Here is a 56,251-nt window from a genome sequence, read left to right on the forward strand (position 1 = left end):
GGGTGTGCAGGAGGGCGTCAATGGCAAACATCTGGTGGGCTATCTCGTTGCCACCGACTCGGCGCTCAAACCCGCCGAACGCCTGGAACGCATCAAGCAGCGCCTGCGGGCCGAATTGCCGGAATACATGGTGCCGCTGCACTGGCTGTGGCTCGAGCGCCTGCCGCTCAACGCCAACGGCAAGCTCGACCGCAAGGCCTTGCCGGCCCTGGAGATCGGCCAGTTGCAAAGCCAGGACTACCAAGCCCCCGGCAATGAACTGGAGCAGATCCTGGCAGACATCTGGGCCCAGGTGCTGAAAGTCGAGCGGGTGGGGGTGCGGGACAACTTCTTCGAACTGGGTGGGCATTCCTTGCTGGCGACGCAAATCGCCTCACGGGTGCAAAAGGCCCTGCAACGCAACGTACCGCTGCGGGCGATGTTCGAATGCAGCACGGTGCAGGAACTGGCCGACTACATCGATGGGCTGGCGGCCAGCGAGATCACCGAGGAGAAGGTAGATCGGTTGAATGATTTGATGGCGGAGTTGGAAGGAATGTAGTTTTGCGGCGTCTATGAAGACCTCATCGCGAGCGAGCTCGCTCCCACAGTGGTTTGTGTACGACGCGAATCTTCTGTGCGAGCTTGCTTGCGATGACTTTATTTTTTGCAACACTCTTCCGGTTTACTGAAAAAGGTCACGCCGGAGGCAAATGCGCCAATCTTCTGGAGGCTGTCATTGACCGCATCCAGCAAACCGAACTGTTCCGGGGTCTGGGAGTTGTCATACGCGGCCAGAATCGCCTCGAAGAATTGCAGTTTCCCCTTGGCTCGCTGGCCGGACGGTTTGTCCGTGTTGGCAGCCTTGGGCTTCAGGAGATCAACTTGCTCTTGGGCGAACGCTTGAAGCTCAGCTTTAGTCATGAGGATTCTCCATCCGCTGTCGTTCCGAGTGTCCAAGCTATCGCCGGCGCTGCGGCAAATCTACTGTCAGACTTTACAGGTCCGTTCAGGTAGGGATAGCTGTGGCGATTGACGATTGGCCGTTTATCGGGTCAGGCTGCCGGGGCTTTGCACATTCAGACAAGGAGTTTCTCGATGCCAATTGCAATGATCGACGGACAACCCCTTTACTACCTGGACCAGGGTCAGGGCCCGGTGGTGCTGCTGGGCGGCAGCTATCTGTGGGACCACGCCATGTGGGCGCCGCAGATCGAGGTGTTGTCCAGGCATTACCGGGTGATCGCTCCGGACCTTTGGGGCCATGGCCAGTCGGGGCAAATGCCGGAGGGCATGAGTTCGCTGAACGATCTGGCCCGCCAGATGATGGAGCTGCTGGATGACTTGAGCATCGACTGCTTCCACCTGGTGGGGCTTTCAGTGGGCGGGATGTGGGGGGCGCGGCTGGCGCTGGCGGCGCCCACGCGGATCCAGTCGCTGGTGCTGATGGACACTTACGTGGGCGTCGAGCCAGAACAGACCCGTCAGTACTACTTTTCACTGTTCGACAAGATCGAAGCCAGCGGCAGCATTCCCGAGCCGTTGCTGGACATTGTCGTGCCGATCTTCTTCCGACCGGGTATCGACCCGCAATCGGCGCTCTACCAGCAGTTTCGCGCCACATTGGCCGCGCTGCCAAGCGATCGCCTGCGCGCCAGCATCGTACCGCTGGGGCGGATCATTTTCGGTCGGGACGATATCTTGCCACGCCTGCATGCGCTGGATGCCAAGGGCACAGTGGTGATGTGCGGCGACCAGGACAAACCGCGTCCGCCGTCCGAGTCGCTGGAAATGGCCGAGCTGATCGGTTGCCCCCATGTGTCGATTCCGGAGGCGGGGCATATTTCCAATCTGGAGAATCCGGAATTCGTGACCGGGGCGTTGCTGGAGTTCCTGACGCGCAAGCACTGAAATTGTGGCGAGGGGATTTATCCCCGTTGGGCTGCGAAGCAGCCCTGAAACCTGACACCTCGGTGAACCTGACAAACCAAGTCGACAGCATTGGGGCCGCTTCGCGCCCCAGCGGGGATAAATCCCCTCGCCACAGGTGTTTGTCCAGGGCTTTACTTCGGCCCGAGAATTTTCACCAGCTTGTCCGGCGACGGCGCGCCTTGCTGCTGTTGCAGCTCGCCTTTGTCATCCAGATAGAAAATCGCCGGGGTGGCGGACAGTTCCAGTTCGTCCATCAACTGCTGGTTGGCGTCCAGTTTTGCCTGGATGGCCGGCGGTATGTCCTTGAGCGGTTTGAGCGGGCTGCCCTTGCCGGCCTTTTCATGCTCGGCCAGGGCTTTTTCCGGGTCCTTGGCCGCCAGCAAGGCGGCGGATTTACCTGGGCTGTCTTCGCGGATGATGCCCACCATGATGTGGCGCAACTGCACCTTGCCGGCCTTGACCCAGGGCCGAGCCTGTTCCCAGAACATGTTGCAGTACGGGCAGTTCGGGTCGCTGAACAGGTACACCGTGCGCGGTGCGTCCTTGTTGCCGTCGGCGATCCAGTTGCTGCCCTCCATCTTCGCCCAGATGGCCTTGGCCATCGGTGCATAAACCAGTTTTTGCAGTGGCTCGGCGCTCAGGTCCTTGCCGTCGGCGTCGTACAGGTTGCCCAGCAGGACGTGCTGCCCATCCGGGGTCAGGTACAGCGCCATGCCACGGTTCTGGTATTGCGCCGCGTAACCGCGCAAGCCGTCCGGCGCGTCGAAGGTGCCGATGATTTTCGCGCCCTTGGCTTCGATCTTCTTGATCGCTGCAGGCAATTCTTCGGCCTGGAGCAGCGGGGCCTGCGACAGTGCGGTGGCGACGGCCAGGGTCAGCAGGTGGCGGAGGCGGGGCATGGCGTTTTCCTTGTGGCGGAGTGAGGCGTTGTGGACGAGTCCGGCGTTTCGAAGTTTTCCAGGGCGCGAGCCAGGCTCGCTTCCGACAATTCCCCCAGGTGGCTGCCCAGCAGGCGGCCATCGGCGCTGTAGAACAGGGTGGTCGGCAGGGCCATGGAGCCGACAGCCTGGCCGAGGCGGCCGCTGCCATCGAACAACACGTTGTCCAGGCTCAGGCCTTGGGTGGCGAGGTAGGTGCTGACGCTTTGCATGCTTTCGGCCTGATTGACGAACAGGAAGGTCAGGTCCGGACGCTGTTGCTGGGCTTCTTCGAGCACCGGCATTTCACGCCGGCAGGGCGGGCACCAGGTGGCCCATAGATTGATCACCAGGGGGCCGCCCTGGTAATCGGTGAGTTTCACGGTCTCGCCGTCGGCGGTGCGCAGGGTGATGTCTGGCAGCCGGGTGCCTTGTTCATAAATCGTCAACGACAGGGTCGCCACCAGCCAGAACAGCAAGCCGGTGCCGACGCCGAAGCCCAATGGTCGGCGCAGGGGCGGGCGGCGTCGTGCCCACAACAAGGCGGCAATCAGCAGCGCCACGATGCCCGGCCAGGCCAGGAAGCCACCGTCGCGCAGGTCGACGATCTGCCACGGGTCGTCCCGGTAATGTTGCCAATAGGCGACGACGAAGCCGATCCGTGCGGCCAGCAGGCCCAGTAGAAACAGCACGAACAGTACCGACTCGGGGTTTTCGCCCCCGCGCTTGGCCACCCGCCAGCCCACGAAGGTCGCCAGCGCCAGGGCGCTGATGAGCAACAGGTGGTTGAGGGCGATGGCAAAGGTGCCCAAGGTGAACGTCAGCATCAGAGCGCGTCCCGGGTGAGGTTCCAGCGCTCCAGGAACGCCTTGGCGTCGACTTCCCCGGTGATCCGCTGGCTGCGGCGTTCTTCACCGTCGGCGCCGATCCACAGCAGGCTCGGCGGCCCCGGCACTTGGTAACGGCCCAGCAGTTCCCGGCTGGCGGGGCTGTCGGCGGTGACGTCCAGGCGCAGCAGGCGCACACCGTTCAGGGCGTCGAGCACTTCGCTGCGACCGAAGACCTGTTTTTCCATGATCTTGCAGGACACGCACCAGTCGGCGTAGTAGTCCAGCAGCACCCACTGGCCCTGGGCCTTGGCGGCGTCCAGTTCCCGCTGCAGGGCGGTGGGCTCGCTGACCGTGACGAACGCATCGTGGGCACTGACGGTCGCGCGGCCCTCGGTGCCGGCGTAGACCTTCAGGGGCTGGAAGAAATCATCGCCGCCGCCCGCGGCGCCAATTACCAGCAGGCTGCCCCACAGGCCGAACAGCAACGAAGCGCTGCCGCAGACATAGGCGATGCGGCCGAACCCTTCGGTCTGGCGCCAGGCGCTGTAGGCGGCGATCAACAACAGCACGCCCCACAGGCCGACCCACAACGAACCGTCGATGATCGGGCGAATCATCAGCAGCGCGGTGCCCAGGAACAGAAAGCCGAACACGCCCTTGAGCAGGTTCATCCAGGCGCCGGGCTTGGGCAGGAAGCGGTTGCCCACGGTCACCAACAGCAACAGTGGCAGGCCCATGCCGATGCCCATGGTGAACAGGATCAGCCCGCCGTGCAGCGCATTGCCGCTCTGGGCGATGTACAGCAGCGCGCCGGCCAGCGGCGCGGTCATGCACGGGCCCACCAACAGGCCGGACAGCGCCCCGAGGATCCCGGCACCCACCAGGCTGCCGCCGCGGCGCTGGCGCCCAGCGTTTTCCAGGCGGTCACGCAGGGCGGCCGGCAATTGCAATTCGAAGAAGCCGAACATGGGCAGCGCCAGCAACACGAATACCGCCGCGAAGCTGCCCAGCAGCCACGGTTGTTGCAGCAGCGCCTGGAGGTTGGCGCCCAGCAGCGCGGCGAGCACGCCCATGGCGGCGTACACCAGGGCCATGCTGATCACGTAGCTGCCGGCCAAGGCCAGGCCGCGTCTCGGCCCGGCGCCGCTGCCCACCACCAGCCCGGCCAGGATCGGCAGCATCGGCAGCGAACAGGGGGTGAACGCCAGCAGCAGGCCCAAGCCGAAGAACACCAGCAGGCTCCAGCCCAAGGCCCGTTGTTGCAGGCCGCTGGCCAGGGCCTGGTCCGGCGCCTCGCCGCTGGCCGCCACCGGTGCGCTGCCACCCAGGTCGACCACTTGGGTCTGGGGTGGATAGCACAGGCCGGCGTCGGCGCAGCCCTGGAAGCCGACCTTGATCTTGCCCGTGGCACCGGCCGGAATCTTCAGCTCCAGCGCCTGGCGATAGACCTGCTGGTCGCCGAAAAACTCGTCGCTGTGGGCTTCACCCTCCGGCAGCTTGGGTTTTTGCGCCTCGGCCAGGCCATCGAACTTGAGCCGCTGCTGATACAAGTAGTACCCATCGGCGATCTGCCAGAACAGCTGGGTTTCACCGGAGTCCAGGCGTTCGGAGGTAAACACGAACGCCTTTTCCACCGGCAGGAAATCGGGTTTGGTTTCGAAGGGATTGGCGGCCTGGGCCAGGCCCGAGATCAGGAACAGCCACAGCAAAAACAATCGACGCATGGATAAAGCCTTAGAACGAAGCAAGTGGAAAACACAATGGCGGCTGGCGATTAACCGTCGATTAACCCGGCGACGACCGGCAGGCAGCAATGATCGCCCATGTTGGCCGTACTCGTCGCATAATGTCGGCTTAATCGGCCGGCGGCCTAATGTACCTTTTTCCACGGGGCTTACCATGCGCGTACTGGTCTGCGAAGACGATGAGTTGATTGCCAGCGGGATCGTTGCCGGCCTTACGGCGCAGGGCCTGACTGTCGAGCACGTCGCCACCGCATCGGCGGCGCGGGCGATGGTCGGGGTGGCGGAATTCGACGTCATGGTGCTGGATCTGGGATTGCCCGACGAGGACGGTCTCAAGCTGCTCAGGCAACTGCGTCAGCAGGGGATGCAGACGCCGGTGCTGATCCTCACTGCCCGAGACTCGGTAACCGACCGGGTCGACGGCTTGCAGGCCGGCGCCGATGACTACCTGCTCAAACCCTTCGACCTGCGCGAGCTTGCGGCGCGCCTGCACACGTTGCTGCGGCGCGTGGCGGGGCGCAGCGTCAACCTGATCGAGCACGGTCGCCTGACCTACGACCCCAGCAGTCGGGAAACCACCCTGGACGGCCAGCCGGTGGATCTGTCCCGGCGCGAGCAATCGCTGTTGCAGGCGCTGCTGCACAGTCGCGGCCGGGTGCTGTCCACCGAACAACTCAAGGACAGCGTCTACGGCTTCAACGACGAATTGGAAAGCAACGCCCTCAATGTCCATATCCATCACCTGCGGCGCAAGTTGGGCAACGGGATTGTCGAGACTGTGCGGGGCCTGGGCTATCGCCTGGGGCCGGCCGAAGGTGGAGAGCCCTCCAAGTGATGAGCCTGCGACTGCGCCTGAGCCTGACCCTCGGCGCGGCTTTTGCCCTGATCTGGGCCCTGGCCGCGGCGTGGATGCTCAGTGACCTGCGCAACCAGATGATGTTCTCCCTCGACCAGCGCCTGGTGGCCTCGGCGCGGATGGTTGCCGGGTTGCTTGAACAGATGCCGCCGCTGCCCAGCAAGGGCGACGGCACGCATTTGAGTTCCGAGCAATTGAGCATTCCTGGCGGCATGGCCTGTCAGGTCAGCTCCTTGCGCGGCGAGATTCTGGCCCGCAGCCACGGCACCCCAGAGCAAACCCTGGAAGCCGAGAAAATGGGTTTCCACGACCAGATGATCGATGGCGCGCCCTGGCGCAGCTTCACCCTGGCCCGGGGTGACTTGCGCATCACCACCGCCGACCGCCAGATCGAACGCGAAGCCCTGAACATGTCGATACTGCTGGCCGCCTCGGTGCCGGTGGGCGTGGCATTGCTTGGTTGCCTGTGCCTGTTGTGGCTGGGCATCGGCCAGGGCCTGGCGCCGCTCAATCGCATGCGCGATGCGCTGATGCGGCGTAGCGCCGATTCCCTGGAGCCCTTGCAGATCCATCCACTGCCCAGCGAATTACGACCGCTGCTGGAGACCCAGAACCAGCTGTTCCAGCGCATCGGCAAGACCATCGAGCGCGAGCGACGGCTGACCGGCGACGCCGCCCACGAGCTGCGCAGCCCGCTGACCGCGATCAAGACGCACCTGCAAGTGGCGCGCATGACCGAGGGCGCCGCCCGCGACCAATCCCTGGCCCGGGCCGAGGAGGGCACCGACCGCATGCATCGCACGCTCGAACAGTTGCTGCTGCTGGCGCGGGTAGAAGGTAGCCTGTCGTTCGACGATGGCGTGCAATGCAACGCCGAGCAGGTCGCCCGGCTGGCGATCCAGGATGCCGCCAGCAGTGATTCCCGGCGGATCAGGTTGCACGTATCCCCAGGGTTGTCCGATGCACCGGTGCAGATGCCGGCGGTGCTCTCCATCGCCGCCTTGCGCAACCTGCTGGATAATGCCCTGCGCCATACTCCGGACGATACCGAGGTGGAGCTGAGCCTGGAGATGGTCGGCCAGCGCGTGCGCTTCCAGGTCCGCGACCACGGCCCCGGCATCGCCGCCGACGACATCCAACACCTGACCCAGCGCTTCTGGCGCAACGGCCAGAGCACCGGCTGCGGGCTGGGGCTGGCGATCGTCCAGGCCATCGTCCAGCGTTGCGGTTGCGGCCTGCATTTCGACACGCGCCCGGATGGGCTGCGGGTCGAGTTGACGGTGCCGGTGCAGCAGCCCCTGCTCAAGTGAGTGGTTCCGTGGCGAGGGAGCTTGCTCCCGCTGGGCTGCGCAGCAGCCCCAGAACCAGGGGGCGCGGTGAGTCTGACGGTTCCGGGCGACGGATTTGGGCCCGCTTCGCGGTCCAGCGGGAGCAAGCTCCCTCGCCACAAGGGATTGGGCTGGACACACAATCGCGGTTTCCCCTATCCCTGTTCGCGAAAGCGATGGGTCAGCCAGGTGATGCCGACCGTGCTCGCTCCCTCGCCACAATGATCCAGGCCAACCCCCAAGAACATGGACAATCCCCAGGCAATGCGCGGTATCGAGACACGATTGCACGGCCCGGGAGTAAATCCTTGCCGCGCTGATGCGTTTCCTCAACAGGAAACCTGCATGTGCGCCCGACCGGATACGCACCTGTGCGGTGTGCCATTTGGGTCGCTACTTACAGTGGATTGCGGGGGTCGAGAGATGTCAGTCGCCAACAGCCTTATCGAAGCACAGCCGGCACGGGTCAGCCCTGCGCCGGTCGAGACGCTCTACCAGTTCAATGAGTCGCCGCTGCTGGCCCGCCAGAGTCGGCAGGAGTCCAATGCCCGCAGCTACCCACGGCGGATTCCCTTGGCCCTCAAGCGTGCCAAGGGGCTGTATGTCGAGGACGTCGAGGGTCGCACCTTCATCGACTGCCTGGCCGGCGCCGGCACCTTGGCGCTGGGGCATAACCATCCGGTGGTGATCGAGGCGATCCAGCAGGTGCTGGCCGATGAGCTGCCGTTGCATACCCTGGACTTGACCACGCCGGTCAAGGACCGTTTCGTCCAGGACCTGTTCGGCTTGTTGCCGGCGGCGCTTGCCGCCGAGGCGAAGATCCAGTTCTGCGGCCCCACCGGTACCGACGCGGTGGAAGCCGCCCTCAAGCTGGTGCGCACCGCCACCGGCCGCAGCACCGTGCTTTCGTTCCAGGGTGGTTATCACGGCATGAGCCAAGGGGCGTTGAGCCTGATGGGCAGCCTGGGGCCGAAGAAACCCTTGGGCGCCTTGCTCAGCAATGGCGTGCAATTCATGCCGTACCCCTACGATTACCGCTGCCCGTTCGGGCTGGGCGGTGTGGCGGGCGTCAAGGCCAATCTGCATTACCTGGAAAACCTGCTGAATGACCCCGAGGCTGGCGTGCAATTGCCGGCAGCCGTCATCGTCGAAGTGGTGCAGGGCGAGGGCGGGGTGATTCCCGCTGATCTGGACTGGCTACGCGGTTTGCGGCGGATCACCGAGCAGGCGGGGGTGGCGTTGATCGTCGACGAAATCCAGAGCGGCTTTGGCCGTACCGGCAAGATGTTTGCGTTCGAGCACGCCGGGATCATCCCGGACGTGGTCGTGCTGTCCAAGGCCATCGGTGGCAGCCTGCCGCTGGCGGTGGTGGTTTATCGCGACTGGCTCGACACCTGGCTGCCGGGTGCTCACGCCGGCACCTTCCGTGGCAATCAGATGGCCATGGCCGCCGGTTCCGCGGTGATGCGCTATCTGCAGGAACACGCCTTGCCGGCCCACGCCGCCGCCATGGGCGAACGCCTGAGCGAGCACCTGCACATCCTGCAGCGGGACTTCCCACAATTGGGCGATATCCGCGGTCGCGGGTTGATGCTCGGTGTTGAACTGGTGGACCCGACGGGGAAGCCGGACGCCCTGGGCCATCCGCCGGTGCACGCATGGCTGGCGCCACGGCTGCAACGTGAATGCCTCAAGCGCGGGCTGATCCTGGAGCTGGGTGGCCGGCAGGGCGGCGTGGTGCGGTTCCTGCCACCGTTGATCATCACCCGGGCCGAAATCGACCGGGTCGCCGAGATTTTCGGGCGAGCCCTGCATGCGGCGGTCACCGACAGCTAATTTTCACCCGGCCCCGTACGTTCCTTTCATATCCTGGCTGCGCATGTGACGCAGCGAACCTCGAGCAAAGATGGAGAGACACCCATGACTTCAGTATTCGACCGCGAGGACATCGTCTTTCAGGTCGTGGTCAACCACGAAGAACAGTATTCGATCTGGCCAGACTACAAGGCCGTCCCCGAAGGCTGGCGTACCGTCGGCAAAAGCGGGTTCAAGAAGGAATGCCTGGCCTACATCGAAGAAGTCTGGACCGACATGCGCCCGCTGAGCCTGCGCAAGAAGATGGAAGAGCAGGCGGCTGCGGCCCACTAAATGTAGAGCCTGTGGCAGCAAGAAAGCTTTCCACAGGAAGGCTGCGGGAGAACACAAATCTTGCAGCCACATCAGAACCCCGTGTGCGAGCTTGCTCGCGATAGCGGTGGATCGGCAACATCAATGCCGGCTGACACTCCGCAATCGCGAGCAAGCTCGCTCCCACAAAGGCCGGCGTTACCCGCTATTGCTCGATCAAAAAATCAATCAACGCCCTCGCCGCCGCCGGCAATTGCCGATGGGGCGGGTAGATGATTGAAAAGGGTCGGCTGCGCCCGCCAAAGTCCTCCAGCAAAGCCATCAATTCCCCGCGCTCGATTCGCTCCCGGACAATGAACTCATAGGTCTGGCAGATCCCCATCCCGGCCTGTGCCAGGGACACGATACCCAATACATCATCGGACACTTGCACATTGCCCGCCGGCAGCCATTCCCGGTCTTCATGATTGTCGCGAAACAGCCAGGGTGCGATGCGTCCGCTGCTGGGCATTACGAAAGGCAGGCAGGCGTGGGCAGCCAGTTCATCGACGTGCCGGGGCGTTCCGGCGCGTTCCAGGTAATGCGGCGCGGCCACCAGGCACAGGCGAGCGTCTTCGAGCTTGCGCCCGACCAGGCCGCTGTCCGGCAGCGGCCCAAGGCGGATCGCCAGGTCATACCCCTCGGCCACCAGATCGACGTTGCGGTTGGTGATACTCAACTCGACCCGAACTTGCGGGTAAGCCTCGGCGAAACGCGACAGCAGCGAGGGCAGGCGGTAATGACCGTAGGTGGTCGGCACGCTCAAGCGCACGCGACCGGTCAAGACACCGTCCTGGCCCTGGATTCGCCGCTCGGCGTCGTCAATCAGGGCAAAGGCCGAGCGTGACTGTTCCAGGTACAACGTGCCGGCGTCGGTGAGGTTCAGCCGCCGTGTAGTGCGTCGCAGCAGCTGTACGCCGAGCCGGGCTTCGAGGCGGGAGATGGCCCGGCTCAATACCGAAGGCGTGGTCCCCAGTGCCACGGCACCGGCGCTGAGGGTGCCTTTTTCCACGACCGTGACGAAGGCTTCCACGTCGGCCAGATAATCGAATCGGCGTGCCATTGTTGCCTCCAGGGGCCAAGTGATGTTCCGGCGAGCCAGTTTATCGCCGGTCGGGGCATCAATACAGTAAGCGCATCTTTTATCGAAACATCCTGGAGTCATCATGAAAAAGCTCACGACCTTGGCAACGTCTGTCGTTCTGGCGGGTATTGGCGTCGCGGCCCATGCCGATAACGTGCTGGTGGTCCTGTCGGATTCCGATCATCTGGATCTGAACAATGGCAAGGTCTTCTCCACCGGGTTTTACCTCAACGAATTGCTGCAGCCGGTGAAGCTGTTGCTCGATGCCGGTCACCAAGTGACGTTCGCCACCCCGGAGGGCAAGGCGCCGACGCTGGACCGGTCCTCGGTGGACAAGATGTACTTCAATAATGACCCGGCGGAGCTGGAGCGTTACCAGGCGTTACTGGCTCAACTGAATATCACTTCGGCCAAGGACTCACCGGTGATCAGCCTGGCCCGTGTCGAGCAGATCGGTCTGGAACAGTTCGATGCCCTGTACATTCCCGGCGGGCATGCGCCCATGCAGGATTTGCTCACGAGCGCACCGCTGGGGCGGGTGTTGACGCATTTCCATGACAAGGGCAAGACCACCGCGCTGGTCTGCCACGGCCCGATCGCGTTGCTGTCGACCTTGCCTGATGCCAAGGGCTTCGTCGGTCGGTTGGCCAGCAAAGGCCAGGCCTCGCCCCCGTCCGACTGGATCTACAAGGGGTACAACATGACGGTGATCAGCAACCAGGAGGAAGAACTCGCCAAGGGGTTGCTGGGCGGCGGGACCATGAAATTCTATCCACAGACCGCGCTGGAGCAGGCGGGCGGGCGCTACAGCAGCAATACCGCGCCATGGACATCCCATGTGGTGAAGGATCGGGAACTGATTACCGGCCAGAACCCGGCGTCGGCGCTGGAGGTGGGGCAGGCGTTGCTCAAGCGGTTGAAACCATAGGCCGGAAGGCTTCCTATCCCTTGTGGGAGCGAGCTTGCTCGCGATTGCGGTGGGTCAGCAAGATCAATGTTGGCTGACACTCCGTCATCGCGAGCAAGCTCGCTCCCACAGGCTTTCCGGCACGCCGTCTGGTTATTTGAACCGCCGCTCCACCCCTTTCTCCACCAGGATCTTCGCCGAAATCTCTTCCACGGAAAAATGCGTGGAATTGATGTGCGGAATATTCTCCCGCCGGAACAGGTTTTCCACCTCGCGCACTTCGAACTCGCACTGGGCATAGCTCGAATAGCGGCTGTTGGGCTTGCGCTCGTTGCGGATCGCGGTGAGGCGGTCCGGGTCGATGGTCAGGCCGAACAGCTTGTGCTGGTGGGCGCGCAGGGCGCTGGGCAGTTGCAGGCGCTCCATGTCGTCTTCGGTCAGCGGATAGTTGGCGGCACGGATGCCGAACTGCATCGCCATGTACAGGCACGTCGGCGTCTTACCACAGCGCGACACCCCCACTAGGATCAGGTCGGCCTTGTCGTAATAATGCGTGCGGGCCCCGTCATCGTTGTCCAGCGCGAAGTTGACCGCCTCGATCCGCTCCATGTAGTTGGAGTTGTGGCCAATGGAGTGGGACTTGCCGACCGAGTAGGAGGAATGCTCGCTCAGTTCCTGTTCCAGGGGCGCCAGGAACGTGGAAAAAATGTCGATCATGAAACCATTGGACGTTGCGAGAATCTCACGGATGTCCTGATTGACGATGGTATCGAAGATAATCGGGCGGAAACCGTCGGTTTCGGCGGCTTTATTGATTTGCTGTACCATGGCCCGCGCCTTGTCGACGTTGTCGATGTACGGCCGTATGAACTTGGCGAAGGTAATGTTTTCGAACTGTGCCAACAGGCTTTGGCCTAGCGTTTCGGCCGTAATGCCGGTGCCGTCGGAGATAAAGAAAGCAGATCGTTTCATTTGCGCCTTGGGCCTTAAGCTAGTGAGCTAGTGACGATTCTTGGATATGATAGGCGCGATTTGCTGGCCGCCAGTGGTCCGCATTCTCACTTATTTTCCAGGTCCAGGCCATATCGCCGGTCATCGCTCCCCTGGGGCCACCGGTGCCTTGAGCTTTTCCAACACAGTTAGTGGAGAGATCACCTTGGTAGAGTACGTAGTTTCCCTCGATAAGCTCGGCGTCCATGATGTGGAGCATGTGGGGGGCAAGAACGCATCCCTGGGCGAGATGATCAGCAACCTCGCCGGTGCCGGTGTATCGGTACCAGGTGGCTTCGCCACGACCGCCCAGGCTTATCGTGATTTCCTGGAACTGAGCGGCCTGAACAAGCAGATCCACGATGCGCTCGATGCCCTGGACGTCGATGACGTCAATGCCCTGGCCAAGACTGGCGCCCAGATCCGCCAATGGATCATGGAAGCCGAGTTCCCCGAAAAACTGAACGCCGAGATCCGCACCGCTTTCGCCAAGCTGTCCGAAGGCAATCCCGACATCGCTGTCGCCGTGCGTTCCTCGGCCACCGCCGAAGACCTGCCGGATGCCTCCTTCGCCGGCCAGCAGGAAACCTTCCTGAACATCCGTGGCGTGGAAAACGTCATCCGTGCCGCCAAGGAAGTCTTCGCCTCCCTTTTCAACGACCGTGCCATTTCCTACCGCGTGCACCAGGGCTTCGACCACAAGCTGGTTGCCCTGTCCGCCGGTGTGCAGCGCATGGTCCGCTCCGAAACCGGCACCGCCGGCGTGATGTTCACCCTCGACACCGAGTCGGGCTTCCGTGACGTGGTGTTCATCACCGGCGCCTACGGCCTGGGTGAAACCGTCGTGCAGGGCGCGGTGAACCCCGATGAGTTCTACGTCCACAAAGGCACGCTGCAAGCCGGTCGTCCGGCCATCCTGCGCCGCAACCTGGGCAGCAAGGCCATCAAGATGATCTACGGCGACGAAGCCAAGGCCGGTCGTTCGGTGAAGACCGTCGACGTGGACAAGGCCGAGCGCGCGCGTTTTTGCCTGAGCGACGCCGAAGTCAGCGAGTTGGCCAAGCAGGCGATGATCATCGAGCAGCACTACAAGTGCCCGATGGACATCGAATGGGCCAAGGACGGTGACGACGGCAAGCTGTACATCGTGCAGGCCCGTCCGGAAACCGTGAAGAGCCGCACCCAGGCCAACGTCATGGAGCGCTACCTGCTCAAGGAAACCGGCACCGTGCTGGTGGAAGGCCGTGCCATCGGCCAGCGCATCGGCGCCGGCAAGGTACGGATCATCAACGACGTCTCGGAGATGGACAAGGTCCAGGCCGGCGACGTACTGGTCTCCGACATGACCGACCCGGACTGGGAACCGGTGATGAAGCGCGCCAGCGCCATCGTCACCAACCGTGGCGGGCGCACCTGCCATGCGGCGATCATCGCCCGTGAACTGGGTATCCCGGCTGTGGTGGGTTGCGGCAACGCCACCCAGTTGTTGAAAGACGGCCAGGGCGTGACCGTTTCCTGCGCCGAAGGCGATACCGGTTACATCTTCGAAGGCGAACTGGGCTTCGACATCAAGAAGAACTCCGTCGATGCCATGCCGGACCTGCCGTTCAAGATCATGATGAACGTCGGCAACCCGGATCGCGCCTTTGACTTCGCGCAACTGCCGAACGCTGGCGTGGGCCTGGCCCGCCTGGAGTTCATCATCAACCGCATGATCGGCGTGCATCCCAAGGCACTGCTGAACTACGACGGTCTGCCGCAGGACATCAAGGACAGCGTCGACAAGCGCATTGCCGGTTACAACGATCCGGTCGGTTTCTACGTCGAGAAGCTGGTGGAAGGCATCAGCACCCTGGCGGCGGCGTTCTGGCCGAAAAAGGTCATCGTGCGCCTGTCGGACTTCAAGTCCAACGAATACGCCAACCTGATCGGCGGCAAGCTCTACGAGCCGGAAGAAGAGAACCCGATGCTGGGCTTCCGTGGTGCTTCGCGCTACATCAGCGAATCGTTCCGCGACTGCTTCGAGCTCGAATGCCGCGCCCTCAAGCGTGTGCGCAACGAAATGGGCCTGACCAACGTCGAGATCATGGTGCCGTTCGTCCGGACCCTGGGCGAAGCGAGCCAGGTCGTCGACCTGCTGGCCGAAAACGGCCTGGCCCGTGGCGACAACGGCCTGCGCGTGATCATGATGTGCGAGCTGCCATCCAACGCGATCCTGGCTGAAGAATTCCTCGAATTCTTCGACGGTTTCTCCATCGGTTCCAACGACCTGACCCAGCTGACTCTGGGCCTGGACCGCGACTCCGGGATCATCGCGCACCTGTTCGATGAGCGGAATCCGGCGGTCAAGAAGCTGCTGGCCAACGCCATTGCCGCCTGCAACAAGGCCGGCAAGTACATCGGCATCTGCGGCCAGGGCCCTTCGGACCACCCGGACCTGGCCAAGTGGCTGATGGAGCAGGGCATCGAAAGCGTTTCGTTGAACCCGGACTCCGTGTTGGAAACCTGGTTCTTCCTGGCTGAGGGTCAGGCGGCGGTCTGATCGAGTGAAGGGGCGGTCAACGGTAATACTGTTTACAGGTCGGTGAAGTTCATTGTGGCGAGGGAGCTTGCTCCCGCTGGACTGCGTAGCAGTCCCTTTCTTGTGAGCGCTTCGCACTCAAGCGGGAGCAAGCTCCCTCGCCACGGTTTCACTTATCCTCTTCAATGAGCAGCGTTACAGTTACACGACCCCTTTTTGATTGAAGTAGGGCGGGCTCCTGACAGATGCCGCCCTTTTTTGTGCAAGAGCATTATGCAAAGCAGCAGCAACCTCTTTCCTGTCGCCCTGATCAGCGCCGAGCGGCGTGGTGATCTGAGCGAAGACGTCTATCGCTTGAAACCCGGCAACAGCCCGGACGCCAGCGTCGAACTGGCCGTCACCCGGCTGGGCATGGCCGACGCCTGCGAAACCCGCGGGGTCCCGGTGATCCTGTTGCACGGCAGTTTTTCCAATCGGCGCTTCTGGTATTCCCCCAAGGGCCTGGGCCTGGGCGCGTACCTGACACGCCTGGGGTTCGATGTCTGGATCCCCGAGATGCGCGGCCATGGGTTGTCCCAGCGCAACCAGGGTTATCGCAACAATCGCGTGGCCGACTACGCCCGCTACGACTTGCCGGCCATTGGCGCCTTCGTGCGTGAGCAGAGCGGGCAAGTGCCTCACTGGATCGGTCATTCCCTGGGGGGCATCACCCTGGCGGCCGCCTTGGGCGGCCATTACCTGGGCAAGCCGGCGGTGGCTTCGGCGGCGTTTTTTGGTACCCAGGTCAGCCGTACCTACTGGCCGCTGAAGATTCCGCCAGTGGAGTGGAGCGGTCGCTTCATTCTCAAGCGTTTTGCCCAATTGTCCGGTTCAAGGCTCAAGCGCGGCCCCGAGGACGAGCCCATCGGCCTGGCCCTGGAAAGCATGCGCTGGTACGGCCTGTTCGGACGTTTCGGCGATGCCGAGAAGAACTGGTGGGCCGGGTTGGCCGATGTCCAGTTACCGGTGTTGGCCGTGAGTGCCGCAGGCGATCACCAGGACCCGACCTGGGCGTGCCGCAAACTCTTCGATCAGATCGGTTCCGAGCACAAGCAGTTTGTCTGCCTGGGCCGGGGACAGGGGTTCACCGAAGACTTTGGTCACGTCGAGATGCTGGTGAGCAAGGCCGCGCATCTTGAAGTCTGGCCGCTGGTGGTGCGTTGGCTCAAGGATCAGCAGGCCCCTTTGCTGGCGGAACAGCCCCAGTTGGCCGAGGCGGTTTGAGGCGAAGGCTCTGACAAGGGCATTTCGCTCTGGTCGGCTTGCGGCTAAGATATGACGCTTCAAGCGGTTCCAGTCACAAACGGTTGCTCATTCAGTCCGACGTTCCAGCCTTTCAGGAGTTGTTCGATGAACCATTACCTCACGCCCGACCTATGCGACGCCTACCCGGAACTGGTGCAGGTGTTGGAGCCGATGTTCAGCAATTTCGGCGGCCGCGATTCCTTCGGCGGCGAAATCGTGACCATCAAGTGCTTCGAGGACAACTCGCGGGTCAAGGAGCAGGTTGAACTCAAGGGCAACGGCAAGGTGCTGGTGGTCGATGGCGGCGGTTCCCTGCGTCGGGCGCTGCTGGGCGACATGCTGGCGGAAAAAGCCGCGAAAAACGGCTGGGAAGGGCTGGTGGTCTACGGTTGCATCCGCGACGTCGACATCATTGCCCAGACGGACCTCGGGGTCCAGGCCCTGGCCAGTCACCCGATGAAGACCGACCGGCGCGGCGTTGGCGAACTCAATGTGCCTGTGACCTTTGCCGGCGTGACGTTTCGTCCGGGCGAGTATGTCTATGCGGACAATAACGGCGTGATCGTCTCGCCAAGCCCGCTGAAAATGCCTGAATGAAGCAGTACAGCCATAAGGGATGAGGATGTTCGAGGAAGAAAACGCGCAGTGGGGGCTGGTGCATGCCCTGGTGCTGGACGGTAAAGGCGGCGCGCGTTCCATAGCCCGGACCGAACTCGACGATTTGCAGTTGCAGGCCCATGAAAGCCTGTGGCTGCACTGGGATCGCAGTCATCCGCAAACCCACACCTGGTTGCGCAAATCCAGTGGCCTGAGCGAGTTCAACTGCGACCTGCTGCTCGAAGAAAACACCCGGCCGCGGCTGTTGCCGTTGCCCAATGCCGAGCTGCTGCTGTTCCTGCGGGGGATCAATCTCAACCCGGGCGCCGAACCTGAAGATATGGTGTCGGTACGGATCTTTGCGTCCGCCCAGCGGGTGATCTCCCTGCGCCTGCGCCCGTTGCGCGCCACCGATGAGCTACTGGCGCAACTGGCCGAGGGCAAGGGCCCGAAGACGGCGTCCGAACTCATCCTCTACATGGCGCAATACCTGACCAACAAGGTGCAGGACCTGGTCACCTGCCTCTCCGAAATCGTCGATGGCGAGGAAGAAAAACTCGATACCGACGAACGGTATACTCCCGAGCACGACGCCATTTTGCACATCCGTCGACGGGCTGCCGGGCTCAAGCGATTCCTGGCGCCACAGCGGGACATCTTCGGCCAGATGACGCGGCTCAAACTGCCATGGTTTTGCGACGATGACGGCGACTACTGGAACGAATTGAACAACAGCCTGACCCGTTACCTCGAGGAGCTGGAATTGACTCGAGAGCGCGTGGGGCTTGTGCTGGAGGCCGAAGACCGGCGCCTTTCGGTGCGCATGAATCGCACCATGTACCGCTTCGGCATCATCACCGGGATTTTCCTGCCGATGAGTTTTCTCACCGGCCTTCTGGGTATCAACGTCGGCGGCATTCCGTTTTCCGAAAGCCCCTACGGTTTTATGGTCGCGTGCTTGCTGATGATCTGCGTGGCGCTGGGGCAGTGGTGGTTGTTCCGTCGTTTGCGCTGGGTGTGATGGGGTTTCATGTGACCCGACGAAATTTGATCGCGTCTTCCACAGACATCACGAGAGGTGCGTATGCACGATCCGTTTGAACAGTCTTTGCGCGACATGCTCAAGGCTTCGCCGTCCAGCCGGGACGACGATGCATGCCTGGGACGTGTACTGAAAACCGCCAACCGCCAGGTCGGCGCCGGCGATCTGTTCAGCCTGCTGGGCCGCTGGTTGCCCGCGCTGATGATTGCCCTGAATAACGGATCGGCCCATCTCTCGCCGGTTTCCCGCCGTAAACCTGTTACTCGCACCGCTGATAAGGCTGATTGAATATGGAACTTGATCTCTGGACCCAGAGCCTCGTCACGGCGATGACTGCGTTGTGGACCAAAGTAGCTAACTTCATCCCGAATCTCTTCGGCGCCCTGGTGGTGCTGCTGTTGGGCTTTGTCGTGGCCAAGCTGCTGGACACGCTGCTGTCCAAGTTGCTCGCCAAGCTGGGCCTCGATCGCCTGATGGGCGGCACCGGCCTGACCAAGTTGCTGTCCCGTGGCGGCATCCAGGTACCGATCTCGACCCTGGTCGGCAAGATCGTGTACTGGTTTGTATTGCTGATTTTCCTGGTTTCCGCAGCAGAATCCCTTGGCCTTGAGCGAGTTTCGGCGACGCTCGATATGCTCGCATTGTATTTGCCGAAGGTTTTTGGTGCTGCGCTGGTATTGCTGGTCGGCGTTCTGCTGGCGCAACTGGCCAATGGGCTGGTGCGCGGCGCGGCCGAGGGCGTGGGGCTGGACTACGCCGCTGGCGTAGGGCGAATTGCCCAGGGCCTGGTGATCATCATCAGTATTTCGGTGGCGATCAGCCAGTTGGAGGTCAAGACAGACCTGCTCAACCACGTGATCGTGATCGTTTTGATTACCGTTGGTCTGGCGGTTGCGCTGGCAATGGGATTGGGGAGTCGTGAAATCGCCGGTCAGATACTGGCGGGAATCTATGTGCGTGAATTGTATGAGGTTGGGCAACAAGTGCGTGTAGGCGAGGTCGAAGGCCAGATCGAAGAGATTGGCACGGTGAAGACCACATTGCTGACCGAGGAGGGCGAGCTGGTGTCGCTTTCCAATCGGATCCTGCTGGAACAGCATGTGAGTAGCCGCTAACCCGGCAAATCCTGCTAATGTATGCCGCCGCAAAATGCCTGCTATCGCAGGCTGCGGCGCACATTGACCTAGACTGTCGGCCCGACTTGTTTTGAACAAACCCCAATCGCTATCTACGCGCTACGACCCCCGTGATCTCTCCGATGAGGAGTTGGTCGCGCGCGCGCATACCGAGCTGTTTCACGTAACGCGCGCCTATGAAGAATTGATGCGCCGTTACCAGAGAACATTATTTAACGTTTGTGCACGATATCTTGGGAACGATCGCGATGCTGATGATGTCTGTCAGGAGGTGATGTTGAAGGTGCTGTATGGCCTGAAGAACTTCGAGGGGAAATCGAAGTTCAAGACCTGGCTCTACAGCATCACCTACAACGAATGCATCACGCAGTATCGCAAGGAACGGCGAAAGCGTCGCTTGATGGACGCTTTGAGCCTGGATCCTCTGGAGGAAGCGTCGGAAGATAAGGCGCCCAAGCCCGAGGAGAAGGGGGGACTCGATCGCTGGCTGGTCTATGTGAACCCGATCGATCGGGAAATTCTGGTGCTACGATTTGTCGCAGAGCTGGAATTCCAGGAGATCGCAGACATAATGCATATGGGTTTGAGCGCGACAAAAATGCGTTACAAGCGCGCGCTCGACAAATTGCGTGAGAAATTTGCGGGCATTGCTGAAACTTAAGTTCGGCGCAAATATCTCTTACGTGTAGGCAAGTTCTGATAGACTTGCCGCCGAGTTGTCCCCCGGTTTGCGGGACTGCTTCACAATCACCAGATGGGGATTTAACGGATGAAACTGAAAAACACCTTGGGCTTTGCCATTGGTTCTTTGATTGCTGCCACTTCGTTCGGCGCTCTGGCACAAGGCCAAGGCGCAGTTGAAATCGAAGGCTTCGCCAAGAAAGAACAATTCGACAGCGCTCGTAACTTCAAGAACAACGGCAACCTGTTCGGCGGTTCGGTTGGTTACTTCCTGACCGACGACGTTGAACTGCGTCTGGCCTACGACGAAGTGCACAACGCCCGTACTGACGACGGCACCAACGTCAAAGGCGCCAACACCGCTCTGGACGCTCTGTACCACTTCAACAACCCAGGCGACATGCTGCGTCCTTACGTCTCTGCCGGTTTCTCCGACCAGAGCATCGACCAGAATGGCAGCAACGGTCGTAACCGTTCCACCTTCGCCAACGTTGGCGGCGGCGCCAAGCTGTACTTCACCGAGAACTTCTACGCCCGTGCCGGCGTTGAAGCTCAGTACAACATCGACCAGGGCGACACCGAGTGGGCTCCAAGCGTCGGTATCGGTGTGAACTTCGGTGGCGGCTCCAAGCCTGCTGCTGCTCCAGTTCCAGCTCCGGCTGAAGTCTGCTCCGACAGCGACAACGATGGCGTGTGCGACAACGTCGACAAGTGCCCTGACACCCCAGCCAACGTAACCGTTGACGCTGATGGCTGCCCAGCTGTTGCTGAAGTCGTACGTGTTGAGCTGGACGTGAAGTTCGACTTCGACAAGTCGGTTGTCAAGCCTAACAGCTACGGCGACATCAAGAACCTGGCTGACTTCATGAAGCAGTACCCATCCACCAGCACCACTGTTGAAGGTCACACTGACTCCGTCGGTCCTGACGCTTACAACCAGAAACTGTCTGAGCGTCGTGCAAACGCCGTCAAGAACGTTCTGACCAACCAGTACGGTGTTGAATCGTCCCGCGTTCAGTCTGTTGGCTACGGCGAATCCCGCCCAGTTGCCGACAACGCCACTGAAGCTGGTCGTGCAGTTAACCGTCGCGTAGAAGCGCAGGTTGAAGCCCAAGCTAAGTAATTAGCCCACAGCTTTGGAAGAGCCCGGCCTAGGCCGGGCTTTTCTTTGTCTGCGATTTGTGGGACGCAGCTTGTGCCAGACAAAACAATACCTGTGGGAGCGGGCTTGCTCGCGATGGCGGCGTATCAGTCAACATCAATGATGCGGACCCACCGCTATCGCGAACAGGCTCGCTCCCACAGGTTCGGTGTGGTTTGTTATAGCGCCGACGCCTGGACCCACGCAGGCTGCGATCCGGCGAGTTCAGCGGCCGCTGCCACCGCGCCAATCACCAGGATCGCCGGGCTCTTGAGTTGAAAGGCGTTCGCATCGGCTTCCATCGAGGCCAAGTCGCTGCGGCAGTCACGTTGATGGGGCAGGGACGCATTTTCGATCATGGCGACAGGCGTGTTTGCCGCCAAGCCACCGGCCAGCAACTGTTCGCGGATCTCGCTCAGTTTCGCCACACCCATGTACACCACCAGCGTCGTGCCGCTTTGCGCCAAGGCTTGCCAGTTCAGGCTACTGCCGTCCTGGGTGTGGGCCGTCACCAGCGTCACGCCCCGGGCAACCCCGCGCAGGGTCAGTGGAATATCGCATTGGGTCGCCCCCGCGAGGCCGGCGGTGATGCCATTGATCATCTCCACTTCGACACCCTGCTCGCGCAGCCACTGCGCCTCTTCACCACCGCGGCCGAAGATGCAGGGGTCGCCGCCCTTGAGGCGCACCACGCATTTGCCCTGGCGGGCATAACGCAGCATCAATCGATGAATGAAGGCCTGGGGTGTGGAGCGGCACCCGCCGCGCTTGCCCACGGCAATGATGCGCGCATCGGGGCAATGTTCCAGCACCGCTGCGTTGACCAGATCGTCGATCAACACCACGTCGGCCTCGCGCAGGGCGCGCACGGCTTTGAGGGTCAGTAATTCAGGGTCACCAGGACCTGCACCCACCAGCCAGACTTTTGCGTTCATAGTGTTTTCCTCACGAGATAGCCGCCAGTGGTTGCGCAGTGGCAACCAGCAGACGCTTGATTTCCGGTACGCAGGAGCCGCATTGCGTGCCACAGCCCAGCTCCTGTTTGAGCCCCTGCAAGTCCAGGCCACGTTCAATACCTGCGCAGATCGCACGCTGGCTGACGTTCATGCAGTTGCACAGCGTTTTGCTGCCACCCGTTGCTGCGCCGACATTGCCCGGCGGCGCGCTCAAAGGCGCCAGCAGCCAGCGCCGCAGTTGTTCATCGGCACGACCTTCCAGCCACAGGTTCTGCAACCAGTGTCGGGCCAGGGTTTCGCCGGCCAGGCGAATAGCGGTGATGCGGCCGTTTTCGATGCGCACCCGCTTACCGATGGAGCGACGCGGATCGTCATAGGCCAGCACCGGCCCATCAATCAAACCCAATTGTTCGTCGATGGCCTGGAGCAGTTGCGGTTCAGGGGCAACGGCGCTGGCAGCGCGAATCAGCAATGCGGGACGCTCACGGCCAGTCAGGCTCAGGCTGACGTAGGAAAACGCCTCGCACAGGGGGCGCAGGGCCTCCAGATGCTGTTGAACATCACCTTCGATCAAGGCGAAAAGCTGCCAAGGCAGGTTCACCGCTTCCAGGCGCACACCGCTGTGCTTGAGTTCCGGTTGTTTCGACAAGGGATCGAAGGCGGGTTGCGTCAGGGTATTGACCCCACCCTTGAGGAACCGGTCGCCCCAGTGCATGGGCAGGAACGCCTGGCCGGGACGCACGCTATCGTCGCTGTCCACGGCCACGATCACGCTGCCGCGACGACTCTTGAGGCTGACCAGGTCGCCCGCTTGCAGGCGATGGCGCTGCAGTTCGTCGGGATGCAGGCTCAGTACCGCTTCGTTCACATGACCAAACAACTGGGCGGCGGTGCCGGTGCGGCTCATGCCGTGCCATTGGTCGCGTAGCCGACCGGTGTTGAGGGTCAGCGGGTAGCGGGCGTCACGCAGTTCCTTGGCGGCGCGATACGGGTCGGCCACGAACCGGGCGCGGCCGCTGTCGGTGGGAAAAATCCCGTCCACGTACAGGCGCGCCGTTCCGACGGTCGCGCCTTCCGGGAAGGGCCATTGCTGCGGACCGAGTTGATCGATCAACGCATGGCTGATGCCGGACAAGTCCAGGTCGCGACCCCGGGTCAGTTGCTTGTATTCATCGAACAGTTGGGCTGGGGTTTCAAAGGCGAACAGGCTGGGCTGGCCGGGCCGCAGGCGTTTCTCCAGGCGTTGTGCGAAATCCACCGTGATTGCCCAGTCCGGCCGTGCTTCACCCGGCGCGCCGATTGCCTGGCGGACGTGGGAAATGCGCCGTTCGGAGTTGGTCACCGAACCTTCTTTCTCGCCCCAGCTGGCCGCCGGCAGCAGCAGGTCGGCGAATGCGGCGGTTTCGGTGGTCCGGAACGCCTCCTGCAGGACCACGAACGGGCAGGCTTGCAGGGCTTCACGTACCGCGGTCTGGTCCGGCATCGATTGGGCGGGGTTGGTGCAGGCGATCCACAAGGCCTTGATCTTGCCGCTGCGAACCTGCTCGAACAATTCGATGGCGCTCAAGCCCGTGGTGGCGGGCAATTGCTCGACGCCCCAGTAACGGGCGACGTCGGCGCGATGCGCCGGGTTGGCGGCTTCGCGATGGCCCGGCAGCAGGTTCGACAGGCTGCCGGTTTCCCGTCCGCCCATGGCATTGGGTTGGCCGGTCAGCGAGAACGGTCCCGCACCCGGCCGACCGATTTGCCCGGTGGCCAGGTGCAGGTTGATCAGGGCGCTGTTCTTGGCGCTGCCGGCGGTGGACTGGTTCAAACCCATGCACCATAACGACAGAAAGCTTGGCGACGTGCCGACCCATTCGGCGCACTGATGCAGTTGTTCGACGCTGATGCCGCATAACTGGGCGACCATCGCCGGGGTGTAGTCGCGCACCAGGTTTTTCAGGTCCGCCAGGCCTTCGGTGTGGGCCTTGATGAAGTCGCGGTCAATCCAGTCTTCCCACAGCAGCAAGTGCAGAATCCCATGGAACAAGGCGACATCGGTGCCCGGCAGGATCGCCAGGTGCAGGTCTGCCAGGTCGCAGGTGTCGGTGCGCCGGGGGTCGATGACGATGATTTTCATCTGTGGCCGGCGGGATTTGGCCTCTTCAAGGCGGCGAAACAGGATCGGGTGGGCGTAGGCCATGTTACTGCCGACGATCATCACGCAGTCGCTCAGCTCCAGGTCTTCATAGCTGCAGGGCGGGGCGTCGGCGCCGAGGCTGCGCTTGTAGCCCACCACGGCGGAGGACATGCACAGCCGCGAATTGCTGTCGATGTTATTGGTGCCGACCAATGCCCGGGCGAGCTTGTTGAAGGCGTAGTAGTCCTCGGTCAGCAATTGGCCGGAGATGTAGAACGCCACGCTGTCCGGGCCGTGCTCGGCGATGGTCTCGGCGAAGACGCTGGCGGCGTGATCGAGGGCGCTGTCCCAGTCGCTGCGGGCCCGGGCCAGGCCTTTGCCCAGGCGCAGTTCCGGGTAGAGGGCGCGAGCGGCGAGGTCGCCGGTCAGGTGCAGGGTGGAGCCCTTGCTGCACAGTTTGCCAAAGTTGGCCGGATGGGCGGGATCGCCACTGACGCCGAGGATGCGCTCGCCGTCATGCTCGATCAGGACGCCGCAACCGACCCCGCAATAACAGCAGGTCGAGGCAGTGATCTGGCGGTTCATCAGCTTGCGTCCCGCAATGCCAGCTGCACCCGACCGTTCTCGACCCGTGCCGAATGATGATGGGCGCAGCCCACATCCGGAGCCTGGGCCTGGCCGGTTTCCAAGTCGATCTGCCAATTGTGCAGCGGGCAGGCCACGCGTTTGCCATAGACCAAGCCTTGGGACAGCGGGCCACCCTTGTGCGGGCAACGGTCATCGAGGGCGAAGACTTCATCGTCGCTGGTCCGAAAAATCGCGATATCGCCTTTCGGGCCATTGATGATGCGCGAGCCGAGGATATTGATCTCTTCCAGTGCGCAGATATCCAGCCAGTTCATGCCGGCACCTCCAGGTTTTTCACGGGGATGACCTCGAACTCTTTTTTCAGCTGGGGTTGTTCCAGGCGCTGTTTCCAAGGGTCCTGTTCCAGCGACAGGGAAAACTTCAGGCGTTCATGGAGGGCTTTTCGCCGTTCCGGGTCCTCAAGCACGGCTTTCTTGATGTGCTCCATGCCGACCCGCTGCATGTAGTGCACGGTGCGTTCGAGGTAGAAGGCTTCTTCGCGGTACAGCTGCAGGAAGGCACCGTTGTATTCACGCACTTCCTCGGCGGTCTTGAGCTTGACGAAAAACTCGGCGACCTCGGTCTTGATCCCGCCGTTGCCACCGATGTACATCTCCCAGCCGGAGTCGACACCGATAATGCCGACGTCCTTGATGCCGGCTTCCGAGCAGTTGCGCGGGCAACCGGAGACGGCCAGCTTGACCTTGTGGGGCGACCACATGTTGAACAGGTCGTGCTCCAGTTCGATACCCAGTTGGGTCGAGTTTTGCGTGCCGAAGCGACAGAACTCACTGCCCACGCAGGTTTTCACGGTACGGATGGATTTGCCGTAGGCGTGGCCGGACGGCATGTCCAGGTCTTTCCACACGCCGGGCAGGTCCTGCTTCTTGATGCCCAGCAGGTCGATGCGCTGGCCGCCGGTGACCTTGACCATGGGTACGTTGTATTTGTCGGCCACGTCGGCGATGCGCCGCAGTTCCGAAGGATTGGTCACGCCGCCCCACATCCGCGGCACGACCGAGTAGGTGCCGTCTTTCTGGATGTTGGCGTGGGCGCGTTCGTTGATCAGGCGCGACTGCGGGTCGTCCTGGGCTTCGCCGGGCCAGGTGGAGATCAGGTAGTAGTTCAGTGCCGGGCGGCAGGTGGCGCAGCCGTTCGGGGTCCGCCAGTTCAGGTAGCTCATGGCACCGGCGATGGTCAGCAGGTGCTGGTCGCGGATTGCCTGGCGGATCTGGCCGTGGTTGAGGTCGCTGCAACCACAGATGGCTTTTTCGCTCTTGGGCTTGACGTCTGCCGCGCCACCCACGGTGTTGATCAGGATCTGTTCCACCAGGCCGGCGCAGGAGCCGCAGGAGCTGGCGGCCTTGGTGTGTTTCTTCACGTCATCGACGCTGAACAACCCGTGTTCCTGGATCGCCTTGACGATGGTGCCCTTGCACACGCCATTGCAACCGCAGACTTCGGCGCTGTCGGCCATGCTCATGGCTTTGTCCTGGCCTTGGTGACCGACGTCGCCCAAGGCGTTCTCGCCAAACATCAGGTGATCGCGGATCTCGCTGATGCCGTGGTTTTCCCGGATCTGGCGGAAGTACCAGCCGCCATCTGCGGTATCGCCGTACAGGCAGGCGCCGACCAGCACGTCATCCTTGATCACCAGCTTTTTGTAGACGCCGCCGATCGGGTCGGAAAGGGTGATGGTTTCGGTGCCTTCGCCGCCCATGAAGTCCCCGGCGGAGAACAGGTCGATACCGGTGACCTTGAGTTTGGTCGAGGTCACTGAGCCCTTGTAGGTGGCGAAGCCCAGTTGTGCGAGGTGGTTGGCGCAGACCTTGGCCTGTTCGAACAACGGCGCCACCAGGCCGTAAGCGGTGCCACGGTGGCTGGCGCATTCACCGATGGCGTAGATGCGCGGGTCGTAGGTTTGCATCGTGTCGTTGACCAGGATCCCGCGGTTGCAGGGGATGCCGGATTTTTCCGCCAATTCGGTATTGGGCCGGATGCCGGCGGCCATCACCACCAGGTCGGCGGGGATGATGTCGCCGTTCTTGAACTGCACCGAGCCGACCCGGCCATTGCCGGCGTCGTGCAGGGCCTGGGTCTGCTCGCTGAGGCGGAATTTCAAGCCCCGGTTTTCCAGGGCGGTCTGCAGCAGTTGGCCGCTGGTCTTGTCCAGTTGCCGTTCCAGCAGCCATTCGCCCAGGTGCACCACGGTCACGTCCATGCCCCGCAGCTTCAAGCCGTTGGCGGCTTCCAGGCCGAGCAGGCCGCCGCCGATGACCACGGCGTGCTTGTGAGTCTTGGCGGTGTCGATCATCGCCTGGGTGTCGGCGATGTCGCGGTAGCCGATCACGCCTTCCAGGGTGTTGCCGGGAATCGGCAGGATGAAGGGCGTGGAGCCGGTGGCGATCAGCAGGCGGTCGTATTCGGCTTCGCTGCCGTCTTCGGCGATAACCCGGCGCTTGACCCGATCGATCTCCACCACCTTGCGGTTGAGCAGCAGCTTGATGTTGTTGTCCAGGTACCAGCTCAGGTCGTTGAGCACGATCTCCTCGAACGTCTGCTCACCGGCCAGCACCGGCGAGAGCAGGATGCGGTTGTAGTTGGTGTGGGGCTCGGCGCCGAACACTGTGATGTCGTACAGCTCGTTGCTCAGCTTGAGCAGTTCCTCGAGGGTTCGAACCCCGGCCATGCCGTTGCCGATCATTACCAGTTTGAGTTTTTTCATCAGGGTTCTCCGCAAGCTCAGGTCCGCTTTATCACGGTGATCGGACTGGCTCGGCAATTTTTACGAAAACAAAAAAAGGCGTCCCGCTAGCAAGCTAGCGAGGACGCCTTTGTCCTGGTCCCGTTCTCTCGGGAAGCACCGCCTTCATCGTTGGAGGCGTTGCTTTATGTATGGTGAGAGAGGTTATGCAGTGGTTGTGCCAAGTGGCTTTAAGGTGCGGATTTATTGAGCTGCGGGTTGGTTGAGCGGATTGGGGAGGGATTTATTGCACCGAATCAAAGCGTGTTGCCCGGTAATGGAGCGTAGTGAACTAGGCCCTGTGGCGAGGGGATTTATCCCCGTTGGGCTGCGCAAGTGGCCCCAAGCCAGGCAACGCGGTGTGCCAGGAAGATTGAGATCATTGCTTTAGGGCTGCTTGCGCAGCCCAGCGGGGATAAATCCCCTCGCCACAATAATCATGAGCCGTGAAACACCAAAAACAGCAGGACAATGTTCACCACCAGGGACACCAGCGCCAAGGTCCGCCAGACCTTCAGCGGCTCGCGCTCCAACAGTGGCCGGGGCCTTACGTTCAAGCTGCGGCGTTCACCCTGCTCCAGCAGCAACAACCACTCTTCGGCGGTTTCAAAGCGTTGCTCCGGGTCTGCGGCGACAGCGCGTTCCAGGCTTTGCCCGAGCCATTCGGCCAGGTCCGGCCGATAGCGACTGGCACTGACCGGTACGCCAAAGCGCGGGCGTTGGAACGCTTCGATTTCGCCGTAGGGATAATGCCCGGTCAGCAGGAAGTACAAGGTCACGCCGACCGAGTACAAGTCCTGTTGCGCCGTCGGTGCGGCGCCGCCGAAGGCTTCCGGGGCGATGTAGCTGGGGGTGCCGGGCAAGACGTTGGCCTGGTCCTCGGACAGGCCCGGGCAGTACGCCAGGCCGAAATCCAGCAAACGCAATTCCCCGTCATCCCCCAGGTGCAGGTTTTCCGGCTTGATGTCGCGGTGGTAGATCTGCCTTCGATGTAACAGGCCTACTGCCCGTACCAGCCGCTGCGCCAGGTCCAGCCACTGGGCCAGAGGCAGTGGCCCGCCCTGGTTGAACAGCTCGGCCAGGGTCGCGCCCGGATATTCACGCATCACGTAGTACAAATGCTGACGCTGGGGAACGCCATGGACCTCGGGAAACTGCCGCCCGGCGACGCGCTTGAGAAACCACTCCTCCGAGAGCAACGCCTGCCCCGCGCGGCTATCGTCCCGTAGTTGCGCGGGCAGGGTTTTCAGCAGCCAAGGTTGGCCCTGACCATCGTGTACCCGGTAGAGCAACGATTGCTGGCTGTGGCCGAGCAGGCTTTCGATCTGCCAGCCCTCGAACACCTGGCCCGGTTTCAGCGCAGGCGGCAGGGGCCATTGCTGCAACTGGATCAGCGCATCGCCGATGCTCGCTTCGCCCACCGCGTCGACCCGCACCAGCAAGGCACTGGCGTTGTCCTGGCTGCCGGCCAGGTGCGCGGCGTTGACCAGGGTCTGGGCGGCGACGTCCAGGTCCGGTTGATCCCGAAGAATGCCGGCAATGGCCGTGTCGCCCAGCACCGCCCAGACGCCATCACTGAGCAATACGAAGGTTTCGTCGATGCGCAGTTCGCCGTCAAGAAAGTCGAGGATCAGGTGTTGGTCCAGGCCCAGGGCACGCTTGAGCACATGCTGCATGCCCTGTTGTTCCCAGACGTGGTCTTCGCTGACCCGTTGCAGATGATCGGCGTGCCAGCGGTAGACCCGGCAATCGCCGACGTGGGCCAAGGTGAAGCGCCGACCCCGCAGGACCAGGGCGCTGACGGTGGTGAGCAGCGGCTGTCCGCCACCGTTGGCTTGCAGCCAGCGATTCTGCGCCAACAGCAACCGGTCCAATGCCTGGGCCACGCCCCAGGTCTGTGGCGTGGAGTAGTAATCCAGGGCCAGGGCCTGCAAGGTCGAACGGGCGGCCAGCCCGCCATCGGCGCATTGGCTCACGCCGTCGGCGATGGCGAACAGGTATCCCTTGCTGGCGGCCAGGGCCGGGGCGGGGGTGACCAGGCGCAGGGCGTCCTGGTTTTCCTCCCGCGGGCCGATGGCACTGGCTTCGGCGAAACTCAGTTGCAGGCTCATGGAGGCTATTTATACCCGAGCCGCAGTGACGGCGGCCGAACCCCAAGTGGTCCTCCAACGGCGCTTGACGCCGTGCAGGCCGAACCAGGCCAGGACACCGAGGCTGGCAAACAACCACAGTGCCAGTTGATAGCTGCCGGTGCTCTGCTTGATCGCGCCCATGCCCGCCGCGAGGGCGAAGCCGCCGATGCCGCCGGCCATGCCGATCAGCCCGGTCATCACGCCGATCTCGCGACGGAAGCGTTGTGGCACCAGTTGGAACACCGCGCCGTTGCCCGCACCCAAACCGAGCATGGTGCAGACGAACAGAGCCAGGGCGGCGTAGGAGCTCGGCAGGTTGAAACCCACTGCGGCGATGCAGACGGCCGCGACGGTGTACATGCCCAGCAAGGTGCGGATGCCGCCGAAACGGTCCGCCAGGGCGCCGCCCAATGGACGCATCAGGCTGCCACCGAAGACGCAGGCGGCGGTGTAGTAGCCAGCGGTGACCGGGCTCAGGCCATATTGGTCGTTGAAGTAGCCGGGCAGGGCGCTGGCCAGGCCGATGAAGCCGCCGAAGGTCACGCTGTAGAAGAACATGAACCACCAGCTGTCGCGGTCGCCCAGGGCCTTGAGGTAGTCGGCCATGGATTTGGCTTTCGGCCGCTCGGGAGCGTTCTTGGCCAGCCAGGCAAAGAGCACCAGGGTCAGCACCAGCGGGATCAGCGCGAAGCCGAACACGTTGCTCCAGCCGAATGCCACCGCCATCACCGGGGCGATCAACGCCGCGAGCACGGTGCCCGAGTTACCGGCACCGGCAATACCCATGGCCTTGCCCTGGTGCTGTGGCGGATACCACTGGGACGCCAGCGGCAGGGCCACGGCGAACGAAGCGCCGGCCACGCCCAGAAACAGGCCTAGCAACAACGCTTGCTCGTAGCTGTGGATGCCCAGTTTCCAGGCGCAGAACAGCGCACCGATCACAATCACCTGGCCCACCATGCCAGCAGTCTTCGGCGAAATCCGATCGGCCAGCAGGCCCATGAACAACCGCAGTACGGCGCCAGCCAGGATCGGCGTCGCGACCATCAGGCCGCGTTGCTGGGTGGTCAGGTGCAGGTCGGCAGAGATCTGTACCGCCAGTGGACCGAGCAGGTACCAGACCATGAAGCTCAGGTCGAAGTAGAGGAAGGCCGCGAACAGTGTCGGGGTATGGCCGGATTTCCAGAAGCTTGAATTCATCGCGCACCTCAGCTGTAAAAGTCTCGAGAAATGAGTCAGTGCTTTGAGCAGTGCGCCGCCTGTGGTCGCACCACCGGCCCCGAGGGGCCAAAACAAAAAAACGCCGCAACCCGGATCGCCAGAGAGGCAAGGAGGGTGTGCGACGTCTTTGTCGTAGGTGGGGCAACCGCCGTTGGTTACCTGTGGGTTTGCTTAAGCGAGATCTGTGCCAAGTCTGTCACGATCATTCCTACGCTCTGCGCGGGAATGCCGCGCCAGGGACGCTCCGCGTTCCGCTTCACAAGGTGACGCAGAACGTCACAGGATGCATTCCAACGCAGAGCGTGGGAACGATCATCAGTAGGGCGGTAAGGCAGGCGCTACAAGGCTTTCAGCCCAGCAGCTCATTCATGGCAATGATCTGCTCCGCCACCTGGATCAGCTTCTGCTGGCGGCTCATGGCCTGGCGGCGCATCAGGGTGTAGGCCTGTTCTTCGTTGCATTCTTTCATCTTCATCAGCATGCCCTTGGCCAGTTCGATGCGCTTGCGCTCGGCCAGTTGCTGGTCGCGGGCCAGGAGCTGGGCGCGCAGGGCCTGGTCGCTTTCGAAGCGGGCCATGGCCACGTCGAGGATCGGTTGCAGGCGTGCGGCGTGGATGCCTTCGACGATGTAGGCGCTCACCCCCGACTTGATCGCCTGGCGCATCACGTCGGGGTCGTGCTCGTCGGTAAACATGACGATCGGTCGTGGTTGGTCGCGGCTGACCAGCACCACTTGCTCCATGACATCGCGTCCGGGTGACTCGGTATCGATCAAAATCACGTCCGGACGCACCGTTTCGACGCGCGCCGGCAGGTCGATGGTCAATCCGGATTCATCGATGACTTCGAATCCGGCTTCAATCAGGGCGGCTTTGAGGCGGCCGACTTTTTTCGCGGTGTCGTTGATCAGCAGGATACGCAGCATGGTCGAGGCTCCTGTCAGCGGCTGGCGAAAAGGGGAGCCGCATCGCTCAAGGCGTGCAGTTTGAAGCTGCGGGCATACTTGGCCGGGTCCGAACCGTCCCAGGTGGTGCCATCGATCAACTGGCTGCTGCGCATGTCCTGGCGCGGGGACACGATGCCCAGTGCGCCAGCGGCTTCACGGTACAGCTTGAGCTGCTGGACGTCCTGGGCCACGGCCAGGTAATCCGGGTCTTCGCGCAACAGGCCCCAGCGGCGGAACTGGGTCATGAACCACATGCCGTCGGACAGGTACGGCAGGTTCACCTCGCCATTGCCATGAAAGCGCATGGCATGGGGATCCTGCCAACTGTTGCCCAGGCCATCGGCGTAGATCCCCAGCAAGCGCGGCTCGATGCAGTCCAGTGGTGCGTCGAGGTATTCGGGCGCGCTCAACAGTTGTGCGGTGCTGCGACGGTTTTCGCTGCTTTGTTCGATGAAGCGGCTGGCTTCGAGGATCGCCATCACCAGGGCCCGGGCGGTATTGGGGTACTGCTCGACGAATGCGCGGGTGCAGCCCAGGACTTTTTCCGGGTGATCGGGCCAGATGGTCTGGGTGGTCGCCAGGGTAAAACCCAGGTTCTGCTTCACCGCGCTGGCGCACCAGGGTTCACCGACGCAAAAACCGTCGATACGTCCGGCTTGCAGGTGCGCGATCATTTGCGGCGGCGGCACCACCACGCTGTCGACATCCGACAACGGATGGATGCCCTGGGCCGCAAGCCAGTAATACAGCCACATGGCATGGGTGCCGGTGGGGAAGGTCTGGGCGAAGGTCAGTTTCGGGCGAGTTTGGTGCACGTGCCGTTCCAGTGCCTCAGGACTGGTCACGCCCTGGGCCTGCAAGCCATGGGACAGGTTGATGCTCTGGCCGTTCTGGTTCAGGCCCATCAGCACGGCCATGTCGGTCGGCGCGACGCCGCCGATCCCCAGGTGCACGGCGTAGATCAGGCCGTACAGGCTGTGGGCGGCATCGATTTCACCACTGACCAGCTTGTCCCGCAGGTTGGCCCAGGACGTCTGGCGCTTGAGGTTCAGGGTCAGGCCGTAGGGTTGGGCGAAGCCCTGGGTGGCGGCCACGACCACCGGGGCACAGTCACTCAAGGCCATGAAACCCAGGTTGACTGCGCTCTTTTCCGGGGCATCGCTACCGTTGACCCAGGCCAGGGGATTGGCTGGAACTTCATTCATCGCGCATCACCTTCCACGTAAAAAAAGCGCCGTACCCAGCGCTGCCAGGGCAGGGCCGGATGACGACGCCGTTGTCCTTTAAATCAGTGTGGCACTCATTCCGCCATTGGCATGGGCGCCGATGAACGAAAAGGGTGCAAGGCATATGCCAGTGCGTGCCCCATCACCTTTCCATCAAGATTCAAGACGCCGGGTCTTTCATCCTGTCGGCCCTTCCAAGGCTACGTAGCAAAGGAGACCGGTGTGCAGGACAAATCATCTCGCTCCACGGCATTGCCTGAACAGCGCGAACGGGTGCTGCACCTGCGTGTCGCGCAAAGCCCGGTTCAACTGAGCGCCGCGAGGTTTGGCGTCAGTCATCGCCTGCCGGTCGGTTGGGAAGGGGTGGTGGTGGCGGGTGATTCGCTGCGCTGGAGTGGTGGCCCGTTGCAGGTCCAGCCTGTGACTGCGGCGCCGCTGGTGAAGTTGCAGGCTTTTTTCGACATGAGCAATGCCTTCGTCGAGGTCGGGCAACGGGGGGCAGTTGGACCGTGGGCCCTGTTGCCGGTGACCGAGGAAGTCGTCCGCTCCCAGGAACGATTCGAACGCTGGTTCATCGGCCAGGCGCTGGGCGGCACCGCGGCCTATCACGCGGCTGCCAACCTGTTGCGGCATCACGAGAGCTACGGGCTCGTACGGTTTTTATTGGAACAAGGCACGCACAGCGAAAAACTTAACACGCTGGCCCAGCGCTACGGCGTGTCGGTTTCGCATTTTCGGCGGCTGTGCCAACAGGCATTGGGGAGCGCGGCCAAACCGGTGCTGCGCGGCTGGCGCACGGCCCAGGCGCTGCTGAACATGAGTCTTCAGGACGGCTCGTTGACCGACGTGGCGCTGGAGTTCGGCTTTGCCTCCTCTTCACACTTTTCCAAGGAAGTCCGCGAACTGGTGGGCTTCGCCCCCAGCAGCCTGGCGGATATCACCTACCTGCCAGGCAAGTGAGTCGATGAGCCAGCGACGATTTTCCCTGACCCTTTCATGGCTGTGCCTGAGTACCGCCATGCTGCTCCCAGCATTGGCCGCCCGGGCCGATGTCTACACCTTCGAAGCCCGAGAGCAGAGCGCGCGGACTTTTTTCAGCGAGTTGTCCGGGTCGTTGGGCAAGCCGGTCATTGTCAGCAAGGCCGCGGCGGCCAAACGGATCGGCGGTACGTTCGATCTGCGCACCCCGCAACGGACTTTCGAGCGTGTCAGCGCGCAGATGGGGCTGATCTGGTACAGCGATGGCCAGGCGATTTATCTGTATGACGCCTCGGAAATCAAAAGCGCGATGATGTCGCTGCAGACCCTGACCGTCGCCAAGCTCCAGGCCTTCCTGGGGCGTTCGGGGCTGCACGATGTCCGGTATCCGTTGCGTCACGACGGTCTGCGGACATTCCATGTCTCGGGCCCGCCGATCTATGTCGACCTGGTGGTGCAAGCCGCCGGCTTGATGGACAACCAGCGCTCGGAGCTGCTGCTGGGCAAGCAGCAGATCGGTGTGATCCAAGTGCGAAACACCTTTGTCAGTGACCGCAACTATGAGCTGCGCGACGACAAGGTGACCATTCCAGGGCTGGCCACTGTGATCGAGGCCCTGTTGCGCGGCGAAAAGCACGAGGTCGAGCCGTCGGTGGCGCAAGGCACCGCGTCGGGGGTGCGGGGCGCGATGCCGCTGTTTCCCCTGGAGGGCCTGGCGGACACCCCCTCGAACCAAGACCCGACGGCCCCGCGAATCATTGCGCGGGAGGTGGCCGCCGGCAACATTCGGGTGGTGGCCTACCCGGACACCAACAGCCTGTTGGTCAAGGGGCTGCCGGAGCAGGTGCGCTTCATCGAGAACCTGGTCAATGCCCTGGACACGCCGAAACGCCACGTCGAGTTGTCGTTGTGGATCATCGACCTGCACAAGGATGAGCTCAACCAACTGGGCATCAACTGGCAAGGCGCGGTGAAGTCCGGGGCCACCTTCAGCGCATCGCTCAACGCCGGCTCGGCGACCACCCTCGATGGCGCCTCGTTCGTCACCCAGGTCATGGCCCTGGAGCGGACCCAGCGGGCCAATGTCGTCTCGCGCCCGGTGATCCTGACCCAAGAGAACGTGCCGGCGATCTTCGACAACAACCGCACCTTCTATGCCCCCTTGGTCGGGGAGCGCAGTGTCGATCTGCAGCATGTGACCTATGGCACGTTGGTGAATGTACTGCCGCGTTTCGCCCACGCGGACGAGATCGAGATGTCGCTCAATATCGAGGACGGCAACGAAGTCGAGAGTCCGGGCCAGGGTGAGCGCCAGGGCGCGTTGCCGACGGTCGGTCGCACCCGCATCAGTACCGTAGCGCGAGTACCCCAAGGCAAGAGTCTGTTGGTGGGCGGTTTCACCCGCGATGACCACGGCGAGCAGATCGGGCGCGTCCCGGTGTTGGGGGCGATTCCCTGGATCGGTCGGTTATTCAGCTATCGTCAGGGGCGCTCGGCCAACACGGTGCGTGTGTTCCTGATCCAGCCCAAGGAGATTCGCGAGGCTTTTGAACCGGCCACGAGCGAGCCGGGCGGGCAGTTACTGACCCCGCAGCAGCACGAACGGGTGCGTCGGATGTACTTCCGGATGTCAGAGAAATGATGCTGCCCCCGGTTTCCCTCGGTGGCCGGGCCGCCCAGGCGCGGCTGAATGCCGAGAAAGCCGCCGAACATCCACAGCCGCCAGTCGATGCCGAGGCGCCGGAGGACAGCGCAACGGCTGCGGTGGCGCAGCGCCTCGTACAGATCAGCGACGAACTCTCGGCGGCATTGACCCAGTTCCGTGGCCGCCGGTTGTTCGAGCTCAAATCCGAGGCCATGACCGACACCTTCGAGCGCGTGCTGGAAGACGACACAGTGCCCAAGGCGCGGCAGGTGCTGAGTCTGGCGCGGTTGGCGGACAAACCCGTCGCCTGGTTACTGCAAATGGCGCGAAGCCTGTTTCCCGACGACAGCGACCTGGCCCTGGTGCTACGGGCGTTGTTGCGCCGCAAGAACCTGGAGACGCTGACCCGGCAGCGCCTCGAAACGCTGTTGCAGACGGTGGTTGCCCAAGCCTCCCCCAAGCGCTTGAACGCCGGGATCAACGCGGCGCTCAAGGCCCGGATGTTCGGCAAGAGCCTGGCGGTGCGAGCCGGCCTGTTGCGCGAGACTTACCGGGATTTCCTCGAGTCCGACGAAGGCCCGCTCAGTTGTTACCAGGACTGGATCGCCCTGTATGGCGCGGCGCAACGCAGCGGGGTGCTGGCCTTCATCGAAGCGGCGGTGCTCACCGACATCAGCGCCCAGGACCCCAGTTGTTCGCGCGCCGAGTTCGGCCAATTGCTAGCAAAGGTGACCGACCTCAAGCGCCTGCGTTCGGCCGATGAGCTGTTTATCGGCGCAGTGCTTGGCGATGCCGTCATCTGCCGACACAACCCCGAGGAGTCCAACTGGTTGGTGTTCCTCTTCGGCGTGTTGACCTACCCCGATGATCTCGACCAGTTATTGCTCGGTGCGTTGGGCGAACAAGTGCTGCTCAGTGCCCACCGTGAGCGATCGATACTCTTGCAGACCCTGCGCCGGCTCAGCCTGCGGTTGCCCTTGCCCCTGTTTGCCGATGAGGAGGCGCCACAGCGCCTGGCCACCCAGTTCACCCGCTTGGCGGACGTCGCCTATGCCCATGAATGCATCGATCAGCGCCGCTCGGGCGGTTGCCCATGACCCTGCTCAATGGGTTCTTGCGCAACGTCGGCGCTCGCCCGGAACTGCTGATCCTGACCTTGATGGTGATGATCATCGCCATGCTGATCATCCCCTTGCCCACGGTGCTGGTGGATTTTCTCATCGGCCTGAACATCGTCATCTCCCTGTTGGTGTTCATGGGCTCGTTCTACATCGAGCGCATCCTCAGCTATTCGACGTTCCCGGCGTTGCTGCTGCTGACGACCTTGTTTCGCCTGGCGCTGTCGATCAGCACCAGCCGGCTGATCCTCAGCCAAGCCGATGCCGGCGAGATCATCGCCTCGTTCGGTGACTTTGTGATCGGCGAAAGCCTGGTGGTGGGCTTCGTGATTTTTTCCATCGTCACCATCGTCCAGTTCATCGTGATCACCAAAGGCTCGGAGCGGGTGGCGGAAGTCGCCGCGCGCTTCTCCCTGGACGGGATGCCGGGCAAGCAAATGAGCATCGACGGTGACCTCAAGGCCGGCGCCATCGACGCGGCCCAGGCCCGGGAAAAACGCAGCGTGCTGGAGCGCGAAAGCCAGCTGTACGGGTCTTTTGACGGGGCGATGAAATTCATCAAGGGCGATGCCATCGCCGGGATCATCATTATCTTCGTCAACTTTATCGGCGGCATGGCCATCGGCGTCGGCCAGCTGGGCATGGACCTGTCCACCGCGCTGTCGACCTACACCCTGTTGACCATCGGCGATGGCCTGGTGGCCCAGATCCCGGCGCTGCTGATCGCCATCGGTGCCGGCTTCATCGTCACCCGCGTCAACGGCGACGACAGCAACCTGGGGCGCAACATGCTCACCCAGATGCTCGGCAACCCGTTCGTCCTTGGTGTTACCGCCTTGCTGGCGGTGGGTGTGGGGCTGTTGCCGGGTTTCCCGTTGCTGACGTTCCTGTCGATTGCCGGCGTGCTGGGCCTGGTGGTGTTTGTGCGCCAGCGCAAATCGTCGCGACAGGCTAGTCCGGGCGAAAGCCGCGCCGAAGCCGCCGAGCAAAACACGCTGCCGAGCGAGTCAGGGCTGCTCGATGACGTCGACAACCTCGCGACAGAAACCATTGCCTTGATGCTGCTGGTGCCCAAGACGCAACTCGAAGCGCTGGAAAAGCAGCGTTGGGCGGCGCGCTTTCGCAGCCAGTTTTTCGTCGACTACGGCTTGCGCATCCCCGAGCCACGGCTGCGGGCCAGCGAGGCGCTGCCGGCGCATCAAGTGGCGGTGTTGATCAACGAAGTGCGGGCCGAGCAGTTCGACATTCATTTCGATCACTGGCGCCTGCTGGATTACTCGCCGGAGCTGGACCCCCTGGGCTTTGCCTTGGTGCGCGGCAACGACAGCAATCGCCTGGGCGGTGTCTGGGTCAGCGCCGCCGACCGCGAGCGGGTGCAGCAGTTGGGCTATCACCTACGGCCCGCCGATGAAGAATGCTATCGCTGCCTGGTCACGCTGCTGGCGCGCAACATCCAGGAGTTCTTCGGCGTGCAGGAAACCAAGCAGTTGCTCGACGAAATGGAAACCCGCTGCCCCGACCTGCTCAAGGAAGTCTATCGCCACGTCACCGTGCAGAAAATCGCCGAAGTGCTGCAGCGCCTGATCGGCGAGCGCATCTCTGTGCGCAACATGAAGCTGATCCTCGAATCCCTTGCCCATTGGGCCTCCCGGGAAAAGGACGTGCTGGCGCTGGTCGAACACGTGCGCGGCGCCATGGCCCGCTACATCAGCAACAAGTTTGCCCAGGGCAACGACCTGCGCGTGCTGCTGTTGTCGCCAGAGTTCGAAGAAGTGGTGCGCCGTGGCATCCGGCAAACCTCCGGCGGCAGTTTCCTCAACCTGGAACCGGCCGAATCGGAAGAACTGATGGACCGCCTCAGTGTCGGCCTGGACAGCGTGCACATCGCCCACAAGGACATGGTGTTGCTGTGTTCGGTCGATGTGCGGCGCTACATCAAGAAACTCATCGAGGGACGTTTCCGGGAGCTGGACGTCATGTCGTTCGGCGAAATCTCCGAGAGCGTGTCCGTCAATGTCATCAAAACCCTGTGAGGACACTGCACATGGCGGTTGGAAATAGCCTCCGCCTGGAGCGACAGGCGGCCCACCCCTTGCGCTTGAGCGGACCACTGATAGAAGCGGCGCTGCCCGGGGTGGTGGTCGGCGAAGTCTGCGAAGTGCGTCGGCACTGGCGCTCGCCCGAGGTCGCGGCCAGGGCGCAGGTGATCGGCTTCAAGCCCGGTGCCGTGTTGCTCAGCCTGCTGGGTGATGGCAAAGGCTTGTCCCGGGAGTCGATGATCGTGCCCACCGGCTCGACCTTGCAACTGACCTGCAGTGACGCCTTGCTCGGCAGTGTGGTCGATCCCCAGGGCACGATCGTCGAGCGCCTGGCGCCTTCGACGGCGGTGGCGCAACGGGATTGTCCGGTGGATGCCGACCCGCCGTCCTACCAGCAGCGACGCCCGGTGGCGGAATCGCTGCGCACCGGCATCCGCGTCATCGATGGCTTACTGACCTGTGGTGTCGGTCAGCGCATCGGCATTTTTGCCGCCGCCGGTTCCGGCAAGACCACCTTGATCAACATGCTGATCGAGCACACCGACGCAGAGGTCTTCGTGATCGGCCTGATTGGCGAACGTGGGCGGGAGGTGACTGAGTTCATCGCGCACCTGCGCCAGTCGCCCAAGCATTCTCGTTGCGTGGTGGTATTCGCCACTTCGGATTTTTCCTCGGTGGATCGCTGCAACTCGGCGCTGCAAGCCACCACCATCGCCGAGTATTTTCGCGACCAGGGGCGGCGCGTGGTGTTGTTGCTGGACTCGTTGACCCGCTACGCCCGCGCCCGTCGCGACCTGGCCTTGGCGGCCGGTGAAGCCCCGGCGCGGCGCGGCTATCCGGCCTCGGTGTTCGATGCCTTGCCGCGCTTGCTGGAGCGACCAGGGGTAACCGCGACCGGCAGCATCACCGCCTGGTACACGGTGCTGTTGGAAAGCGACGACGAGCCGGATCCGATCGCCGAGGAGATTCGTTCCATCCTCGATGGCCATGTCTACCTCAGCCGTGCCCTGGCGGCCAAGGGGCACTACCCGGCCATCGATGTCCTGCGCAGCGTCAGCCGGGTGGCGACCCAAGTCACCACGCCGCAGGTGCAGCAACTGGCCGCGTCGACCCGGGAAACCCTGGCCCGTCTTGAACAGTTGCAGGTCTTTCTCGACATGGGCGAGTACAGCCCGGGCGCGGACGCGGCCAATGACCACGCGATGCACCGGCGTGATGCCCTTGACCGATGGCTGCGCCAGCCGACGGGCGAGTGTTGCGAGCCGGACGAAACCTTACGGAGCCTGCATGAAATCCTTGCCTGAGCAGCGACGCTTGTTGGCCTTCAGCGAGTTCCGGCGGCAACGCGGCGAGCAGGCGCTGCTGCACGTCCAGCGCCAATTGCAGCCGCTGCTGACGGAGCGCGACGGCTTCGAGGCGCAGGAAGCCGCGCTGCAAGACCTGTTGGCCAGCCATCGCGCCAATGACTGCGTGCTGGATCACGGGCAGCTGTTGGCGCTGTTGCGTACCCAGGCGGTGATCCGTCGGCGGATCGATCTGCTGCGGGTCGAGCGTGACCGCGTGGATCAGCAGTGCCGACAGGTCGAGCAGCAGTTGCAGGTGCAGCGCGAGCGGTTGCGTGGGCTGCTGCGCAAACACGACAAGTACGAGCGTTCCGTCCAGCAACTGTTACGGGTTCAACGGCTTGAAGCGGTGCGCCGGGAAGAGCGGGAGCTGGAAGAAATGATGGAGGGACGGCGATGAAAGAGCTCTCAGTGGTTCCCGCTCGGCCGGTCCAGGTCCTGGACCCCGTCGACGAGGGCCCGATGGATGAGCTGCAAGACCTGCTTATCCCGGTGCAGGAAGATGAGCTGCCACAGGGCGTGCTGGACCTGATGGTTGCGCTGGTTCGGCCTCATCGCGAGCCGATGGACAATGGCCGTGCGCTGGCCTGGCGTTCGATGAGTATTGTTCAGGGCGGCGCGGAGGTTGAGCGTGATGGGGAGCGCTCGGGTGCCCGCGAAGCGGTGGAGGTTGAAGCCGTTCGCGCGCCACCCCGTGCCCAGGTCGCAATGACTTTTCCACACGCCGGCCCACCGCTCAGCCAGATGGCACGCCCTCCGTTGTCTCAACGCTTGGAGCCAGCGGGGGATCAATCAACGCTGCCGACCTACTCGGCATCGATCGAGCCGCCACGGCATGAGCCGTTCACCGCTGCCAGTGAGCAGTCGCTGGCCCTTGGCGATGAACCGCTGCCCCAGGCGCCGTTGAGCCTCCAAGGCACGCGTCACGCACCGACGGTTGCCACGGCATCCGTCCCTGCATCGACGCCGCCACCCGCGCTCGATGTCGTGATCGAGACGTTGCCGGGTGCGGATCGAGGGTTCCTGCAAGTCCCCTTCAACCGAGCGGGGGCCAGCGGACAAGTGACGATCAGCCGCGGGTCTGAAGAGCCCACTCGACCCCTGACGCTCAGCCCCAGCAATGCCCTGGTGTTCGAGCAACTCAAGGAACCTTTCGCCCTGGCCCGGGAGCCTGCCTGGCGGCTGACCGACAGCGGCGGCGAGCAGCCGCGCCAGGGTTCGCAGCAGGGGCCGGACGAGGATCCGGACGAACAGGCTGAGCCTGCGGCATGAGCGCATTGCAGCTGCGTCGGGTCGAGCCTTTGGTGCATGCCCACGCCCAGGCGATTCAACGCTGGCGGCGCGGCGGTCGGGACGCGGATCTGGCCAAGGTGCCCAAGCGTTCCGACTATTTGAGCTTCTGCGCACAGGGTGATGGCGGGCCCTGGCGCGGGCTGATCAGGGCCCGTGACTGGTTGCACCATTCGCTCCCGACCTTGCAAGCGCTGCTGACGCAGCCGTGCCCGTTGCCCCGTATCGTCGAGTTGTTCCGGGCGGTGCCACGGCCCTTGTCACTGGAGGTGGACGAGTTGCGTTACAGCCATCTGTCGGACATCGAATCCGTGGCCCCGGCGCGCTTGCCGACGGGCGAAGTGCCGTGGCTCGACACCCCCGGAGGGCGCGTGTGGTTGACCCAATTGCCGCCCAGGAATGCCCAGCGCGGCCCCGTAACCGCCGACTCATGGCTGAAGACGTTGCCAATGCGCCTGGAACTGATCCTCGGCGTCAGTCACCTGAGCCTTGCCAGTCGAATACGGCTGGGGGAGGGCGACGTGCTGCGCATCGCCCAGCCCATGCAACGCTGCTTTGTGGCGGGCCAATGCCTTGGCGTTTTCACCTTTACCGAAGAGGGTTTACACATGCAACCGACCATGGCCGAGGCCAGTTCAGAAAGCCCGTCAGAACCTGCCGTGGAAATCGACCTGGGATCGCTCCCGGTGCGCCTGGAATTCCTGCTCGCCACCCATGATCTCGACCTGGCCGCGCTGTCGCAGATCATCGCCGGGCAACTGATCCCGCTGGCTGACGACGCGGCCCGGCACATCGAAGTGCGCGCCAACGGCAAGCCCGTGGCCCTGGGCGAGTTGGTGCAGTTGGACGGACAGTTGGGCGTCGAATTGCTGAAGGTCTATCGGGACGGTGACGATGAATGACGTTTCGCTGATCGCGCTGCTGGCGTTCGCTTCGTTGCTGCCGTTCCTGGTGGCGGCGGGCACTTGCTACCTCAAGTTCTCGATTGTCTTCGTCATCGTGCGCAACGCCTTGGGCTTGCAGCAAGTGCCGTCGAACATGGCGCTCAATGCGATTGCCCTGATGCTCGCGGTGTTCGTCATGACGCCGGTCGTGAAGCAGGGCCATGACTACTACAAGACCGAGGCGGTGGCCTTTACCGATATCGAATCGGTGGTGAATTTCGCCGAGAACGGCCTGGGCAGCTACAAGGATTACCTGCGCAAATACACCGACCCGGAGCTGGCGCTGTTCTTCGAGCGGGCCCAGGCGGTCCAGGATGAAACCGACGCCGATTGGCCTGTCGATGAAGAACTGGCGCCTTCGCTGTTTTCGCTGTTGCCGGCCTACGCCCTGAGTGAAATCAAGAGTGCCTTCAAGATCGGCTTCTACCTGTACCTGCCCTTCGTGATTGTCGACCTGGTGATCTCCAGCATCCTGCTGGCGCTGGGCATGATGATGATGAGCCCGGTGATCATTTCCGTGCCGATCAAGCTGGTGCTGTTTGTCGCCCTGGATGGCTGGGCGCTGCTGTCCACCGGGTTGGTCAAGCAATACCTGGCCTTGCTGGCGTAGGCGCAGCCATGAACGATCTGGTCTACGCCGGCAACAAGACCCTGTACCTGATCCTGCTGATGGTGGCCTGGCCGATCATCGTCGCCACGGTGGTCGGCCTGGTGGTGGGCTTGATCCAGACCGTGACCCAGTTGCAGGAACAGACCCTGCCGTTCGGCTTCAAGCTGCTGGCGGTCGCCGCGTGCCTGTTCCTGCTCTCGGGCTGGTACGGCGAAACCTTGCTGGACTTCAGCCGCGAAGTCATCCGCCTGGCGTTGGGTTAGGCCGATGACGGTGACGCTGTTCTTCGAGCTGTATGCGGGGTTTGCCGCCGCGCTGTTGGGCGTGGCGCGCCTGGCGCCGATTTTCTTCATGTTGCCGTTTCTCAACAGCGGCGTGCTGACCGGTGTCGCGCGCCAGGCGGTGATTGTCCTGGTGGCGCTGGGGTTCTGGGCCTACGTCGGCGTGCCGACGCCCGCCCTCGACAGCCTGGCGTTCCTCGGCTTGATGCTGCGGGAGGTGAGTATCGGCGTGCTGCTGGGTGTGCTGCTGTGCTGGCCGTTCTGGGTGCTGCATGCCATGGGCAACCTGATCGATAACCAGCGCGGCGCCATGCTCAGCAGCACGGTGGATCCGGCGAACGGTGTCGACACGTCGGAGCTGGCGAATTTTCTCCAGTTGTTCGCGGCGGCGGTGTATCTCGAAGGTGGCGGCATGCTGTTGATGCTGGAAACCGTCGCGCAGAGCTATCGCATTTGTGCGCCGGGCAACGACTGCGTGATGCACTTGCCGGCTCTCCACGCGCTATTGGATGTGCTGGTGAGCAAGACGCTGGTGATCAGTGCGCCGGTGGTGGCGACCTTGCTGGTCAGCGAAGCCTTGCTCGGTTTGCTCTCGCGGTATGCGCCGCAAATGAATGCGTTCTCCGTGTCGTTGACGGTCAAGAGCCTGGTGGCGCTGGTGGTGTTGATGCTGTATTTCGGCGTGCACCTGCCAGACGAAGTCCTGCGCATGGGCGGGATGTCCGAGGGGCTGGCACAGTCTCTGGGCGATGGGGAGGGCGATCATGTCATCCAGCGCCTCGAAGACTGAAAAGCCTACCGCCAAGCGCCTGCGGGATGCCGCCCGCAAGGGCCAGACGTTCAAGGCCAAGGACCTGGTCATCACCTGCCTGACCCTGTGCGGCATCAGTTACCTGGTCTTCAACAGCTCGCTGTTCGAGATCATGGAGGTCTACCGGCGCATCATCGCCAGCGATTTTGACGTTGAACTGCAAACCTATTCGGCGATGCTGGTGCTGGTCGGCCTCAAGGCGTTGCTGCCGCTGTTGCTGGTCTGCGTGCTGACCAGTGCGTTGCCGGCGCTGCTGCAAAGCGGTTTTGCCCTGGCCAGCGAAGCGTTGAAGCTGAATCTCGGCGCGTTGAACCCGATCAATGGTTTCAAGAAATTGTTCAGCCTGCGCACGGTCAAGGACACCTTCAAGGCGCTGTTGTACCTGGGCAGTTTTGCCATGGCGCTGTGGATCGTCTGGGTCACGCAGCGGCAATTGCTGTTTGCCCAACTGTTCGCCCAGGCAGCGGACCTGTTCGCGATCTGGGGCCATCTGCTGCTGGTGCTGGTGCTGGCGTTCCTGGCCTGTATCCTGCTGATCGTCGTGCTCGATGCCCTTAGCGAATATTGGTTGTTCATGAAAGACCAGATGATGGACAAGGACGCGGTCAAGCGTGAACACAAGGAGCAGGACGGCAACCCACAGATCAAGGGCCGCCGCCGTGATTTGCACATGGAGCTGTTGTCGGAGCAGGTCAAATCCGACGTGCGCAGCTCGCGCATGATCATCGCCAATCCGACGCACATTGCCATCGGTGTGTATTTCCGCCCGGAAATCACCTTGCTGCCGTTCATCTCCCTGATGGAAACCAACCAACGCGCCCTGGCCGTGCGGGCGTATGCCAAGGCAGTCGGTGTGCCGGTGATCAACGACAAAGCCTTGGCCCGACGGATCTTCAAGACCCACCAGCGCTACAGCTTCCTCCAGGTGCAGGAAGTCGAGGAAGTGCTGCGCCTGCTGATCTGGCTGGAACAGGTCGAACAGGCGTGAGGCCAACTCACCCTCGACAGCGCCGTATACCTGTGGCGAGGGGATTTATCCCCGTTGGGCTGCGAAGCCGCCCCAAAAAAGCGGCGAGCGCTGCGCACTCGAGCGGGGATAAATCCCCTCGCCACAGAAGCAAAACCCGACGACGCGGTGTATCAGGTTGATTGCAGTGACCTCCGGGGGCTGCTGCGCAGCCCAGCGGGAGCAAGCTCCCTCGCCACAAAGGCAAGGATGAGCGCAATTTGGCAGCGTGACTATCGGCGTTTTGGCTCAATGCACCCGTCAGCAACGCTGACGCTTTTTCAGGAGTGTGGCCGATGAGTCGCGACAACAAACAAGACGAGCAGGTGGCCCTGGAGGTCGTGGACGCGGTACTCGGTGGCGCGGCGTTGAAAGACGTGCAAGGCATCAGTGACGAACACATGGACAGCCTCTATGCCTTCGCCTTCCAGTTCTACGAACAAGGACGGCTGGACGACGCCGAGAAGTTCTTCCACTTCCTGTGCATCTACGACTTCTACAACAGCCATTACTGGATGGGACTGGCGGCGGTGCACCAGCTCAAGCAAAACCACCAGAAGGCCATCGACCTGTATGCCATCGCGTTTGCCCAAGGCAAGAACGACTACCGGCCAATGCTCTACACCGGCCAGTGTCATCTGGCCCTGGGCAAGGTCGGCAAGGCCAGGTTGTGTTTCGAATACGTCATCGAGCAAGCCGCGGAAGACGATCTGCGCGAGCAGGCCAAGGTGTATCTCGACACCTTGGCCCACATGGAACTGCACTGTTCGGAGGACTGAACATGACTGACATAGGAAGTACCCGTAGCGCTCCCTTCCTGGGGGGAATGAGCCGCACCGAAGCCTTTGAAAAGTACGGCGCGGCGGCCAGCAAGGCCGCCAGGACCACGGACTATCAGGAGGCCGGTCGCAAAGCCCTGGCGGACCTGATGTCAGTGCAATACGACGGTCACGCTGGCCCGACCGCCAGCACCGGCCGACCCGTACTGCACGCACCACCGCCACGGGCCGATGGCAACAAGCAGGAAACCAACGGTGACCTGTTCACCCTATTGATGGCGATGATTGCCGAGCTGATCGGTGAGGTCGACGTCAACAAACTGAAAAACCGCCTGGCGATGTTGCAGAGCATGGCCGGTGCCCGCCAGCAGGGGCTTGAAAACCTCTCGGCCGAATACGCCGCCGCCGTCCAGGCCATGGCGGATGCCGAGGGGGATGTCGGCAGCAGCCAGGCGCAACTCGACCAATTGCACGAGCGGGTCCTGCATTTCCAAGGTCTGCTGGCAGACAGCGAAGCGCGGTTGGCACAACTGGACCCTGACTCGCCCGAATACGCCGAAGAGCTGGCCCGTCGCGACCAGCTCAAGGGCGAACTGGCGAGCCACACCCAAACGTTCAACGCAGCGACCGCCGCGCACCTGAAGCTGATCGAGATCGCCAATACCTTTGCCAAAACCTTGAGCGGGGTGATCGCGAAAGTGGTGGTGTCCGGCGGCGCAGACCCCGACCACAAGGAAACCGACGAAAAAGCCCTCAGCAGCAGTGCACTGGCCTTGCTCAACCGCTTGAAGATCATCGAACTGCTTGGCGACGCCGCGCAGAACAAGGAGGAACTGAGTCGGGAGTTGTTCCAGGAGTTGCAGGTCAAGCTTCAGGAGCACATGAAGCGTGAGTCGGATAAATACCTGGAGGAAGTGCGCAAGGCCGAGGCGTTGCAGAAAACCATGGGCTGCATCGGCAAGATCGTCGGGGCGATATTGGCCGCCGCCACCATCGTCGCCGGGGTCCTGACCGCCAACGTGGCCCTGATCGTGGTTGGGGTGGTTGGCGCGGCGGTAATGATTGCCGATGCGGTGGTCGAGGAGAAAACCGGCAAATCGTTCATGGCCGAGGCCATGAAGCCGCTGACCGTCGCCATGCAAGAGGCCATCGAGTTCTTCACCGAGCTCTACACCCAGATACTGATAGAGGTGGGCGTTGATGAAGACAAGGCCAAGGAAATCGCGCAGATCGCCGGCATGATCCAGGGCGTCGTTTCGACGCTGGCCGCCATTGCCTTGGTGGCGGTTGTCGGGACGGCGGTGATCGGGCCGATGGTCAGCGCCGTCGCCTCGAAACTGGGGTCGGTGGTCGCCCAGGCCGCGCCCGCCGCAATGCAAGCCATGAAGCAGGTGGCAACCTCGGTGGGCAAATCGGTGACTCAGATGCTCACGCAGCTGCGCAGCTTGGTGACCAACGGCGCCGATGCGGTATCGCTGGCCCGTTACGCCGCCAACCTGGAGATCGCCCAGGCCGTCACCGAGTTCGGCCATGTCGCGGCGCAGGGCGTGATGCAAATCGAGGCCGGTCGGCATCAGGCCCAGGCGGCCGTGCATTTGGCCGATGTGCGAGTGCGCATGGCGATCAGCGAGGAAATCAGCAAATACCTGACCCAGGTAGTCGACGACTACGGCCAGGCGATGCGGGAGCGAACCCATCAGATCGAGCAGGTGTTTGCCGATCTGCAGCGCAGTCACAACGTCAGCCTGAACATGGTTCGGAACGTTTGAAAATCACGGATAGCAGGTACCTACGATGAAGGCTATTGACACTTCGAGCACGCATGTTTTTGTCCGCGATACAGGGCAAAACGTGTCAACCGCTCAAACTGAATCTTCAAACCTTCCCAAAAGGAAGTCCCTCTCCGATTCAGCGGTTTTCGGCGAGATCACCGCAAGACAAGTCCTCCAGAACCCCAGCATCACGGCGCCTTCAGCTGCGGAGCTGGAGAGCGCGATCAACGCCTACCAGCCCACCGAGTCGGACTGGCAGGACTTCATGGCCGCCTCGATGATGCTCAGCGATGAAGTGCGCAACGAGCTGATCTTCGATCCAGGCGCCTGGGAGAAACACGCGAACGTATTGGTGGCCGCGATCATCGCGCTGAACATCGCGCGGGTCGCCAACGCTCAACTGCGTGGACATTTCAGCGTCATGGCCTCCGAGGCGGCCAAGGCCCAAGGTGCGGCCATTGTCGAGTCAGGCCAGGCGGCACTGTACAGCGCTATCACCGGGGCCATCGTCTCCGGCGCGATCTCTGGGTTCGCCTTGCTCAAGACCTTCCAGGGGCAAACGCTGAAGCATGCTGACATCGACCTGCACAAACGCAACGCCATGGACGCTCGCAATATCGAACGCGACCTCAAGCTTGAACGCAGTCGCAGCGAGTGGAATCCGCAGGGCACCTACAAGATCAAGACTCTTGATGAATTCGGTCGCGCGAAGACGGTCGATTTCAAACCCAGCGGTTCACCCCGGCCACCCGAGGACCAAGCCTGGTTCGACAAGGAAATCCTCAAGGCACAGGAGGTCGGTCGCAACGCCAAGTGGCTGAGCGAGACAGACCCCCAGAACCGATTGAACCTGCACAAGCCCAACGCCCTGAACGCCAGGAACATCGAACGCGACCTCAAGCTTGAACGCGACCGCACGGACTGGAATTCGGACACCACTTACAAGATCAGGACGTTCGACGCGTTCGGTCGTCCGACGCTGGTCGATTTCAAACCCAAGGGATCGCCCCTCTCAGCCAAGGACCAGGCCTGGTTCGAAAAGCAAATATCCAACGCGCAAAAGGTCAGCGAGACCTCCGACTGGCTGAGCCAGATGGGCAGCCGGGGTATTGAAAGGAAACTGGAAATCGGCCGCGCCCTCAGCGCCATGGCGACGAACCTGAGCCAGGTGGTCTCAAGCATCGTGCGCCTGGCTGAGTACACCGCGCGGGAGAAAGAGGTGCTGCAGCAAAGTGCGCAGAACAGCCAGAAGAGCCTGGGGGATGAAGTCGCTCAGAAGGACGCCGCCGATGCCGCATTGCTGCAAAAACTGATGGACATGGTCATGCAGCTTTTTCAATCACGCAGTGACGTTATTCGCGCCGTGACGGCTTGAGGAGAGGAATATGGAAATCACCAGATTCATACAGACACCTGTCGTCTTGCTGCCGAACATCGACGCCACGGTCGATACGCCGTTGCCTGTGGACATTCCCGTTGAAGTACAAACGGTCAGCTCTCTGACACAGTTGCTCGACCGCTCCGTGAGCGCACTCAATCGCAGCCTCGCCAATCTGCTCAGGGGCCCATTCAACGCCAAGTCGCTGGAAGGCATGACCACCGAGTCCATGGCGCAACTTATCCCGGAGCTTCTCGAACAGATCCACGCCAAGCGCGATCGCTCACACCTGTGGGCCCAACGCGCCCACCAGTGTTGTGCGGTGATGAGCCACAGCATGAAGTCCACGCTTCTGGACGACAGTCGACTGCGCCAGCTCAATGAGGAACAAGGCGAGATCCTGCGCAGCCTCAAGCAAGCCGTGGACCAGGACAAACCCTTCGAAATCGCGGAGGCCCTGGATGCCGGGATCAATTCCTCCAATGACTTCTTCGACAAACTGCTCGAGCTGATCGACCTGATCAAGAACGGCTACCTGGCCGGTTACGAACACATCATCAAGGCCTATACCGACTTCTTTGCTGATTTCAACGCTCTAATTACCGCGAAGATGAAGGACTGGATCGAGGGGACGAACGACGGTAAAGAGGTCAAGGTGAGTGTCAGCGGATTGCGCGCCGCGTTGACCAGTCTGATCAATAAATACAGCCACCCCAACTCCGCGTCCGTACTCTTTCCGAAACCTGGCGACGGCGCAGCGAGCAAGGAAGAAGCAGAGAAATGGCTCAAGGCCCTGGGCTTGCCCGCCAGTTGTCTGAAACAGAATCCTCCGCCGGATAGCGGCTGGTGTGTCGTCATCGACCTCAGCCCATTGACGACCATGCTAGGTAGCGTGCCGAGCGGAGGCACAGTGACGTGGGATACCGCCAAGTACAACCAATGGCAAACCGGCTTCAACGCCCAGGAAGAACGCCTGAAAAACATGCTGCAGTCCCTTACCCAGAAGTATTCGAATGCCAATTCGTACCATGACAATTTCAATAAGACGCTGTCGGCACATTTGAATCAGTTTGCGGACATGTTGAGGGCGATGTTGAATTTTTAACTTCACGACTGTGCGGTGATCGATGGGTGCGTCAGTGACTGAAATGTGTATCGAGTCGGAAGTGATAAAGCTGCTGTCTGGCTATTTTTCGACGATCCAACGGAAGATAAGCAGGCATTCGCGGTTAGTGGAGGATCTGAATCTCGATTCCGTGGATGTGGTGGAAATCATCATGATTGTTGACGAAGCATTTAATGTTGAACTGCCTTCACATGAGGTGGAGGCTTGGAGGTCGGTGGCCGATATCATCCATTCGGTTGAGGCTGCGAGAGGCGCTTGATGGAGCGATAGCCGCCGTGAGCAATTTGCGGCGGTGACGCCTTAATTGCAGAAGCCTCTCTTCTTGGCATCCCCCGAGGGCCCTACGTTGTATGTCGTGGTTTCCTACATCAATAAGATTGGAAGCCCTACGGAATCCCCCCACACATCTTCCTATAGTCACGCAGCTCGTCACCCCGAGCCTACCCACAGGCTCAATCGCGCTCAGTAACTTTCTATAGAGAAGTCCCAGAGTATGGACAGTGCAACTGAACAAACGCCAGTCACGTCATTCGTCTTTGACCACTGGCTATTGCAAAGCGATGGAACGCTGATGCGAGATGGACAAGGAGTTCATGTTCCACCCAAAGAGCTGCACGTACTGCGCCTGTTGTTGCAGTCAGCGGGTACGATCGTCAGTAAGGATTATTTGCTGAGCCATGTATGGTCCCAGATGGATGCAGCGGAGGAGTCGCTGACACGCTGTATCTACGCTTTGCGCAAGTTGCTCAAGGAAAACAAGGACTACATTGCGACGGTCTACGGCCAGGGTTATCGATTCACTGGCTCAGTGGTTGAGCTCGACGTGCCGAGTCAGACGGGGGCGGTGGCGCCTTCGTTGGCGGTCCTACCTTTTCGTAACCTGGACGAGACGGCGGCGCTGGATCTGCAGGATGTGCTGATCCGTCAGTTGACCACCGCGTTCGGCGAGGCTTTGCGTGTGATGCCCTCGGGGGTGATCGCGACCTATGGGGCACCGGAGGATGTGCGCTCGCTGGCCGGGCGGTTGTCGGCGGATTACTGCTTGAGCGGGCGGTTCATCGGTTCGGGCAGACAGCGACATTGGTCGGTGGAATTGATTCGTGGCAGCGACCAGGCGCTGGTCCATGGGCAGACGCTGGACGCCCATGATCCTGGCGAGGCCCTGGGCGCATTGACCTGCCTGGTGGCCCAGCGTGTCGCCGGGTTGCGTCCGGTCGGTGATCGTTGTGGGTCGTACCCGGTGGCGGTGGCGTATCTCAATGGGCTGTGCAGCGTGCAGCAGCACACGGCGCAAAGCCTCGGCGATGCCGCTGTGCTGTTTCGCCAGTGTTTGAAACTCGATGCCGGCTACGCGCCGCCCTGGTGCGGTTTGGCGGATGTGTGGCTGGGGCAGGCGCTGATGGGCCTGGGTGACCCGGAGCGTGCCATCGAAGAGGCGCATTCAGCGGTTTCCAATGCCTTGGCGCTGGACCCCGGCAGTCTCCCGGCCTTGACGCGCCTGGCGTTGCTCACCAGTTTGCGTGGCTGCGAGGAGGCGGCCCAAGTGTTGTTCCGACGCTGCCTGTTGTCGGCGGATCAGGCTGACGTGCTGTATTTTCATGCCTGGCATCATTGGTTCTGGCGGCGCAACGAGCAGGCGGCGCAGTTGATCGACCAGTGTCTGCGGCATGATCCCGGTTGTGTCCGGGCGCAGATCTTGCGGGGGCGTATTCACGAACAGCTGACGTGGATCAGCGAGCGGCGCCTGGCATGAGGCGGCGCAGGAGCAAGTGGTTATGCGTGCCGATGTGTCTGGGCTTGGGGCTTGGCATGGCCCAGGCGCACGCCTGGTGCTGGAGCAGGGCGGGGCAGTTGCATGCCATCGAACCCGAGCTGCTGCAAGCGATTGCCGATGTTGAATCCGGGCAGCGGCCAGACGCAATCAACCACAACCGCAACGGCACCCGCGATATCGGGCTGATGCAGATCAACAGCATCCACCTGCCCCGATTGAATGCCCAGGGCATTACCGAGCAGCGTCTGCTGGATGAGCCGTGCCTGTCGGTGGAAGTCGGTGCCCAGGTGCTGGCCGAATTCATCGCCCGCTATGGCTACAACTGGACGGCAGTCGGCGCCTACAACGCCGGTCATTCGCCTCACCGTCAAGCGGCGCGGCTTCGCTATGCCCGCAAAGTCTGGAAACGCTATCAGGCGTTCACCCAGGCGCGAATGGCAGCACCGTGAGCCGGGCCGGTCCAGGGATTCTGATCCTTTGCGGGAGGCAATCGGCAGATTTGCATCAGGAACCCTGGGGCCGGCCTTTCTAACCTGCCTGCTCATTTGACTGCCCTGGAGTTAGGACGGTGACAGTCCCGACGGCCCTCCCTCTACAGCCCTGCGTCTTGCGGATACTCAATGGCCCGTTGCAAGGCTGTGAGTTCCCGCTGGGTGAAGGCGCGACCCTGTTCGTGGTGGGGGCTGTGGATGTGCTCGGGGACGGCGTCCGTTCTGCCAGCGTTCCGGCTGAAACCATCTTCGTTCCCCTGGAGGAAGGTGGCTACAATTTCGAGGTGCTGGCCGACCAGGCCACGGCGGACGGTGTGCCGTTGCGGTTGCTCGGCGATTCGGTGGAGGTACGCCATTGTGCCTTCCAGGCCAGGGTGCAGATCGGCAGCCTGCAAATCGTCTTGCGTCCGGAGGATCAACCCTGGGCTCCCGAATGTGTCGGTCAAGCACCCGAGACGCCGTCCAATGCCAGCGCTCTCGAGCGTTGGCGGGCCCCTTGGATGCGCTGGGGCGCCGGCGGTCTGGCGCTGATTGTTCTGGTTACCGTGATGGGGCTTTGGTCGATGCCGGGGCCTGCGCCGGAAACCGATATTCGCACGCTGATCACCGGCACCAGTGCCGAAGTTCAGGTGCTGCCGGGACGCGATCATTCGATCTATGTTTTTGTGGCTTCCGAACGCGATGCCGGTTGGAGCCGACAGGTGCTGACGCGCCACAACACCCTGAACGGCAAGGTGCTGATGAGGGACCAGGAGCGTCGTCGACTGGAGCAGGTGCTGATCGATCACTATCCGCAACTGGCCTGGCATTTCCTGGACCTCAAGGACCCGTCGACACCGCGCCTGTTGCTCAGCACCCAGCGCAACCTGCTCACGCCGGACAAGCAGGCGCAGCTGCTCGAGGTGCTGCTCGCGGCGGCACCCTATGCCCGCGACATCGTGGTGCAGATGCAGGATGACACGCTGCTCGCCGACCTGGCGCAGGGCGGCTTGCAACGCCTGGCCCTGGCCTTCAACCGGATCGAGCACGCGGACAGTGTCACGTTCGCCGTCGAGGGCAACCTGCAGGATTCCGAACTGGCCGCCACTCGCCAGTATGTCGACCGCTTTTACCGGCAGTGGGGTGATCGCTACGTGCATTTCACTGTCGAGCTCAAGGACGACGCGCTCAAGGGCCTGTCGTTTCAAACCGGCCCGCAGGGCTACGTCAAGACGAGTGCTTCGTCCTGGTTTTTTCCAAACAGACACAATAGGTGAGCAATGGCTGGTATCGGTTTACCCATCACATTTCCCGACGACTTTCTCGGCGAGCAAGCTGCTGCGTTCGAACTCGGTGCACAGAAACTCAAGGACGTCCTGGATAAAGCGCTGGAGGACCTGAAAAAAGATGCCTCTGACCCTGGGCTGCTAGCGGCCTACCAGACCGCGTTTTCGTCGTACACAGTATTCCGAAATGCCCAGACCAACACGGTCAAGGGCTTCAAGGACATCGACATGGCGATCATCCAGGCGGCCCGCTGACGCTGGCTTTTTTCGATTGGCCATCGCCGTGACGATGGCCATTTTTCATGAGTGCATCCTATGTCCATCCTCAGTGTTTCCCCTTCGCTTGTTCACGGCTCGACCTTCGTTGAACTGCGCGGTCCGCAGGAAGGCCCGGTCGTGTCACTGGAATCGCGCTTGATCGAGGCGTTTGCCGGTTCCGCCGTGGACAGCGGCCAGGAAGTCGCCGCGATCAATCAGTTGCTGCTGCGTCCGGATATCAGCGACCCTGAAGTATTGGCCCAGTTGCAGGAGATGACCGGGCAATACAACGTCGATATCAACTTGCTCAACGTGCTGGTGCGCAAGGCCGTAGGCACGGCAGAAACCTTGTTGCGTGCGTCATGAAAGCGGGCGTGGTGTTGCTGCTGTTGGGCCTGGCGCTGGCGGGGTGTCGCCAACCGAGCCTGCTTGAAGGGCTGGATCAGCAGCAGGCCAATGAAGTGCTTTCGGTCTTGCAACGCAACAACATCGCCGCGGTGAAAGTCGACGCCGGCAAAGCCGGTTATGCGGTGAAAATCGATCAGTCGGATTTTTCCGCCGCCGTCGATCTGCTCAACCTTTATTCGTTGCCGTCCCGACCACGCCTGCAAGTCGCGGAGATGTTTCCCGCCGATTCCCTGGTGGCCTCGCCCCGCGCGGAAAAAGCCCGGTTGTATTCGGCGTTGGAGCAGCGCATCGAGCAGTCGCTGGCGGTACTCGAAGGTGTGGTTTCCGCGCGGGTGCATGTCAGTTATGACCTGGATGCCGGTGAAGGCGGGCGCAAGTCGCCGCCTATCCATCTCTCGGCGGTGGTGCTGCATGAGCGCGATGTCGAACCGCAGTTGCTGATCACCGACATCAAGCGTTTTCTCAAGAACAGTTTTGCGGCGGTGGAGTACGAGAACGTCTCGGTGGTGCTGTCCAAGCGCGCGTCCATCCAGCATGTCGCGCCAACGGTTATCGCAGCTCAGGGGCGTCCGAGTTGGCCGTGGTGGCTGGCGCTGATCGGCGGGTCGCTGTTGGCCGCTGGTGCCTGGGCCTATCGTCAGTCAAGTGCAGGGCGGCGTGATGACGGACGTTGACTGCTTGCAGCAGATTCTCGCTGAGCCTTTGGGGTATCTGCATCCTCAGCGCCTGGTGGTGCCCGCGAGATTCGAGGGGGCCGAGGCGTGGAGCCTACTTAACCGGATCGTGCTCGAAGGGCTGGCGATGCAAGGGCCTTGGCCATCGATGCCACTGACCGGCGTGGCGAAACAATGGGTTCGTCACTGGCGACGATTGCCTTATATCGCCTTGCTGATGGGCGCTTATCGTTTGATGCCCGATCTGGCACGAGGCGCTGCGCTGGGTTGCCTGCCGATGTCGGTTCGTCGTTTCGCGAGTTACAGCTTAGGGGGGCGAGGCGGTCTGCCGATCGACCGCTCACCTGTTGTCGTGGCCCAGGTTGAAGCGGCTGGCCTCAATGCGTTGTGGAGCTGGCACGAACAGGTTCCCGCCGCGCTGCTCGATCGTCTGGCATTGCAATTTTCCGAGGCGGTCGTGCGCTTGCATCGGCAATGGCCGCTCACGAAGCCCAATCCAAGCCTGTTCTTTCTGGCGGTGCAGCATGCTCGACTCTATCCGCTCCCTGACTGACCTGCCTGTGGGCGAGGACGCGCGCCTGGCGCGCGAGGACATCGCCGCTGCCCGTCGCCGCCAGCGCTTGCAGCGTGAGGCCCAACGCCGCGCCCGCGAGTGTGTCGAGCAGGCCCGGCGCGATGCCGAAGCGCTGCACGCCCAGGCGTTTCAACAGGGTTATGCCGAGGGCATTCTGCGCGCCACCGGGCAACTGGCTGACGGTTTGTTGAAGTCGCAAACCCTGGGCCTGCAATTGCGCCACGCGCTGGCTCGGGCCGCGCGTGATCTGCTCGCCCAAGCCTTGAGCCAGCCGCAATGGCTGGATGAAATGCTGGAACGTTGGCTGGCCGCACACCCGGTCGATTCGACCGCAGTCCTGCAGGTGCTGGTGCCGCTGCATTGCCGCCCGCGCGGCCATGAACTGCGGGACAGCCTGCGCCAGCAATGGGCCGGCGAACTGATTCTGGAATATCACCCGCAGGAGCGCTATGTGCTGCGGCTCGCGGATCAACTGCTGGAATTCGACGTTGAAACCATCCAGGAACGCTTGGCGCCCAGGTTGCTGGCGAGCATCGCCGCCCTGCCGGAGTCGGTTCGCGCCCTGGACCAGTCATCGT

General features: G+C 62.2%; 54 protein-coding genes (2 of these 54 only partly in view). 40 read left to right on the forward strand and 14 right to left on the reverse strand.

Annotated elements, in window-relative coordinates:
• Positions 1-541, forward strand: the end of a protein-coding gene (locus tag BLO97_RS10715; protein WP_092345829.1) for a non-ribosomal peptide synthetase. It extends 12,446 nt beyond the left edge of the window; only the last 541 of its 12,987 coding nucleotides appear in the window; the start codon falls outside the window, past its left edge; it ends in the stop codon at positions 539-541.
• 98 nt (positions 542-639) lie between these two features.
• On the opposite strand, the gene BLO97_RS10720 is transcribed toward BLO97_RS10715, so the two are convergent.
• Complete coding sequence (locus BLO97_RS10720) at positions 640-903, reverse strand: hypothetical protein (protein WP_092144770.1); 264 nt, start codon at positions 901-903, stop codon at positions 640-642.
• Positions 904-1,077: 174 nt separating this feature from the next.
• Between BLO97_RS10720 and BLO97_RS10725 the strand changes: the two genes are divergently transcribed.
• Positions 1,078-1,890 (forward strand): alpha/beta fold hydrolase, encoded by an 813-nt coding sequence (locus BLO97_RS10725; protein ID WP_092345832.1) that lies wholly within the window; start codon positions 1,078-1,080, stop codon positions 1,888-1,890.
• A 152-nt stretch (positions 1,891-2,042) separates the two neighbouring features.
• Here BLO97_RS10725 and dsbG read toward each other — a convergent pair whose 3' ends face one another.
• Genes dsbG through dsbD form a run of 3 tightly spaced genes read right to left on the reverse strand, consistent with a single transcriptional unit; the run spans position 2,043 to position 5,382 of the window.
• Positions 2,043-2,810: a thiol:disulfide interchange protein DsbG gene (dsbG, locus tag BLO97_RS10730; RefSeq protein ID WP_092345834.1), complete on the reverse strand. Its 768-nt coding sequence runs from the start codon at positions 2,808-2,810 to the stop codon at positions 2,043-2,045.
• Positions 2,786-3,655 carry a TlpA family protein disulfide reductase gene (locus BLO97_RS10735; protein ID WP_092345836.1) on the reverse strand — a complete coding sequence of 290 codons (870 nt, stop codon included), beginning with the start codon at positions 3,653-3,655 and terminating at the stop codon, positions 2,786-2,788. Before BLO97_RS10735 ends, dsbG begins: the two co-directional genes overlap by 25 nt.
• On the reverse strand, positions 3,655-5,382 hold the full coding sequence (gene dsbD / locus BLO97_RS10740) for a protein-disulfide reductase DsbD (RefSeq protein ID WP_092345838.1): 1,728 nt from the start codon (positions 5,380-5,382) through the stop codon (positions 3,655-3,657). The genes BLO97_RS10735 and dsbD overlap by 1 nt, the downstream gene beginning before the upstream one ends.
• Positions 5,383-5,557: 175 nt before the next feature.
• Here dsbD and BLO97_RS10745 point away from each other — a divergent pair, with 175 nt between their 5' ends.
• The 4 genes from BLO97_RS10745 to BLO97_RS10760 all read left to right on the forward strand — a co-directional run bounded on the left by BLO97_RS10745 (position 5,558) and on the right by BLO97_RS10760 (position 9,735).
• A complete protein-coding gene (locus tag BLO97_RS10745; protein ID WP_063322273.1) occupies positions 5,558-6,238 on the forward strand; it encodes a response regulator in 681 nt (226 codons plus the stop codon).
• Complete coding sequence (locus BLO97_RS10750) at positions 6,235-7,569, forward strand: ATP-binding protein (protein WP_092345840.1); 1,335 nt, start codon at positions 6,235-6,237, stop codon at positions 7,567-7,569. The genes BLO97_RS10745 and BLO97_RS10750 overlap by 4 nt, the downstream gene beginning before the upstream one ends.
• 441 nt (positions 7,570-8,010) lie before the next feature.
• Entirely contained in the window at positions 8,011-9,423 is a 1,413-nt protein-coding gene (locus BLO97_RS10755; RefSeq protein WP_092144760.1) for an aspartate aminotransferase family protein, read from the forward strand.
• An 84-nt stretch (positions 9,424-9,507) separates the two neighbouring features.
• A complete protein-coding gene (locus BLO97_RS10760; RefSeq protein ID WP_063322270.1) occupies positions 9,508-9,735 on the forward strand; it encodes an MbtH family protein in 228 nt (75 codons plus the stop codon).
• A 184-nt stretch (positions 9,736-9,919) separates the two neighbouring features.
• Here the strand turns inward: BLO97_RS10760 and BLO97_RS10765 are convergent, their stop codons facing one another.
• Entirely contained in the window at positions 9,920-10,816 is an 897-nt protein-coding gene (locus BLO97_RS10765; RefSeq protein WP_063322269.1) for a LysR family transcriptional regulator, read from the reverse strand.
• Positions 10,817-10,919: 103 nt separating this feature from the next.
• On the opposite strand from BLO97_RS10765, the gene BLO97_RS10770 reads away from it, so the two are divergent.
• Positions 10,920-11,765: a type 1 glutamine amidotransferase domain-containing protein gene (locus tag BLO97_RS10770; protein WP_092144756.1), complete on the forward strand. Its 846-nt coding sequence runs from the start codon at positions 10,920-10,922 to the stop codon at positions 11,763-11,765.
• Between the two features lie 132 nt (positions 11,766-11,897).
• Here BLO97_RS10770 and BLO97_RS10775 read toward each other — a convergent pair whose 3' ends face one another.
• Positions 11,898-12,716: a posphoenolpyruvate synthetase regulatory kinase/phosphorylase PpsR gene (locus BLO97_RS10775; protein WP_014337326.1), complete on the reverse strand. Its 819-nt coding sequence runs from the start codon at positions 12,714-12,716 to the stop codon at positions 11,898-11,900.
• A 184-nt stretch (positions 12,717-12,900) separates the two neighbouring features.
• Here BLO97_RS10775 and ppsA point away from each other — a divergent pair, with 184 nt between their 5' ends.
• From ppsA to BLO97_RS10820, 8 genes are all read left to right on the forward strand, one after another.
• Positions 12,901-15,276 carry a phosphoenolpyruvate synthase gene (gene ppsA, locus BLO97_RS10785; RefSeq protein ID WP_092345842.1) on the forward strand — a complete coding sequence of 792 codons (2,376 nt, stop codon included), beginning with the start codon at positions 12,901-12,903 and terminating at the stop codon, positions 15,274-15,276.
• Between the two features lie 252 nt (positions 15,277-15,528).
• Positions 15,529-16,518, forward strand: coding sequence for an alpha/beta fold hydrolase (locus BLO97_RS10790; RefSeq protein WP_063322266.1), 990 nt, complete (start codon positions 15,529-15,531; stop codon positions 16,516-16,518).
• Between the two features lie 126 nt (positions 16,519-16,644).
• Positions 16,645-17,136: a ribonuclease E activity regulator RraA gene (gene rraA, locus BLO97_RS10795; protein WP_003199517.1), complete on the forward strand. Its 492-nt coding sequence runs from the start codon at positions 16,645-16,647 to the stop codon at positions 17,134-17,136.
• A 25-nt stretch (positions 17,137-17,161) separates the two neighbouring features.
• Entirely contained in the window at positions 17,162-18,157 is a 996-nt protein-coding gene (locus tag BLO97_RS10800; protein ID WP_092144750.1) for a zinc transporter ZntB, read from the forward strand.
• Between the two features lie 63 nt (positions 18,158-18,220).
• Complete coding sequence (locus tag BLO97_RS10805; protein WP_003199521.1) at positions 18,221-18,466, forward strand: hypothetical protein; 246 nt, start codon at positions 18,221-18,223, stop codon at positions 18,464-18,466.
• Between the two features lie 2 nt (positions 18,467-18,468).
• On the forward strand, positions 18,469-19,293 hold the full coding sequence (locus tag BLO97_RS10810) for a mechanosensitive ion channel family protein (RefSeq protein ID WP_003199523.1): 825 nt from the start codon (positions 18,469-18,471) through the stop codon (positions 19,291-19,293).
• Between the two features lie 91 nt (positions 19,294-19,384).
• Positions 19,385-19,975: an RNA polymerase sigma factor SigX gene (sigX, locus tag BLO97_RS10815; RefSeq protein WP_003183614.1), complete on the forward strand. Its 591-nt coding sequence runs from the start codon at positions 19,385-19,387 to the stop codon at positions 19,973-19,975.
• A gap of 108 nt (positions 19,976-20,083) precedes the next feature.
• Entirely contained in the window at positions 20,084-21,118 is a 1,035-nt protein-coding gene (locus BLO97_RS10820; RefSeq protein ID WP_092144747.1) for an OmpA family protein, read from the forward strand.
• A 197-nt stretch (positions 21,119-21,315) separates the two neighbouring features.
• Here BLO97_RS10820 and cobA read toward each other — a convergent pair whose 3' ends face one another.
• From cobA to BLO97_RS10860, 8 genes are all read right to left on the reverse strand, one after another.
• On the reverse strand, positions 21,316-22,071 hold the full coding sequence (cobA, locus tag BLO97_RS10825) for a uroporphyrinogen-III C-methyltransferase (protein WP_092345844.1): 756 nt from the start codon (positions 22,069-22,071) through the stop codon (positions 21,316-21,318).
• Positions 22,072-22,081: 10 nt separating this feature from the next.
• Positions 22,082-24,799, reverse strand: a complete 2,718-nt coding sequence (locus tag BLO97_RS10830) for a nitrate reductase (protein WP_092345846.1) — start codon at positions 24,797-24,799, stop codon at positions 22,082-22,084.
• Positions 24,799-25,116, reverse strand: a complete 318-nt coding sequence (nirD, locus tag BLO97_RS10835) for a nitrite reductase small subunit NirD (RefSeq protein ID WP_014337336.1) — start codon at positions 25,114-25,116, stop codon at positions 24,799-24,801. Before nirD ends, BLO97_RS10830 begins: the two co-directional genes overlap by 1 nt.
• The gene (gene nirB, locus BLO97_RS10840; RefSeq protein ID WP_092144743.1) at positions 25,113-27,566 is read right to left on the reverse strand and encodes a nitrite reductase large subunit NirB; all 2,454 of its coding nucleotides are present in this window, start codon (positions 27,564-27,566) and stop codon (positions 25,113-25,115) included. The genes nirD and nirB overlap by 4 nt, the downstream gene beginning before the upstream one ends.
• A gap of 455 nt (positions 27,567-28,021) precedes the next feature.
• Entirely contained in the window at positions 28,022-29,695 is a 1,674-nt protein-coding gene (locus BLO97_RS10845) for a bifunctional protein-serine/threonine kinase/phosphatase (protein WP_092345848.1), read from the reverse strand.
• 9 nt (positions 29,696-29,704) lie between these two features.
• Entirely contained in the window at positions 29,705-30,916 is a 1,212-nt protein-coding gene (locus BLO97_RS10850) for a nitrate/nitrite transporter (RefSeq protein WP_039589025.1), read from the reverse strand.
• 370 nt (positions 30,917-31,286) lie between these two features.
• Positions 31,287-31,862 (reverse strand): ANTAR domain-containing response regulator, encoded by a 576-nt coding sequence (locus BLO97_RS10855; protein WP_025212689.1) that lies wholly within the window; start codon positions 31,860-31,862, stop codon positions 31,287-31,289.
• A 14-nt stretch (positions 31,863-31,876) separates the two neighbouring features.
• Positions 31,877-33,088, reverse strand: a complete 1,212-nt coding sequence (locus BLO97_RS10860) for a CmpA/NrtA family ABC transporter substrate-binding protein (protein ID WP_092345850.1) — start codon at positions 33,086-33,088, stop codon at positions 31,877-31,879.
• A 243-nt stretch (positions 33,089-33,331) separates the two neighbouring features.
• On the opposite strand from BLO97_RS10860, the gene BLO97_RS10865 reads away from it, so the two are divergent.
• From BLO97_RS10865 to BLO97_RS10990, 25 genes are all read left to right on the forward strand, one after another.
• On the forward strand, positions 33,332-34,069 hold the full coding sequence (locus BLO97_RS10865; protein WP_092151044.1) for a helix-turn-helix domain-containing protein: 738 nt from the start codon (positions 33,332-33,334) through the stop codon (positions 34,067-34,069).
• Positions 34,070-34,073: 4 nt separating this feature from the next.
• Complete coding sequence (gene sctC, locus BLO97_RS10870) at positions 34,074-35,729, forward strand: type III secretion system outer membrane ring subunit SctC (protein WP_092151047.1); 1,656 nt, start codon at positions 34,074-34,076, stop codon at positions 35,727-35,729.
• Positions 35,726-36,829 (forward strand): type III secretion system gatekeeper subunit SctW, encoded by a 1,104-nt coding sequence (sctW, locus tag BLO97_RS10875; RefSeq protein ID WP_092345852.1) that lies wholly within the window; start codon positions 35,726-35,728, stop codon positions 36,827-36,829. Before sctC ends, sctW begins: the two co-directional genes overlap by 4 nt.
• A gap of 2 nt (positions 36,830-36,831) precedes the next feature.
• The gene (locus tag BLO97_RS10880; RefSeq protein WP_275261138.1) at positions 36,832-38,883 is read left to right on the forward strand and encodes an EscV/YscV/HrcV family type III secretion system export apparatus protein; all 2,052 of its coding nucleotides are present in this window, start codon (positions 36,832-36,834) and stop codon (positions 38,881-38,883) included.
• Between the two features lie 11 nt (positions 38,884-38,894).
• Positions 38,895-40,193, forward strand: a complete 1,299-nt coding sequence (gene sctN / locus BLO97_RS10885) for a type III secretion system ATPase SctN (protein ID WP_092223005.1) — start codon at positions 38,895-38,897, stop codon at positions 40,191-40,193.
• On the forward strand, positions 40,177-40,632 hold the full coding sequence (locus BLO97_RS10890) for a type III secretion protein (protein WP_092345854.1): 456 nt from the start codon (positions 40,177-40,179) through the stop codon (positions 40,630-40,632). Before sctN ends, BLO97_RS10890 begins: the two co-directional genes overlap by 17 nt.
• The gene (locus BLO97_RS10895; RefSeq protein WP_175489839.1) at positions 40,629-41,504 is read left to right on the forward strand and encodes a SpaN/EivJ family type III secretion system needle length determinant; all 876 of its coding nucleotides are present in this window, start codon (positions 40,629-40,631) and stop codon (positions 41,502-41,504) included. Before BLO97_RS10890 ends, BLO97_RS10895 begins: the two co-directional genes overlap by 4 nt.
• Positions 41,501-42,424, forward strand: coding sequence for a FliM/FliN family flagellar motor switch protein (locus tag BLO97_RS10900; protein WP_092345856.1), 924 nt, complete (start codon positions 41,501-41,503; stop codon positions 42,422-42,424). The genes BLO97_RS10895 and BLO97_RS10900 overlap by 4 nt, the downstream gene beginning before the upstream one ends.
• Positions 42,417-43,076, forward strand: coding sequence for an EscR/YscR/HrcR family type III secretion system export apparatus protein (locus tag BLO97_RS10905; RefSeq protein ID WP_092345858.1), 660 nt, complete (start codon positions 42,417-42,419; stop codon positions 43,074-43,076). The genes BLO97_RS10900 and BLO97_RS10905 overlap by 8 nt, the downstream gene beginning before the upstream one ends.
• A gap of 8 nt (positions 43,077-43,084) precedes the next feature.
• A complete protein-coding gene (locus tag BLO97_RS10910) occupies positions 43,085-43,339 on the forward strand; it encodes an EscS/YscS/HrcS family type III secretion system export apparatus protein (RefSeq protein WP_020795892.1) in 255 nt (84 codons plus the stop codon).
• 4 nt (positions 43,340-43,343) lie between these two features.
• Positions 43,344-44,147: a type III secretion system export apparatus subunit SctT gene (gene sctT / locus BLO97_RS10915; protein ID WP_092151065.1), complete on the forward strand. Its 804-nt coding sequence runs from the start codon at positions 43,344-43,346 to the stop codon at positions 44,145-44,147.
• Positions 44,122-45,156 (forward strand): EscU/YscU/HrcU family type III secretion system export apparatus switch protein, encoded by a 1,035-nt coding sequence (locus tag BLO97_RS10920; RefSeq protein ID WP_092345860.1) that lies wholly within the window; start codon positions 44,122-44,124, stop codon positions 45,154-45,156. Before sctT ends, BLO97_RS10920 begins: the two co-directional genes overlap by 26 nt.
• A gap of 314 nt (positions 45,157-45,470) precedes the next feature.
• Positions 45,471-45,953, forward strand: coding sequence for a type III secretion system translocator chaperone SicA (gene sicA, locus BLO97_RS10925; protein ID WP_092345862.1), 483 nt, complete (start codon positions 45,471-45,473; stop codon positions 45,951-45,953).
• 2 nt (positions 45,954-45,955) lie between these two features.
• Positions 45,956-47,722: a type III secretion system translocon subunit SseC family protein gene (gene sctE / locus BLO97_RS10930; protein WP_092345864.1), complete on the forward strand. Its 1,767-nt coding sequence runs from the start codon at positions 45,956-45,958 to the stop codon at positions 47,720-47,722.
• Positions 47,723-47,990: 268 nt separating this feature from the next.
• Complete coding sequence (locus BLO97_RS32250) at positions 47,991-49,100, forward strand: IpaC/SipC family type III secretion system effector (protein ID WP_371914894.1); 1,110 nt, start codon at positions 47,991-47,993, stop codon at positions 49,098-49,100.
• A 10-nt stretch (positions 49,101-49,110) separates the two neighbouring features.
• Positions 49,111-50,208, forward strand: coding sequence for an IpaD/SipD/SspD family type III secretion system needle tip protein (locus tag BLO97_RS10945; protein WP_092345866.1), 1,098 nt, complete (start codon positions 49,111-49,113; stop codon positions 50,206-50,208).
• Positions 50,209-50,269: 61 nt separating this feature from the next.
• Positions 50,270-50,488, forward strand: coding sequence for a phosphopantetheine-binding protein (locus BLO97_RS10950; protein ID WP_256571806.1), 219 nt, complete (start codon positions 50,270-50,272; stop codon positions 50,486-50,488).
• Between the two features lie 312 nt (positions 50,489-50,800).
• A complete protein-coding gene (locus tag BLO97_RS10955) occupies positions 50,801-51,982 on the forward strand; it encodes a winged helix-turn-helix domain-containing protein (RefSeq protein WP_092345868.1) in 1,182 nt (393 codons plus the stop codon).
• Positions 51,979-52,452: a transglycosylase SLT domain-containing protein gene (locus tag BLO97_RS10960; RefSeq protein ID WP_063322242.1), complete on the forward strand. Its 474-nt coding sequence runs from the start codon at positions 51,979-51,981 to the stop codon at positions 52,450-52,452. Before BLO97_RS10955 ends, BLO97_RS10960 begins: the two co-directional genes overlap by 4 nt.
• 119 nt (positions 52,453-52,571) lie before the next feature.
• Entirely contained in the window at positions 52,572-53,750 is a 1,179-nt protein-coding gene (locus BLO97_RS10965) for a PrgH/EprH family type III secretion apparatus protein (RefSeq protein ID WP_092345870.1), read from the forward strand.
• A 3-nt stretch (positions 53,751-53,753) separates the two neighbouring features.
• Positions 53,754-54,014, forward strand: a complete 261-nt coding sequence (sctF, locus tag BLO97_RS10970; RefSeq protein ID WP_092345872.1) for a type III secretion system needle filament subunit SctF — start codon at positions 53,754-53,756, stop codon at positions 54,012-54,014.
• A gap of 60 nt (positions 54,015-54,074) precedes the next feature.
• Positions 54,075-54,383 carry a type III secretion system inner rod subunit SctI gene (gene sctI, locus BLO97_RS10975; RefSeq protein WP_092148505.1) on the forward strand — a complete coding sequence of 103 codons (309 nt, stop codon included), beginning with the start codon at positions 54,075-54,077 and terminating at the stop codon, positions 54,381-54,383.
• Positions 54,380-55,099, forward strand: coding sequence for an EscJ/YscJ/HrcJ family type III secretion inner membrane ring protein (locus BLO97_RS10980; RefSeq protein ID WP_092223041.1), 720 nt, complete (start codon positions 54,380-54,382; stop codon positions 55,097-55,099). Before sctI ends, BLO97_RS10980 begins: the two co-directional genes overlap by 4 nt.
• Positions 55,086-55,652 (forward strand): secretion system protein, encoded by a 567-nt coding sequence (locus tag BLO97_RS10985; protein ID WP_092223043.1) that lies wholly within the window; start codon positions 55,086-55,088, stop codon positions 55,650-55,652. Before BLO97_RS10980 ends, BLO97_RS10985 begins: the two co-directional genes overlap by 14 nt.
• Positions 55,624-56,251, forward strand: the 5' portion of a protein-coding gene (locus BLO97_RS10990) for an oxygen-regulated invasion protein OrgB (RefSeq protein WP_092345929.1). Its footprint extends 83 nt past the window's final position; only the first 628 of its 711 coding nucleotides appear in the window; the start codon lies at positions 55,624-55,626; its stop codon lies off the right edge, out of view. Before BLO97_RS10985 ends, BLO97_RS10990 begins: the two co-directional genes overlap by 29 nt.

The organism is Pseudomonas sp. NFACC05-1 (genome assembly GCF_900100135.1).
In the GTDB taxonomy this organism is placed as follows: domain Bacteria; phylum Pseudomonadota; class Gammaproteobacteria; order Pseudomonadales; family Pseudomonadaceae; genus Aquipseudomonas; species Aquipseudomonas fluorescens_Q.

What these genes read in the sequence shown, in the direction of transcription:
- BLO97_RS10845 (WP_092345848.1), bottom strand. Translation starts at nt 29,695, where the DNA reads ATGAGCCTGCAACTGAGTTTCGCCGAAGCCAGTGCCATCGGCCCGCGG.
- BLO97_RS10735 (WP_092345836.1), bottom strand. Translation starts at nt 3,655, where the DNA reads ATGCTGACGTTCACCTTGGGCACCTTTGCCATCGCCCTCAACCACCTG.
- sctW (WP_092345852.1), top strand. Translation starts at nt 35,726, where the DNA reads ATGATGCTGCCCCCGGTTTCCCTCGGTGGCCGGGCCGCCCAGGCGCGG.
- sctF (WP_092345872.1), top strand. Translation starts at nt 53,754, where the DNA reads ATGGCTGGTATCGGTTTACCCATCACATTTCCCGACGACTTTCTCGGC.
- BLO97_RS10850 (WP_039589025.1), bottom strand. Translation starts at nt 30,916, where the DNA reads ATGAATTCAAGCTTCTGGAAATCCGGCCATACCCCGACACTGTTCGCG.
- BLO97_RS10765 (WP_063322269.1), bottom strand. Translation starts at nt 10,816, where the DNA reads ATGGCACGCCGATTCGATTATCTGGCCGACGTGGAAGCCTTCGTCACG.
- sctI (WP_092148505.1), top strand. Translation starts at nt 54,075, where the DNA reads ATGTCCATCCTCAGTGTTTCCCCTTCGCTTGTTCACGGCTCGACCTTC.
- sctT (WP_092151065.1), top strand. Translation starts at nt 43,344, where the DNA reads ATGACGGTGACGCTGTTCTTCGAGCTGTATGCGGGGTTTGCCGCCGCG.
- BLO97_RS10910 (WP_020795892.1), top strand. Translation starts at nt 43,085, where the DNA reads ATGAACGATCTGGTCTACGCCGGCAACAAGACCCTGTACCTGATCCTG.
- BLO97_RS10720 (WP_092144770.1), bottom strand. Translation starts at nt 903, where the DNA reads ATGACTAAAGCTGAGCTTCAAGCGTTCGCCCAAGAGCAAGTTGATCTC.
- BLO97_RS10760 (WP_063322270.1), top strand. Translation starts at nt 9,508, where the DNA reads ATGACTTCAGTATTCGACCGCGAGGACATCGTCTTTCAGGTCGTGGTC.
- BLO97_RS10805 (WP_003199521.1), top strand. Translation starts at nt 18,221, where the DNA reads ATGCACGATCCGTTTGAACAGTCTTTGCGCGACATGCTCAAGGCTTCG.
- BLO97_RS10895 (WP_175489839.1), top strand. Translation starts at nt 40,629, where the DNA reads ATGAAAGAGCTCTCAGTGGTTCCCGCTCGGCCGGTCCAGGTCCTGGAC.
- sctC (WP_092151047.1), top strand. Translation starts at nt 34,074, where the DNA reads ATGAGCCAGCGACGATTTTCCCTGACCCTTTCATGGCTGTGCCTGAGT.
- dsbG (WP_092345834.1), bottom strand. Translation starts at nt 2,810, where the DNA reads ATGCCCCGCCTCCGCCACCTGCTGACCCTGGCCGTCGCCACCGCACTG.
- BLO97_RS10955 (WP_092345868.1), top strand. Translation starts at nt 50,801, where the DNA reads ATGCGAGATGGACAAGGAGTTCATGTTCCACCCAAAGAGCTGCACGTA.
- BLO97_RS10985 (WP_092223043.1), top strand. Translation starts at nt 55,086, where the DNA reads ATGACGGACGTTGACTGCTTGCAGCAGATTCTCGCTGAGCCTTTGGGG.
- sctE (WP_092345864.1), top strand. Translation starts at nt 45,956, where the DNA reads ATGACTGACATAGGAAGTACCCGTAGCGCTCCCTTCCTGGGGGGAATG.
- BLO97_RS10830 (WP_092345846.1), bottom strand. Translation starts at nt 24,799, where the DNA reads ATGAACCGCCAGATCACTGCCTCGACCTGCTGTTATTGCGGGGTCGGT.
- cobA (WP_092345844.1), bottom strand. Translation starts at nt 22,071, where the DNA reads ATGAACGCAAAAGTCTGGCTGGTGGGTGCAGGTCCTGGTGACCCTGAA.
- dsbD (WP_092345838.1), bottom strand. Translation starts at nt 5,382, where the DNA reads ATGCGTCGATTGTTTTTGCTGTGGCTGTTCCTGATCTCGGGCCTGGCC.
- BLO97_RS10980 (WP_092223041.1), top strand. Translation starts at nt 54,380, where the DNA reads ATGAAAGCGGGCGTGGTGTTGCTGCTGTTGGGCCTGGCGCTGGCGGGG.
- BLO97_RS10810 (WP_003199523.1), top strand. Translation starts at nt 18,469, where the DNA reads ATGGAACTTGATCTCTGGACCCAGAGCCTCGTCACGGCGATGACTGCG.
- BLO97_RS10905 (WP_092345858.1), top strand. Translation starts at nt 42,417, where the DNA reads ATGAATGACGTTTCGCTGATCGCGCTGCTGGCGTTCGCTTCGTTGCTG.
- BLO97_RS10725 (WP_092345832.1), top strand. Translation starts at nt 1,078, where the DNA reads ATGCCAATTGCAATGATCGACGGACAACCCCTTTACTACCTGGACCAG.
- nirB (WP_092144743.1), bottom strand. Translation starts at nt 27,566, where the DNA reads ATGAAAAAACTCAAACTGGTAATGATCGGCAACGGCATGGCCGGGGTT.
- BLO97_RS10775 (WP_014337326.1), bottom strand. Translation starts at nt 12,716, where the DNA reads ATGAAACGATCTGCTTTCTTTATCTCCGACGGCACCGGCATTACGGCC.
- BLO97_RS10770 (WP_092144756.1), top strand. Translation starts at nt 10,920, where the DNA reads ATGAAAAAGCTCACGACCTTGGCAACGTCTGTCGTTCTGGCGGGTATT.
- sicA (WP_092345862.1), top strand. Translation starts at nt 45,471, where the DNA reads ATGAGTCGCGACAACAAACAAGACGAGCAGGTGGCCCTGGAGGTCGTG.
- BLO97_RS10755 (WP_092144760.1), top strand. Translation starts at nt 8,011, where the DNA reads ATGTCAGTCGCCAACAGCCTTATCGAAGCACAGCCGGCACGGGTCAGC.
- sctN (WP_092223005.1), top strand. Translation starts at nt 38,895, where the DNA reads ATGGCGGTTGGAAATAGCCTCCGCCTGGAGCGACAGGCGGCCCACCCC.
- BLO97_RS10890 (WP_092345854.1), top strand. Translation starts at nt 40,177, where the DNA reads ATGAAATCCTTGCCTGAGCAGCGACGCTTGTTGGCCTTCAGCGAGTTC.
- BLO97_RS10960 (WP_063322242.1), top strand. Translation starts at nt 51,979, where the DNA reads ATGAGGCGGCGCAGGAGCAAGTGGTTATGCGTGCCGATGTGTCTGGGC.
- BLO97_RS10745 (WP_063322273.1), top strand. Translation starts at nt 5,558, where the DNA reads ATGCGCGTACTGGTCTGCGAAGACGATGAGTTGATTGCCAGCGGGATC.
- BLO97_RS10800 (WP_092144750.1), top strand. Translation starts at nt 17,162, where the DNA reads ATGTTCGAGGAAGAAAACGCGCAGTGGGGGCTGGTGCATGCCCTGGTG.
- nirD (WP_014337336.1), bottom strand. Translation starts at nt 25,116, where the DNA reads ATGAACTGGCTGGATATCTGCGCACTGGAAGAGATCAATATCCTCGGC.
- BLO97_RS10945 (WP_092345866.1), top strand. Translation starts at nt 49,111, where the DNA reads ATGGAAATCACCAGATTCATACAGACACCTGTCGTCTTGCTGCCGAAC.
- BLO97_RS10790 (WP_063322266.1), top strand. Translation starts at nt 15,529, where the DNA reads ATGCAAAGCAGCAGCAACCTCTTTCCTGTCGCCCTGATCAGCGCCGAG.
- BLO97_RS10820 (WP_092144747.1), top strand. Translation starts at nt 20,084, where the DNA reads ATGAAACTGAAAAACACCTTGGGCTTTGCCATTGGTTCTTTGATTGCT.
- BLO97_RS10855 (WP_025212689.1), bottom strand. Translation starts at nt 31,862, where the DNA reads ATGCTGCGTATCCTGCTGATCAACGACACCGCGAAAAAAGTCGGCCGC.
- BLO97_RS32250 (WP_371914894.1), top strand. Translation starts at nt 47,991, where the DNA reads ATGGCCGCCTCGATGATGCTCAGCGATGAAGTGCGCAACGAGCTGATC.
- BLO97_RS10920 (WP_092345860.1), top strand. Translation starts at nt 44,122, where the DNA reads ATGTCATCCAGCGCCTCGAAGACTGAAAAGCCTACCGCCAAGCGCCTG.
- BLO97_RS10900 (WP_092345856.1), top strand. Translation starts at nt 41,501, where the DNA reads ATGAGCGCATTGCAGCTGCGTCGGGTCGAGCCTTTGGTGCATGCCCAC.
- BLO97_RS10860 (WP_092345850.1), bottom strand. Translation starts at nt 33,088, where the DNA reads ATGAATGAAGTTCCAGCCAATCCCCTGGCCTGGGTCAACGGTAGCGAT.
- rraA (WP_003199517.1), top strand. Translation starts at nt 16,645, where the DNA reads ATGAACCATTACCTCACGCCCGACCTATGCGACGCCTACCCGGAACTG.